Raw genomic sequence first — 57,671 nt, forward strand, 5'->3', positions numbered from 1 at the left:
TTTGTTTCCCATAATGGGTATGACCATTCTTCTTCGTTGTTACACTACCACAATGACTACAGTTCATTTTACCTTTTTTATGACAAAGATAAATAAAGCATTACATTTTTAGGACTACCAAAATTAGAATAAGTATATTAAATTATTTTATAACTTTTTAAAATGGCGGTTTGTTTTACTGTTTTTTGGTCATTAATAACTATTTTTTAAAATTGCGAAATTATAAAAATAATGATATAACCCTTCTGTATGACAACTGGAATTATACTTATTTTAGTATATTTTTTTAGTATAATAATCTACGAATAGATATAGGGTTTAGATAATTAGCATTTGAAGTTTGAGGGTAGAAATAGACTGGCTGTATTGAAGAATTGCGAATTCAAAAATTACTTACTGCACTGAAATTACCTCGTTGTTATTTTTTAGTAAAATAAAGGATTTTTTCTTATAAAGGCATCGTTTTCGAAAGATACTCTATATTCGGATACAAAATGATTACTTTTTAGATAATAATCTGTAGAAATTATCTGAGCACCCGAAAGTTTGGCCGCTTCAAACTGAGAAAAGTCGTTTTTACGCGCTTGAATAGTTTCAGCATCCGCACGCGTTCTGACGATATATCCGCTTTCTACATATTGTTTTATTAATGCTTGATTCTTTTTGGGGTCATTTAAAATTAATATAGCAGCCTCGGGGGTATTGGGTAGTGCATTAACAAACATTATTCTGCCTTTTAATGAAGGATGATGCTCAATGAACATATTTCTTTTTGCTCCTTCTTCGTCTAAAACAAAAATAAATTTGCCACGAGCATTTTTTAGTTTAGGCCAGTTTGATTTTAATACGGCATTTTCTAAAGTTGAGTAATTGCCTTGAATATCAGCTGGTTTGATTAACTTTTCTTCACCCAAATAATGTTTGATGTCACCTTCAAGCGCATCAAAAGTTTTAGCAACGAATTTTTCAGGTATGATAAATCCTGGCTTTTTTATCTCATCATCTTTGGCATTCATCGTGATGAAAATAGGTTCATGCTTAGGGTTTTTCTTTGACCATTCTTTTAATTCAATCAGATAATCTTTGAAAAGAGGATGGTGACTTCTGAAGTCAATATCCTGTACATGAAATACTTTGAAGCCGGGTAATCGCATTTTTTTTTCAGTATCAAAAGGAGGTTGGTTTTTTACTAATTTCAAGCCGAAAGGTTCGGCATATTTTCCGCCTAAAGTATCTGAATAAATATCGATTTCTAAATTTCTTAAACCTAAGTCGAGCTGAGTGGTAATAGGGGGGTGGCTATATTCCAAGCCAGATAAATCGGATTTGTTATTCTCACTGATTAATTTAAAGAGGGTAGAATCAATGGCTACTTTATAACTATTGTGTGAGCCAATTACTTGAATTTTATTAATGGTTAGCTGGTCTAAATTTTTAGTCGAAATAGAAAAACCAAATGCTACTATTACTGCTGCAATCAAAAAAAGTTTCATACGTATTTATACTTTTAAAAGGATATTTTGGGCTTTTGGGAAAATGCAAGTGGGTGAAATTACTTAATAAAAAATCATGTTCTGTTATGAACTATGCTAATTAACTTAATGATATTTATTTTGTAATATTTTAATAATTATTAGCCCATGCTTTATCAGGCTATTTTTATATTACTGCTTTATTTGAATGATAATGTATGGACGCAACATATTCGAGTCTCCGTAAAATGTATTATCATATAATATGCCAAAAAGAACTTTAGGACTAAATTTATTAAAATGAAGATACTCTTAGTTTATATTGAAACATAAATCATGCTTACTTTGTATTATTAATGTATTAATCAGTGTTGATACTTTTAAATAATTATTCATTTAAAAATTATAATTCATGACTTCATTAGAAATCGTCAAACAATATTACGCATGTTTTAACAACAAAGATTGGGCTGGAATGTTGGCTCTTTTACACCCAGACGTTCGCCATGAACCTAACCAAGGTGAGCCAAGAATTGGTATCGAATTGTTTACTGAATTTATGAGACACATGGATGAATCTTACGAGGAAACATTGACTGACATGGTGTTTTTTGATGAACCGAATAACGAACGGGTAGCGGTAGAATTTGTGGTAAATGGAATTTACAAAAAAGGAGAAGAGGGCTTGCCAGAAGCACACAATCAGTCATACATTTTACCAGCAGCAGCATTTTTAGGGGTAAAAGAGGGGAAAATAAGTAGAGTAACAACTTATTATAACCTCCCTTTATGGATTAAATTGGTTTCAGAATAAGTAACTATTCAATGCAGACGATCTCATATATTACCAAAAAAGGCCAAGAAATTAGCACTGTTTTTGAAGATTTAGCACAATTAAGAATCACCGTTTTTCATGATTTTCCTTATCTTTATGAAGGTACGGTAGCCTATGAAATGGAATACCTGAAAATATATTCAGAAGCAGAGAGAGCTTTTTTGTTTGCTGTTTATGACGGCAGTAAAATGGTAGGAGCTACTACGTGTATTCCATTAGCTGACGAGAGCCCAGAAGTACGATTACCTTTTGAAAAAGCTGGTTTTGATATTGATACCATCTTTTATTTTGGAGAAAGTATTCTTTTAAAAGATTATAGAGGACTAGGACTTGGACATCGTTTTTTCCATGAACGAGAAACTTATGCTAGAAGTTTTGGTACGTACAAAACTACTTGCTTTTGTGCCGTAGACCGTGGTGAAAATCATCCTTTACAACCTAAGGATTATCGTTCAAATGATGCTTTTTGGATAAAAAGAGGCTATCGCAAAGAAACTTCATTGCAAAGTACTTTTGAATGGCCAGATATTAATGAAAGTATATCAACGCCCAAAACGATGATTTACTGGAAAAGAGATTTATAAATTAATCAATAATGAACGTAACGATTGCCTCAGCTCAATACCCAATTACTGAACATCTTACTTTTGAAGATTGGCATAAACATACCGAAAACTGGGTTTTAAATGCCGTTCAACAACATGCTCAATTATTACTTTTTCCAGAATATGGTTCTATGGAATTAGTAAGTATTTTCGATAAAACAATTCAAGAAGATATTCAGCAACAAGTATTAGCATTACAAACCTTAAAAGAGGCATTTTGTAAGGTTTTTGCTGAGTTGGCTAATAAATATCAAGTAATTATTGTAGCGCCTAGTTTTCCTGTGCTTGAAAACGATAAGATTTTCAATCGAGCTTTTGTTTTTTCAGCAAGAGGGTTAGTAGGTTTTCAGGATAAGTTTTTTATGACTCGTTTTGAAAATGAAGAATGGGGAATAAATGCTGCCAACCCTAAAAATCTAACCCTTTTTGAAACGGAATGGGGGACTTTTGGTATCCAAATTTGCTATGATGTAGAGTTCGCTTTAGGCTCGCAAATGTTAGCTAAGGCGGGGGCATCTTTAATTTTAGCGCCAAGTTGTACAGAAACTATTCGTGGAGCTACGCGTGTACATATTGGTGCTAGGGCTAGGGCCTTAGAAAATCAGGCTTATACTGTTGTTTCCCAAACAGTTGGTAATGCTCCATGGTCGCCTGCGGTGGATATAAATTATGGTTTCGCAGGATTTTATACAACACCAGACAAAGGTATGCCCGAAGAAGGAATCATAACTACGAATAAGCCACAAGAAATAGGGTGGTTGGTCGAGACGTTAGATTTTTTAGCGATTGAGAAAGTAAGGAGTGATGGACAAGTGTTTAACTTCAAAGATCATCAGCCATTAAAAGCTGGGTTTAAGGACGTTGATATTCAAATTGTTAAGAAAAAAGTGTCGCATATTTAGTGTTATTTAAAGGATACAAGATGTACAGAAAGCAGTTTTTTTGTGGAATTATGTGCTTGTTTATCTATTTGATAAATTCACAAAAAAACTTTGCTCAATTCAATACTCAGGAATTAGAAACTATTTCTACAAAAGATGGTTTGCCAACAAATGAGGTGTATCATTTGGTAAAAGACAAAAAGGGCTTTCTATGGATGGCTACACGAAAAGGCTTGTTTCGCTATGATGGCTATCAGTTTTTAAGTGTTGGTCCAAAAGCCTTTGCTGAAAAAATTAGTGTGCAAGACGATACCCATTTGTTAGTATCATTGTCGTCAACTGGAATTTTTAGAATTAATACAGAAACGCTTACTTCTACTGAAATCGTTTCTCCAAAATGGTCGGACGATAATCCAGATAACGACCATTTTAATAATGTTTTTGTAGATGCTAAAAAAAGGATTTGGTGTGGCGATTTCCATCATGCCAAATTCTTTGATGAAAATACCAAAACGTGGCATTTATTTAAACTGTTTACCAATACAGCGGAAGACGTTACAGCTATACGCATATTTCAGGATGCTCATCAAAAGGTTTGGATTTTGGCATTAAACAAACTCTATTTTTTTGATGAAAAACTACAAAAGCCTGTGCTCTGGCAAGTATTTTCAAAACAAACCATACTGAGAACTCTAGTAGAGGATGAAAAAAAACTCTGGCTGGGGACTTCTCAAAACAAGATTATTGAATACAATCCTATTACAAAAGCCTATATTGAATATGCTGATGGATTGAAAGATGCTGAGGTAAACGATATTCTTTTTTATAAAGAATTGCACGTCCAGAAATGTTTGGTGGCTACCTCGGGTGGGTTATATACTTTTGATAAAGCGATAAAACGTTTTACCCATATTGATAAATTCGATAATATTAAACCTAGGTTTGCCTCTTTATTGTTGGATAATGCTCATCAAAAAATCTGGATTGCTAGTAACGAGGGATTATTGAAATACCATAATGGTAGAAAAAGCTATGAAACCATCCTGATTCCAGCTTCAATAGTGCCATTGCCCGTTACTATTACTACTTTTCTAACCCTCAATCAAGACGAAATATTTTTAGGTTTATCTCATTCTGGCGTATTAAAGTGGAATCAAAAAACTGGAGTTTTTCAAAAAATAGCTTTACCTTATGATGTATCGGTTAACAAACTTACATTGAGTAGAGAAGGAGATTTATTAGTAGCTACCACCAAAGGGGTATATCAATTATCCAAAAATGCTAGCGTATTAAAGGCGATTCTCCCTACTGTATCATCAAATATCAAGGTGCTCTGTTTTGATAAAAATAACCAATTGTGGTTGAGTTCTGAATATCAGCCGATTAAGGTGTTTTCGTATCCCAAGCTGAAAGCCATTCAATTATGGACTGATGCACAGGTTAATCAAGCGTTTTGGTCAAAATGTTTGGTTAATGATATGCTATTGGCTTCTGATGGAAAGGTTTGGCTAGCGTCTTGGTATTCCCCTGGTTTTGGACTTTGTTATTTTGATGAAACAAAACAAAGGTTTACCCAAGTAGCAGCATTAGCCAAGAATTTAAAAAGGCATAATCAATTCATTGGAGACTATTATTTGGCTATCAGTAATCGCAATCATAAAATATATGCCTCGGGCTATGGCGGATTTAATGTGCTGGATAACGATGGAGTTATTCTTTCAGAACTAGAAATCCATAAAACCAAGGAAAACTTCCCAGATGATTTTTTTGCCAAAATTGATGTTGACCGTCAAGGAAGTATTTGGGTCGGTACTTTTGATGGACTGCTTCGGTTTAGTCCAGACCAGAAACAATTTGCTAAATTTATTGAAGAAGATGGTTTAATGAGCAATAACACAACCAATGGTTTTTTGATTGATAATGAAAATCAGTTGTGGGTAGGCCAGAAAAATGGCTTCAATATCTTAAAAGTAAACGAGTTAATACAAAGTGAAATACCCAATGTGTTTTTAAGTACTTGTGAAGTACTAGGTGGAAAAGAAATCCCATTTAACGGAAAAGCCATTTCGTTAGCTCGCAATCAAAATAGCCTTAGTCTTAGTTTTTCGCCACTCAATTTTTCACCAGAAGCTAAAAATCAATTTCGCTATCGGCTAGTAGGCATTAATCAAGACTGGGTGAACAATGGTACCAACAATCGTTTGGTTTTTGTGAATTTACAACCTAACACTTATCAACTAGAGGTCTCTATAGGTACTAATCATGGTGTTTGGAGCAAAAAACCATTTATGATGACCTTTACCATAGAACCTAGTTTTACAGAAACAATATGGTTTAAACTGTTGATTTTTATGCTTTTGGCATTGATTACCTATGCCTTTTACAGATACAGGATTAATCAGCTTCTTAAAATTGAAGAACTCCGAACAGAGATTTCAGCAGATTTACACGATGATGTAGGGGCTACATTAAGTAGTATTTCTATACTTTCAACTTTGATACAGCATCAAGTAAAGGACTCTCCGACAGCTCAGAAATATTTGAATACTATTTTGGAAGATACAGCCTCTCTACAAAATAAATTAGAGGAAATAGTATGGAGTTTACGGTCTGATAGAGATACCATTGGTCAACTAACCGCAAGAATACGAAGAATTGGGGCAGAAATATTTGAAGCAAAGGGCATTAACTATGCGTTTGAAGTAGATGATTCCATAGGGCATTTAAAGCTTTCGATGGATTTTCGTAGAAATTTATTGCTCATCACCAAGGAGGCTGTTAATAATTTAGTGAAGTATTCTGAATGTAAAAATGTACTAATATCAATTCAGAAAGTAAATAGCAATTTAGCACTATTAATAAAAGACGATGGCAAAGGGTTTGAAAATACCAATATTGAAGGCAACGGATTGAGGAATATGAATGCTAGAGCTAGTAAAATGAATGGTAAATTGACCGTTTACTCAATAATTGGTGTCGGGACGGAGGTAAAATTAGTGGTTTCTCTAACCCAAATAGGGGATTGACTTTGCTAGTAATGATAACGAAATTTGTAGAACGATTTAAAATAGTTCTATACCAAAACCATTCATAACCTCAAGTGTGTAAAATACTGACCATTTATTAAACAAAGCCTAAGGAAATGCATCAAGTACTCATTTATGAAGACAATGAAAGATTGAGAAGTTCGCTAGAATTGCTCTTGAAGGGAATGCCTAATATGAATGTAGTAGGAGGTTTTGGGAACTGCGATAAAGTAATAGAACAAGTAGAATTACTAGCACCAACTGTAATTTTGATGGATATAGATATGCCAGGCGAAGGAGGAATTATTGGTGTAGAAAAAGTAAAAAGGCATTTTCCAGAGGTTTATGTATTGATGTTTACAGTTTTTGATGACGACGAAAGGCTAATGGCATGCCTACGTTCGGGGGCAAATGGGTATTTGTTAAAGAAAACGTCTCCAATCCAGATTATTGAAGCCATTGAAAACGTAGCTTCTGGTGGCGCACCCATGACACCCGAAATAGCCCGTAGAGTATTGGAAACGTTTAAGGTAGAACGTAAAATCCCAAGTGATTTAGGATTAACTTCTCGTGAAATGCAAGTGCTAGAGTTGCTCATCAAAGGTCATACCTACAAGATGATAGCTCACGACTATGCTATTTCTGTTGAGACAGTTCGTTCGCATTTAAAAAATATCTACGAAAAAATGCACGTAAACAATGGCAACGAAGCCGTAGCCAAAGCCTTACGAATGCGTCTTTTTGAATAAAAAATAAATAACTTTCACCTAACAACATCATTTTCCTCCCCCAAAAGTGCTATTGATAGCTAAATGCTAATTCTACAATTTTGATGTGTATTGCAGTTGTGAAAACAACGCTTAAACATCAAAGTGATGAAAAAAATATACCTCTTTATTCTTATATTTTTCTTGAATAAGGGTTTCTCGCAAGACCTTAATAACCTGAAAGGGCAGAAGCCTATTTCAGTATCTGGGGGAATTAATGTAAACATTGGTACGTATAATAGCTTAACGGGTGGGCAAACTCGCCTTGATCCTTTTTCATGGACGCTCAGTGCTGCACCAACGCTTAGCCTTTATGGAGTACAGTTACCTTTCTTCTTTTTATTAAATAAACAATCTCGCTCACTTTCTGGTCCATTTCAACAATTTGGTGTAAGTCCTACTTATAAATGGGCTAAACTCCATTTGGGGTATCGAAATGTAATGTTTTCACCATACACTTTGGGCGGTAGGCTTTTCAATGGTGTTGGGGTAGAATTAAATCCTGGCAAACTTCGCTTTGCGATGATTTACGGACAATTTCAAAAAGCAGAATTAGGCTATTTAAGTGGTAATACCACAACCAACCCTAATTTGCCCAATGGACTAACGCCTGCTTATCAACGCAATGGTTATGCCATCAGGCTCGGCGTTGGTACTACACAAAACCATTTTGACCTTACTTTCTTGAAAATTAAAGATGACCAAAGCTCTATAACCTTTCCTGCTGATTTTGGAAAAGTAACCCCTGATGAAAATACAGTAGTAGGTATTTCTCAACAATTTCTATTTTTCAAGCATCTTTTCTGGAAAAGTGATGTTGGTGTAAGCTTATATACGCATGATGTCCGTCGGGAAATGGTAGATCAAAAAGATTTAGAAAAATACGCCTTCATTACCAAAATTGTTGATATCCGAAAAGGTACTTCGCTCGGCTGGGCAGGCGAAACTTCCGTTGGTTTACAGTTCAATAATTTTAGTATTCAAGGGCAATACAAATTGATTTCTGCTGATTATCAGTCGATGGGTGCTTACTTCTTTAACACCGATATGGAAGAATATTCAGGTTCTGCCACTATTTCAGCCCTGAAAGGAACAGTACAATTATCGGGAACTTATGGTGTTCAGAAAGATAATGTCAGTAAGTTGAAAGAATACACCACAACCCGAAATATTGGAGCTGCCAATTTAAATGTGCAATTCTCCAGAACACTTGGTTTATCCGTCAATTATTCAAATTTTGGTACTTCACAAAATGTTCCAAATCAAATTATTGATACCGTTAAGATTTCGCAACTAAACCAAAGCTTAATGATTGCCCCCCGTTGGTTCAAATCTTCCAAAACGGTTTCTCATGCTATAAATGGCGTCTTTTCGTATCAAAATGCCAATGATTTAAATACGATTTCAAAAGTAAGAACCGACTTTAATAATATTTTCAGTTCCCTAACATATAGTTACGGAATGCCTACACGCAAGATGACTTTTACTCCGGGCTTACTCTACATCCGAAACCTCCTACCTATTTATAATACAACATCACTAGGGGTTTCTTTTTCAGCCCAAAGAGGCAGTAAGAAAAATAATTTTAATACTTCACTGTCGGTTAATTATACCCAAAATGCACAAGACCAAGTAAACACGGGTAGTACAATTAATGCTCGTCTAAATGGTACTTATCGACTTACCAAAAAACAACAATTTACGCTCAGTCTTTCTACCATCGTCAATGCTGACAATAAAATAGAACGTAGAAATTTTTCTGAATTATACATGAATGCAGGCTACGGGCTTTCATTTTAGGCGAATCCTTATTTTTCAAATTTGATTGAAATCTGTTAATAATATCAAGATGAAACGAATACTCTTTTACTTATTGCTCGTGTTTTTAGCTTTTCAAAAGATACAAGCACAACAACTAAAAGTAACAGTGCAACTGATACTTGCTCCGCCTTATAGCCCTAGGGTAGTTGATTTTGTGGATAACCCTAATAAACAATCGGCTATTGTAATCATCACTAACAATGGTGAACCTGTAAATACGCCTGTTAAAATTGTTGGTCAAATAACGAACCGTTCTACAGGAGGAAAGATTTTTACTTCTGCTAATTACAAACCCGATGTGCCTATTTTGTTGAATCCTGTTGGGCAACCCATGCAAATAAATTTCGGGCAAGCCAATAGTGGCTTTATTGATGCTAATAATACAGAGGTAGTTGGTTTTGATAAAGCCACTAAAGACCAAATTGTTCTTTCGGGTATTTTTCCGCAGGGTTATTATGATTTTTGCGTGTACGCCGTCCCTTATGACGCTACAGTGCAAAGTTTCCAGAATATTACAGGACAATGCCAAACTATTCCCTTAGCTTTTGTAGAACCACCAAGGCTCACGATGCCGTCTTGTGGTTATAAAATGATTAAACGTGAAAACGTTCCACAACAACAAGTATTTACTTGGTCGCCACCGATTGGTAATATTTCAGGTGGACAAATTCGCTATGATTTTTATTTATTGAAAGTACCTGATGGACAAAATCCAAACGATGCGATGGACAATGCCATTAAATTTAATGTGGGTAATCCATTCACTGAAAAAGACATCATTAGTACGTCTTTGAATTATACACAAGCCGAACCAGAACTAATGGTAGGTAAGTATGTTTGGCGAATAGTGGCAAAAGACCAAAGTGGTGAAGCCGTTTTTCAGAATGATGGACAAAGCCAGATTTGTACTTTTGATGTAGAAGCTCCCCCAGCTATTCCAGCATTGCCACCTCCGCCACGTCAAGCACAGGTTGCTTTAGTAGGGGCAAGTTCATGTAAAGACACGCAACTACCTGATGATAAAACGGCTATATACCCCAACGAAGAACTGGTAGGCAAGAAGCTTAAACTCGGAAAGTTTGATTTATCAATAGATGAAATATCTAAAAAAGGCGATGGATATGATGGAAATGGTAGAGTGTTCTGGAATTCGATTCCGATAAAGGTTGTCTTCACGAATATCAATTTCAATGCAGCTTATCAAATTTTTAGTGGCGATGCCCAAGCCGACAATACTCAATATAATTTCCCTGACCCCAAGGAACTTACTAAAATGAGTACTTGGAAACAACTGGCAAAAGGAGGGCAAGGTTTTGATATTGGCAGTTACGTGGATGCCATCGAAGAGAATTCTATCCAGAAAGTGAATGCTTTGTTGGCCGTGAAGCTTCCTGTGGGTATTCCTACAAAAGCAGGCTTCATAGGTATCAATTATATGCGTTTTAGTGCACATGGAGCTGATATGGGAGCATTGTTCAATATGAAAATGCCTGAAGCTAACCAGTTTTTATCAATGGCCGCAGTAGATGTTTGCATGGTGCCCAACAAAGCCTTTGCTGGTGATGCCAACTTGATTTTGGTAGATGATTTCAAAATTCCGGCTATCCCCTTCAATTTTATTCAAGGAAAATATCCTAATCCTGACGATTCGGGTACTTATGCTAGAATTGCTGGCGATAGTATTCAGCATGTTCATGCCGTAATGGATTTGAACTTTGGAGATTCATTCCTGAAACTTGACGATGGTACAGGGAAAGTAATAGCAGGTGATGTAAAGGCAAGAATGGTAACCGATTTCTTGACTTGGAACGACTGGGTAGCTACTGTAAATATGCCAGCTTTTACGGTAGATGGGTTAAAGGATTTTACTATTAATGGCGTAAATGCTTTTTATGATCATTCCGACAAAAGAAACCCTGTTGATTTCCATGTGCCTGATGAATACAAAGGCGATAGAGGAGCTACTTTCCGTGGATTGTACATGAAAAAAACCGAAGTAAAACTACCTACCAAACTTAAAGGTACTAACGACCAACGTTTGGGTTTTGTTACTAGCGATTTTATCATTGACGATAGCAATGAAGTTACAGCCGTCATTGAACCCAGTAATAAGCCAGTTGTAGATTATTCAACAGGAAAAATTGGCGATTGGGGTTTTTCAATTGACGATTTTAAAATCAAAATAGTACAAAATAGATTCGAGTTGGGCATGATGAAAGGGAAGTTGCAGTTTCCGATAAGCAACGATTACTTGTCGTACTCATGCAATCTTCGCAGTAATCTGGATACTATGCAGTTTGTAATTGAAGCCAAAGAAAATTATGATGTACCCATCATGATGGCGAGAATGAAATTGGATAAAAATTCAAGTTTCTTACTGGAATTTAATGGAAATACGAAAAAGATAGATTTGGATTTAAGTGGTTCGGCAAGTATTGGCTTAACCCAGAAAAGCCCAATAGCTATTCCGTTGGTAAAATTTGAACACTTTAAAGTATCCAATACCAAGATAAAACCAACCATGCAGGGCGAAAAAGAACTGTATTTGGATGAGGGTGAATGGACACTTTTAGGAGGACTGTGGGATAATAAAAAAGATGACAAAAATGCCAATAAACAAGGCGGAGGGCCAGCATTCGATGATGAAAACCTACCTACGTTCACACCTGTGGAAGATGAAAATAAAGCGAACCTAGTAGGTTTCCCGATAGAGTTGACGCCTCCTAAATTTATTTTTAGAGGGATGGATGCCATCGGTTTTGGCTTTGGGGTAAAAGTAAATGTAGGCGGAGGTGATAACACGATTGTGGGTGCTGAAACCAAAGTAGAGATACTTGGAAAACTTAGTTACGTTAATGGTAAAATGACGCCTGCGTTCTCGAAAGTGGCTTTAGAGAAAATCATGATTAAAGGGGCTGTCGGTCCAGCTACAGTAGAAGGTGAACTTCGTCTTTTTGATGAAGATGCTGTTTTCGGAACTGGTTTTATCGGTTCGGCAAAAGTGAAAATTCCTAAAGTAGCCACTGTAAAAGCAACCCTACAATTTGGTAACAAAGGATTTTATTATGGTTATGTAGATGCCAGCGTGTTGCTTACACCAAGTATTGCAGTATTACCACCTTTGATGTGTTCTGGTTTTGGTGGGGGTATTTATTTCAACATGAAAATGAATACGCCATTGGCTAAAACGATTACCAATGTAGTACCAAATGCACAAACTACTAGAGCTGGCACTAGCAATACTGGTATTAATTATGTGCCTATGTTGGGTAGTTACGGTATCAAAGCCAATGTGTACATGAGTTTGGCAGACAAAAAAATGATACTCGCCAATTTGGGTATCGAAGCTAGCATTGCCAATGGTGCTTTTAGCAATTTTACTGCTTCGGGCAAAGCCAAAGTACTTAGTTTAGATGAAGACCCAGATAAAAATGGGCAATGTTTACTAACGGCACAGACTTCGGTAACAATAACACCGAGTAGTTTTGATATGAGTGCCGATGTAGAAGTAGAACCCATCCCTGGTTTTGTTAAAGTAACAGTACCTTTCAGAATGCACTTTGCTGATACTTGGCACGTAAAAGTAGGCGACCCAGCCGAAGGCAAGCAGAAAGTAGCGTTTAAATTACTACAAGTGGGTAGTCCAGAAGATGCCCTTTATGTGTATTTAGGGGCAAAAGCTTACTTTGCCTTTGGCAACGACCTCGGCGGTGTTCCTGCCTTACCACAAGAAGTGCAAACCTTTTTGTTGGGTAAAGAAAACGTAAACGATAATCGGAACGATGTAGTAGAAGCAGCGAAGTCGAAAGGTGATATGCAGTTTAATGACGATGGCGAACCAGTGGGTAATCCGACTAGATTCTCGGTATTAGCAGGAGCTAGACTAGACGGGCATTTAAAAGTAGCCGTTGGACCACTTTCAGCCAATGCCACACTTATTGCAGGTTTTGATGCAGCTTTATCAAAAGGGTTGAAATGTAACGGACAGGAAATTGTGGGGCTTTATGGCTGGTATGCCAATACTCAGATTTATGCCTATGCCAACGGTAATGTATCGGTAGCAGGTAAGGTATTTGGCAAACGCTTTAATGTAAAACTGATGGACTTAACAGCAGGTGCTTTACTATGGGGTGGCTTACCAGAACCCACATGGGGCGAAGGCAGATTGCGTGTAGCGGGCAGTGTATTGGGTGGTTTAGTAAAAGTTGATACCGATTTTGATTTCGATTTCGGTCATAAATGTAAGGCTGTCTTTAGTGGAGACCCACTGGCGGATATTAAGGTGATTTCTGAGTTGAGTCCGAAAAAAGGGGAGAAAGATGTTGATACCAATGGGGACTTACAAGCTGTTTTCAATATGAGTATGGATACTGATTATAGCATTGCATTGCCTGACGGTCAGCCAAGAACCTATTATTTTACCGTTCAAAATTATTCATTGACTAATCAGAAAACGAACGAAAAATACAATGCAATCGGAGCAAAGCAATGGGTGAACAATAACGAACAGTTGATTTTGCCTTTAAATGGACATTTGAAATCAGAAACCAATTATGCCTTTAAAGTACAGGTACGTCTGTGGGAACGTGTGAATAATGGACTTGAAGACCCTTATATAGATGAAACAGGAGTAAGAGAACAACGTTTTGAGGAAGCAGAAAATATTTTTACCTCTGGTAAACAGCCCGATTTTGTACGCTGGGAAGATGTAGCATATACTTGGCCAATGGACGGGCAGAACTACTTCTTGAAAAATCAAACATCTCAAATAGTTATATCTGGCGATATTCCAGACGAGTTATTAACGGGTATCAATATTCCAATTTATGCCAAAAAAGACTATGATTATCAAGCCTATTTTATTCCTGAGAGTGCTGGAGATACCCTTAAAACTGCTATCCAATATCAAGCTCCTACGGCAGGTGCTCAGGGGAAAATACTGGCTAATATTCCAGCTAATTTACAAAACTCAAAAGTGTATCGTTTAGAGTTACACAAGCTTAAAGTTAAACAATATGAAGCCATTAATTTTAGTAATTCAATCAATAGAGACTTTGTAAAAATAGGAACAGGTAATAATGCAACGGCTTACCAAATAAAGTTCAATTCCCTTAAAATACAGAATAAACAAGGCGAATCTACCGATAAAGTAATGTTCTCGCTGGCTTTCAAAACTAGCCAGTTTAATACCTTTCAAGAAAAAATGGCATCGACTACTTTCCAGACCAGTAAGTACGAAGACGAAAACAATCCACAGTCTAACGCCTATCTTTTTATCAAAGCTGTACCGAGTGATGGAGCTGAGAACTTTGAAGATGACGAAATGAAAGAACATAAATTTTCGAGTCGAGGAGCTTTACAATCTGCTTTATTAACAGCGAGTGTTCCAGCGTTTAGTCAAGGAAATACCGAGTTCGATAAGTATGCAAACACTAATATTTATTCAATTCTTACTGAAATCCAATATGGTTATGTTGGGCAAGTAAATCCGAATTACAACAACCTGCGAAATATTGCTTATCAGCCAACCCAAAGCATTGCCATGGGCAGAGCCTTAGCAGTATTTGGGGCTTTAGAACCATATAATGGTAATACTATTAAGGATATTTTAGGAGGCAATAATGCAGGAGTACCTAAGGACGAAAACGGATTAGGGGCTTCTATTGGCAGTGCAAGTAGCAAGATGATGACTATGGATGCTTCTATTTCAAAATCGGTGGTTTCTCAATTGGTGCTTCTGTCGGGTATTTATGGTTTTACCGTTAATGATGCACCAGCAAGACCATATCAATTTACACTAAAAAGTGATTTTCTGGCCTATCACGATTTTATGGCAGTAAGAAGCTTTGGCGAAAAAGTACAACGGGTTAGGAGTATCTATCAGCAATATTTTGGTAATAACTGGAAAACACAAATGGAAAGAAGCAGCAATTCCGAAATTTCATTTGCTAGTAAAACGGTAGGAATCACAGCATCTTACGAAGGGCTTTTGAACAATCCTTCTATTTTCGACCGCTTTGGTAACTATGTAATTGCCGATTATTATAGTTTCAAAAAACGTAAAAACGGGTCTATAGCAAAAGTGAATTTAACCTATCAGCCATATCCTGGAGCAACCAAAGCATTAGTTTCCAAAGATATACAAGTAGGAGCATCCCCAATTTTGATGGCACCCGTTTATAATCAAGCCATACCGGCGAGCGTACCTAATGCAAGAGCATCAAGCTATTTTGTAAATGTTAGTTGTTTTAATTGTGATAGGTAGAGCTGCAAGCTTTAAACTGTATTCTTTCTATTAGGGTGCGACTTTAGTCGCACCCTAATGAAAATTTGAAAAACCATTTATCAGAAGTCATAACACTCATTGCTGAAGGCTGATAACTCATAGCTAAAAAGAACATGAAAAAAATATCATTACTCCTTTTATTCCTCGGCTTTTTATGTGTGGGTAATGCCTTCGCACAAAAGGCCAATGTTTCACAAAAAGATACTTTACCCGTAATCCAAAAGCCGAAAATTATGCTTTTGGCTAGAAACTATGGTGATTCTGTGGTTTTACGTTGGTCACCTAATATGCCAGCTTATTGGTTGATGGGTACTGTGCGTGGCTACATAATAGAAAGGACAGAATATACCAAAGATAACCAACAAGGTACTAGGCAGCTATTAACACCTAAACCTTTAAAACCTTGGACTTTCGAGCAAATGAAGAACCGTTTGGCAGAAGACGAAAAAGGTATTGGGGTTGTTGGTGAAATGTTGTATGGTTATCCAAACGATAAAAAATTTGTAGCCGACTTTTTCAACATTAAGAAAGTTAGTCAAGAGCAGAATATTCGTTTTACAACCACTTTAACGGCTGCTGAATTTTCAAAGAAAGCTGCTGATGCTGCGGGTTTGAGATTTGTGGATAAAAGCATCAAGAAAAAAGATGCTCTTTATACTTATAAAGTCTATTTGGCTGAAACCAATATTCAAGCCCAAAGCAAAGTACAGGTAGATACTGCTCAAGCAGTAATTGAGGCTGGACAATCATTTTTAACTTTTGCTCCATTTGTCGAAAAACCTGAAAATGGAGACCGTACCACAACCTTAATTTGGCAAAGATTAGGGCCAGAAGGAGATTTCTCGGCTTTTTATATTGAAAAAAGTGAAGATGGTAAAAACTTTAAAAGAGTAAACCAAACGCCTTTTGTAATGGGTAAACCTGACCCAAAACAATTAGAAAAAGATACTTTATTGAAAGCCCAATTTGCCAAATGGGAAAATAAAGCCTTTTATGTGGATAGTCTTGCTAAAAATTATCATAAATATTATTATCGAATTCGTGGTATTGATAGTTTTGGTGAAGAAAGTAAGCCTTCGGAAAGCATTGTAGCAATGGGGAAAGATTTAACAGCTCCAAAATCTCCTGATGATTTCAGAGCCAAAAATGTTAATAATACCTCAATAGTACTTACTTGGAAGAAGGATATTAAAGAGCCTGACCTAAAAGGCTATGTAATTGGTCGTGGGGCAACGGTGAATGGCCCTTTTAAGCCCATTACTCAGCATATTATTCCGCCTAATGCCTTAACTTTTACTGATATCGAACCTCAAGCTTATATTGGCGACTATTATATTATTGCATCAGTAGATACCGCTGGAAATTTAGCCTATACTTTACCCATTGCGGGTGGGATAGAAGACAGACTACCACCTTCTTTTCCAACAGATTTAGTGGGGAAAGCTGATTCTTTAGGAAGAGTAACGCTTTCATGGAAAAGTCCTAATAATCCAGATGTAGCAAGCTTCAAAATATATCGTTCTTATACACCCGCAAACCAATATTATAATCAGATAACACCTGTCGGGATTTCAAGAACAACCTTTACGGACACCTTAGCTATTAAAATGCTAAACGAGCATGTGTATTACAGAGTAGTAGCCATTGATTTAAGCAATAATCATTCGGCTTATTCAGAGCCTTTAAATGTAAAATTACCCGATAGAAATCCACCTACCACCCCTGTTATCAAAGAGGTTCTAGTGACAGACAAGGGAGTAAGTTTATTGATATTAGTGAGCGAAAGCGAAGATGTAGTATCACACATTATTTTCAGAAAAGAGGGTAATAACGAATGGGTAAGCATTAAAGAGATAACCAAAGAACAAAGTATATTATCACCTTTGATGTATGAAGATGAGTCTGTGGCATCGAATAAGGCTTATCAATATGCTGTAGTAGCTAAAGATGATGACGGTTTGCTTTCGCCAAAATCTTTCCCGATTCCAGTAAAGTATTTCAGGAAAACAGATTACCAAGGTGTTTCAAAAATAGATGCCAAAGTTGATTCAGAAAAGAAACAAATAACCCTGAGTTGGTCGCCTATTGTTAATCAATTGTTTAGCCATTATTTAATTTATCGTGCTATCAATGGCGGAGGTTTAGAGATGGTTGCCTCTAGCAGAGAGTCTAATTATGTTGACAAGGATTATAAAACAGAAAATAATTATCAATATGTAATCAAAGTAGCATACCAAGATGGTAAATTTTCAATGCTTAGCGAGCGGATTACTGTTCAAAAATAGCTTGACGCAATGAATATTTTTGCACTAAATTTTGATGTTTTTGTAAGTAAAACAGTTTAAACAATAATTTTAATCAATTGATTAAAATTATTGTTTAAATGCTTGCTTTTAGTTATTTTGTTGTATACCTTTGTCTTATTAATCAATTGAATTATGAAGTGCCTAACAAAATCAGCTGAAGATAAAATTAAAGAAGCTGCGATTAAAGTTTTTTTAGAAAAAGGGTTTGACGGAACTACTACTAGAGATATAGCCAAAGAAGCAGGAGTAAACAGTGCTTTGATGAACTATTATTTCAGAAGTAAAGAAAAGTTGTTTTCAAGCGTATTTGAAGAAATGCTTCAATTGTTTTTTGAAGGGCTTATTGAAATATTAAATAGACCAATTTCTTTGAAAGATAAAATATCGAATATGATTGATCATGATTTCGATATGTTTAAGGCTAACCCTGATTTGTCTAATTTTGTTATTCATGAGCTTCATCGAAATCCAGATCGTTTTTTTAGTGCGGTATCATTCGATAAAATATTAGTTCATTCAATATTTGCTCAACAGTTGAATGATGCCATCAAACAAGAAGCCGTTAGAAAAATTGATATTCAGCACATCCTACTTTTGATGAAGTCAAATATTCAATTTATATTTCAAGGTAAAGTGATGACCTGTAAAATCTGGAATATGGAAGATAATGAATTTGATGAGTTTGCAGAAAAGCATAGACTGATTGTCAAAGAAATGATTCTTAATTATTTATTTAGCTCTGAAAAATAGAGCTAATTTTTTTACCTATATTTTAATCAAATGATTAAATCATATATATAAATCAAAAAGATAAACTAAACGATTAAATTATTCCACTCATGATACATTCAAGATGGTCTTTCCTTTTAATAATGATGTTAGTTGCATCAGTAACGAAAGCACAAGAACTTACCCTCGACCAACTAGTAGAACAAGCTTTGAAGAACAATCAGCAAGTGCAGCTATCAAAATTGAACGAACAACAAACGGATGCCCAAATCAACGAAGTAAAAGCTAGAGCAAGACCACAGGTGAATTTAACAGGTGACTATAAGCGTTATTTGAAAATTCCTGGACAAGTAATACCAGCTTCGACATTTGGTGGAGCCGAAGGAAGTTATCAAGTATTAGCTTTAGGCTTACCTTATAATTTATCAACTTCAGTACAAGTATCTCAGGCATTGTATAGTCCTTCAATTAACATAGGCCTAAAAGCTGCCAAACTAAGCGTTGACTTAGCAAGCTTACAAACTTTGAAAACAAAAGAGGATGTTGCGTATAATGTTTCCGTTACTTATTATAACCTACAAACTGTTGCTCAACAAATGGCTTTCTTGAAAAGCAATATTACTTCGCTTGATAGATTGATTCAGGTAACAGATTTATTGTATCAAAATAAATTATCACAAGGAATTGATGTAGATAGATTAAGAATTAGCAGAACTCAATCTCAAACACAACTGGAATCGATACAAGGTTCATATCAAGAATTAATCAATGCCTTGAAATACCTTACTGGTACTGCTCAATCAGAGCCTTTGAGTGTTAAAATTGATATTGACCAAAATGCAGCAGTGCCAGCTTTAATTGCTAACGATGCCGTAAATAGAACAGACATTCTGATTATAGAACGTCAAAAAGCTTTAAATGAACAAAATACGCTAAATACTAAAGCAGGTTTTTTACCAACACTTTCAGCTTATGGTGTAGCTAACTCTACCTTTTTTGGAAAAGATGGCGAAAACAGTGTATTAAAGAATGTGCCAGGATACTGGGTAGGTTTACAATTGAACTGGAGTATTTATGATGGCTCTGCCAGAAAATCAAAGCTTGTTCAGCAAAAGATTGAGAATCAAAAATTGTCGATTCAATCAAACCAAACCAAAGAAAACATCTCGATGGATATTGCGAATGCTCGTACCAAATTTTATGTAGAACAGAAAAACCTTATAGCTAGTCGTGATCAGGTGGCTTTGGCAGAAAAAGTTTATACACAAACACAATTGCAGTTCAAAGAAGGTACTACCGCTTTAACTGAAGTAATTCAGGCTGAAAATGCGGTAACCGAAGCACAAAATACTTACCTCAATACATTAGTTAACCTACGTTCGGCTGATTTGAATTGGAAAAAAGCTGCGGGTACAATTATTCCTAAACAATAACATTCATTTATATAAAATCAACATATCAAACAATGAAACGTCTTACTATTATATTTGCCCTTTTAGCCACACTTGGTTTAACGGCATGGAAATTATCTTCTAACAAAGAAAATGTTGAAAAGAAGGTTTATCAGCCAGATGTAAATCAGAAAGTTGGTGTAACCACAGCGGTAGCTGAACTAAGAAATCTATCACAAGAAAATGAATTTTTGGGTTCATTTACTCCTAACCGTGAAATTGAGATAAAACCTTTGGCAGGGGGCGAGGTAATTCAGTTGCCAATTAACGAAGGTCAAGGCGTAAGAGCAGGACAGTTGATTGCTAAATTGGATGACGAGCAGATTCGTTTTCAGATTGAAGCTTTACAAGTAACCTTAGAAGGCTATCAAAACGATTTAAAACGTTATGAAGTATTAGTAAAAGGTGATGCAGTACCAGCAGTGAACTTAGAAAGAACTCAATTGAGTATCAGAGGAACGCAAGCGCAAATCAAGCAATTGAAGAAACAATTAGAGAATACCGTGATTACAACTCCTTTTTCAGGGATTGTTACTTCAAAAATGATTGAGAAAGGTTCTGTAGTATCGATGGGTGCTCCTATTGCTAAAATTACTGATATTTCTGCTTTGAAATTACTAGTAAATATTCCTGAAAAATCAATCAATCAATTCAGAGTAGGTCAATCAATCTCTATCGAAACACAAGTATACCCTAACGTATATTTCAACGGTAAGGTAAATATGGTAGGAGTTGAAGGCGATGCAGCTCATAATTATCCTGTCGAAATCATTGTTCAAAATGGTAATAACAACCCTTTGAAAGCTGGTATGTATGGTTCAATTGTGAATGAGAATAAATTGAAATCACAAACGTTGTCGGTACCCCGTCAGGCAATTGTTGGTTCTACTAAAAAAGCACAAGTGTACATTATTGAAAATGGAAAAGCCATCTTGAAAGATGTAACAATCGGTGCGACAACTAATGAATATTATGAGATTACTAAAGGAATAAAATCAGGTGACCAGGTAATTGTGAGTGGTCAGATTAACTTACAAAACGGTACGCCTGTAGTGGCTCAATAAATCTAACAATAAGATTATGAAATTTGTAGAAACCATCATAAAACGCCCTTCTGTTATCATAGTACTATTTGCTGTATTAGTATTAGGAGGGGTAGTGTCGTATAATAAGTTGAGTTATGTATTATTACCAGAGTTTTCGGTAGGAACATTAACAATTACAACAGTCTATCCAGGAGCGGCACCCACAGAAGTAGAGTCGGAAGTGAGTAAAAAGATTGAAGATGCTATTTCAGGCCTTGATAATATTGATATTGTTACTTCCAAATCTTTAGAAAGTGCTTCAATCGTTATTGTACAGTTCAAAGCTGGAACCGATATGGATAAGGCCATGGAAGATGCACAAAGAGATGTCAACAATGTGATTAGTGATTTGCCAGACGATGCCAAAACACCATCACTTTCAAAAATATCACCGAGCGACCAGCCAATTATGCAATTGTTGGCTACCTCAAGCTTGCCTAATTCAGTTTTTTACCAACAAGTAGAGGACAAATATTTACCAGTTCTTCAACAAATAGAAGGTGTTGCTGAAATCACGATGGTAGGAGGGGAGAAACGTGAGATTCGTGTAAACGTGGATGATGATAAATTGAATTATTATGGCTTATCGTTACTTCAAGTAACGCAAGCAATTGGTCAGGCGAATTTAGATTTCCCTACAGGAAAAGTAAAAAGTAAGGCTGAAAACATGACTTTACGTTTGGCGGGTAAATTTACTTCTTTAAACGAAATCCGTGATTTAGTAATTGCTACCCCACCTAATGGAAGTCCGATTCGTGTTGGCGATGTAGCCAACATTACAGATGGTTTGGGTGAAATAGAAAGTATTAGTCGTTATAATGGAACAGATGGAATCGGGTTGTTTATTAAAAAGCAATCGGATGCCAACGCTGTGGAAATTAGCCGATTAGTACAAGAGAAATTAGCCGTTATCGAAAAAGCAAATGCGAAGGACAAAGTGTCATTTGCCATAGCTTATGATAGCAGTATTTTTACCCTTGCCTCTGTAGAAGCCGTAACACACGATTTGTTTTTAGCCGTTATTTTGGTTGCTGTAGTAATGTTATTGTTTTTACATAGCTTCCGTAATGCGTTTATCGTAATGGTTTCAGTACCAGCTTCATTGATTTCAGCCTTTTTGTTTATGTATTTAATGGGTTATTCGCTCAACTTGATGACATTATTGGCACTTTCATTGGTAATTGGTATTTTGGTGGATGACTCTATCGTGGTCTTAGAAAATATTCAAAGACACTTAGAAATGGGCAAAAATCGCTGGGATGCAACGCTGGATGGTATGAGTGAAATTGGTTTTGCCGCTGTAGCTATTACCCTTGTAATTGTGGTAGTTTTCGTACCAATTACCTTTGTAAACTCCGTAATTGCTGATTTGCTTCGTCAGTTTTCATTAACGGTTGCTTTTGCTACCATGGTCAGTTTATTAGTAAGTTTTACATTGACACCTTGGATGACCTCACGACTAGCTAAACTAGAACATTTAAATGCTAAAAACCCTTTTCAAGCCTTCTTACTTTGGTTTGAGGGTGGATTAACAGCGATGATAAAATGGTATCACGGTAGTTTAGAATGGGTAATATCACACAAAATAGCTTTTACTGGTATTTTAGTTTCACTTTTTGTGGCTACAGGTTGGGTGATGTCTCTGGGAATTATCGGACAAGAGTTTGTGGCTCAGGGAGATCAAGGTAAGTTTTTGTTGAGCATTAAATTAGATAAGAGTGCTTCTTTACAACAAAACAACCTAAAAGTAAGAGAAGTAGAGAATTACTTACGGAAGAATCCTGCTGTAAAAACTATATTTGCGAACATTGGGGGTGCAAGTACAGGTTTGAATAGTACTGGTCAGGGCGAAACAAACAAAAGTGAGTTAACAGTTGAATTAGTACCTGCTGAAGAACGTGAGCATCATCAAGCAACTGAGAATTTTATGATTGATTTGCGTAAGCAATTGGGGCAAAAATTTGCAGGTATCGAATTCAATTCATCAATCATAGGTATGGTTAATACAGGTTCGTCACCTATTGAAATATTTCTTGGTGGCGATAACCTAGAACAATTGCTAGTTTCAGCGAAGGATTTAAGTAATCGTTTAAGAATTACACCAGGTGCAAACGACATAAACATTTCTGTAGATGCTGGAAACCCAGAGGTACAGGTAAATGTAAATCGAGAAAAAATGGCTAAATTAGGGCTTGATATTCAGACAGTTGGTGCAACCCTACAAAATGCGTTTTCTGGTAACGACGACTCTCAGTACAAAGATGGCAGTGAAGATTATGACATCAGAGTTATGTTGGATGCCTTCGACCGTAAGAATCCTGAGGATGTAAAAAACATCAATTTTTATAGTCCAATTGCCAAACGTCCCGTTCGTTTAGCAGAATTTGCCAATGTTTCTTTAAGTACAGGGCCATCAATGTTAGAGAGAAAGAACAGACGTTCATCCGTAACAGTAACAGCCAATACCTTGGGGCTTGGTTCAGGAACATTGATTGCTTCTATCAAAGCAGATTTAGCAAAGAACCCGTTGCCAAGCAATGTTACAGTTACTTGGGGAGGTGATGCCAAAAATCAAGACGAAGGCTTTGGTTCATTAGGTTTGGCAATGTTAGCCGCTTTGATTTTGGTTTATTTCATCATGGTGTTGTTGTACGATAGCTTTATTTATCCGTTGGTCGTATTGCTTTCTATACCTGTTGCAGTGATTGGTGCATTGCTTGCCTTGGCGCTTTCAAGTTCAAATATCGGGATTTTTGCAATGCTTGGTATGTTGATGTTGATGGGTCTGGTGGTAAAAAACGCTATTCTTATCGTTGACTTTGCCAATCAGCAAAAGGCTGAAGGAGTACCATACCGAAAAGCAATCTTGTATGCAGGGGAAGAACGCCTTAGACCTATCTTGATGACTACCATCGCCATGGTAATTGGTATGATACCCATCGCTACAGCAACTGGTGCTGGTGCCGAGTGGAAAAACTCTTTGGCTTGGGTGTTGATAGGTGGTTTAACTAGCTCAATGTTACTTACAGTGTACTTAGTACCAATGGTTTATTACTTAGTAGATAGACTAAAAGAGAGTTGGACTAAATTTAGAATGAAGTCCACTAAAGACGTACCCTCTGTACAATTTGTTGATTAATTTATTTTTTTAATTAAACCTTATTATTGTTTATTAGTCTAATTACCCGTGGCATAGTTTTTTAGTATACTATAAGGTATGTCTTTACATCTAATAACTGATAATAAGGTTTAATTAGCATTATTATTAACCAGCTTAATGATGTTTAAATGAAATTAAAAACTATAAAATTTTCTTTTCATTAAATTGTTAACAAAAGTCATTTTTTTTTAGACTTTAAATAGGATACACTTGTTTCATAAAAATATTTTTTTGTACTATTCCTTGTTTTAACAGACCGTTTTTTTTGATAAAAAAAAATTGAATCTAAGGGTAAAAACTTTGAACCTTTTAAAAGTTTCCATAGTTTATTTTAATAGAATAATAATTAATCTAAATACTTTTTTTTAATCATATACAGATAATGCTGTATGTATAATTCGAAGAAACAGAGTATACCAATATGTAAGTTTTTTGAATTTTCTTCGTCGCATTTTTAAAATTTTAATCGTATGAAAGACATCATTGTACAACCAGCCACAGGTAAATTGGGGATTTTAATGCCAGGTATGGGTGCCGTTGCAACTACATTTGTTGCAGGCGTTCTTGCAAGCCGCAAGGGCATTGCTCAACCTACAGGCTCTCTTACTCAAACTGCTAATATCCGCCTTGGAAAACGCACAGAGAATAGAAATCCAAAAATCAAAGATTTTGTGCCTTTAGCTAATTTAAATGATTTAGTATTTGGTGGATGGGATGTGTATGCCGACAGTATGTATGATGCTGCTGTGAATGCAGGAGTACTGGAAAGGGGATTAATCGAACAAGTGAAAGATGAGCTTGAAGTGATTAAACCAATGAAAGCCGTTTTTGATAAACGTTATGTAAAAAACCTTGACGGCGAAAACGTAAAAACTGGCGCAACTAAACAAGCATTGGTTGAAGCATTGCTTGAAGACATTGATAACTTCAAAATTGCTAACGACTGCGAACGTTTAGTAATGGTATGGTGTGGTTCTACTGAAATTTATCATGAAGCTAAAGAAGTTCACGCATCTTTAGAAAACTTTGAGGCTGGTCTTTTAACCAATGATCCAGACATCGCTCCTTCAATGATGTATGCTTATGCAGCCTTGAAATCAAATGTTCCTTTTGCAATGGGTGCTCCTAACTTATGTTTAGATATCCCTGCTTTAGAAGAACTAGCAAGAATTACTGGAACACCAATAGCAGGTAAAGATTTCAAAACTGGTCAGACATTGATGAAAACCATCGTGGCACCAGGTCTTAGAGCACGTGCTTTGGGTGTTAGAGGTTGGTTTTCAACCAACATCTTAGGAAACAGAGATGGTTTGGTATTGGATGCTCCTGAAAACTTCAAAACGAAAGAAGTATCTAAAGGAAACGTGTTAGACGGAATCTTGGATGCTAGCATCAATCCAGAATTGTATGGTGATATTCACCACAAAGTAAGAATTGAATATTATCCACCGCTAGGTGATAATAAAGAAGGATGGGATAATATCGACATCTTTGGATGGTTGGGTTATCAAATGCAAATCAAAATCAATTTCCTTTGCCGTGACTCTATCTTGGCAGCACCAATTGTACTTGATTTAGCTTTATTCCTAGACCTTGCTCAACGCTCAAACTTATCAGGCGTTCAAGAATGGCTATCATTCTACTGGAAAGCTCCACAAACATTACCAGAATTAGAACCAATTCATGATATTTTCAAACAATTGGAAAAATTAGAAAATACACTTCGCTATTTAATGGGCGAAGAACTAATCACTAATCTTGGTATGGACTATTATCAAGATGTTGATGCAGAAGTAGAACTCTAATTAGGTACCCAATAAAAGAAATGGCTCTTGCTCATGTAAAATTTCAAGAGCCATTTTTCTATTATGTTGAATTTTCATAAAATCTTTGCTTCCGGACTCGGATTAGGATTTATCCCGAAAGGTTCGGGAACTTTCGGAGCATTGCTGGCTTGTGCTATTATAGCAGGAGTTTTTCGTTTGGTAAACGATACTTTTTATTACCATCTAACCTTAATTGTATTAACAGTAGTATTTACATTCGTAGGCAGATGGTCATCTGCCATTATGGAAACACACTGGGGCGAAGATGCTTCTAAAATAGTAATCGACGAGGTGGCTGGAATGTGTCTAAGTTTATGCTTCATCCCATTTTCATGGCAAAATCTACTGATAGCATTTATCTTATTCAGATTCTTTGATATATATAAACCATTCAATATTAGAAGTTTCGAAAAATATGGTAATGGATGGGGTGTAATGCTTGATGATGTAATGGCAGGAATTTGGGCAAATGGATGTTTACAAGTAATCATCTTTTTCCTGTGAGCGATGTCTAATTTTTTCAAACCTTTATTCCGTTTTGTTCCAGTTTCAGGTCTTGCAACTTTTGTAGATTTTGGTACTTCTTATTTAGTGCTTCACTATCTAAGTTTTTCTTATGCATGGTCTACAATTGTAGGAAATGTTGCTGGTGGAATCATTGGTTTTGTTTTGTCTAGGCTATGGGTATTTCAAGATTCAAAAACTGAAAAGAGCCAATGGCAATTAATGAAATATATACTTGTTTCGATGGGAAGTTCAGTAATGAACACCCTTGGTGTTTTAGGCCTCAGTAAAATTATAACAGCAGATTATCTAATCATAAGGGCATTAGTCGGGACGTTCGTATTCGTAGTCTATAGTTATGGATTGAACAGATTGTTCGTGTTTAATGCAAAAAATCATGAAAAAATATCTATTTAATATAATAGCAAACCACTTTAATAGTAATATTACTTTAAGAACAGTATGCTATTTATTTTTGAGCATCGCTTCAATATCGTCTGTATTCGGACAACAACAAACGAAAGTAAAAGGGAAAATCATTGATAGTAAAACCAATGAGGCTATTCCCTTTGTAAATATCATTGTACAAGGTACAAAACAAGGCATCCAGACAGATATCAATGGTAACTATACCATGGATATTCAAGATGGGCAAGCTACTAAAATCCAATTTTCATCTATTGGCTATAAAACTGAAGTGAAAACTTTTAAAAGAGATATAAGCCAAACAATCTCTATCAAATTAATTCCTCAGTCGCAAAACTTAACGGAAGTAACTGTAAAGGCTAAAAAAGAAAAGTACCGTAATAAAGATAATCCAGCAGTAATTTTAATCAGAAAGGTAATTGCTCACCGCGATGAAAATCGTAAGGAGGGATTAGACTATTATCAATACGAGAAATACGAGAAGGTTCAATTAAACCTAAACAATATTGATGAAGATTATAAGAAGAAGAAAATGTTTAAAAATTTTCAATTTATCTTCGATAATCTTGATACTTCAAAAACGACTGGTAATGTTTCATTACCACTTTATTTAAAAGAGACTGTAGCAGATGTGTATTTTAGGAAAAATCCGAAGGATGAAAAGGTATATATCAAAGGCGAGAAAAAAATTGGGTTAGACCAATACATTGATAACAATGGTATCGCCTCATATATCAATCGTTTGTATGAAGATATTAATATTTATGATAGTAATATTAGCTTACTGACAAACCAATTTATCAGTCCGATTTCTAATTTATCGCCAACTTTTTACAGATTCGTCATTTTAGATACACTTCAATTCCAAAATATGAAGTGTGTTAATTTAGGATTTTCACCACGCAACCCTTCAGACTTCGCTTTTGTTGGGAATATGTATATTTCGTTAGATTCTAATTTTTCGGTTAGAAAAGTAAAATTAGGTGTGCCTAGAAGCATCAATCTTAATTTTGTAAACGAACTTTTGGTGGAACAAGAATTTGTTCCTGTAGAGGATAACAAGTTGATGCTTGCTAAAGATGAAATCTCAATCGACTTTGGTTTTAGTAAAAAAGAAAATAAAAGAGGAATTTTAGGAAAACGGTCGGTTTCTTATCAAAACTATGTGCTGAATAAACCTATCGAGAACAGTATCTTTAAGCCTATTCAAAAGAACGTCTTAATGGATATGGCTTTGGATAAAAGTGATGATTTTTGGGCGTCTGCTCGTCATCAAGGACTAAGCAGTGTTGAAAAAGGGATTTACCAAATGGCTGATAGTATTCAGCAAGTACCTGCTTTTAAAAGATTGATGACTGTGGCAGGTTTATTGCTGTTTGGTTATAAAGATTTTGGTGATTTTGAGATTGGTCCTGCCAATGCATTTTATAGTTTTAACCCAGTGGAAGGATTCCGACTTCGTTTTGGGGGTAGAACGATGGCAAAATTGAATCCGAAATTGTATTTAGAAACCTATGCAGCCTATGGTTTTAAAGACGAACGTTGGAAAGGTTATCTTGGAGTTACTTATAACTTAGGTAATAATTCAATCTATGAGTTTCCGAATAATTATCTACGAGTTTCTTATCAAGATGAAGTCAGAATTCCTGGACAAGAACTACAGTTTATTCAGGAAGATAATGTATTGCTATCTTTCAAAAGAGGGATAAACGATAAGATGACATACAACAAGATTTTCCGTTTAGACTATCGTCATGAGTCAAGAAGTGGCATTAGTTACGAATTAGGGTATAAAAATCTTACGCAAGAAGCAGCAGGTTCATTGACATTTGAAAGATATGCCAGTGCTAATCCTTCACCTGATGTTAAGCCTTATAATGAAAAGGATTTAACAAGTTCTGAAGTATCGGTCAACTTAAAGTTTGCTCCGAATGAGCAATTCTATCAAGGTAAAAACTATAGAATTCCGATTATCAACAAGTATCCGATTTTCCAATTACGCTATAGTTTAGGCATTGCCAATTTCTTGAAAGGAGATTATAATTATCATAACCTTACTTTCAGAGCCAACAAGCGTTTCTTTATATCGCCCATTGGTTATACCGATATTACGGCTGAAGGCGGGAAAATTTTTGGAACAGTGCCTTATCCTTTATTGATAATTCACCGTGCTAACCAATCTTATTCATATCAGTTAGAGTCATATAACTTGATGAACTTCTTAGAGTTTGCCTCAGATAAATATGCGGCTCTATTTGTAGACCATTATTTTAATGGATTTATTTTTAATAAATTACCTCTTATCAAAAAACTAAAGCTTAGAGAAGTGATAACTTTCAAGGGGCTTTGGGGAGGAATAAGTGCTAAAAATTTGCCTGAGAACAATTTAAGTTTGTATCGTTTCCCAGAAGCGGCTGATGGTACAGTCTTAACCAACTCATTAGCAAATGGGCCTTATATGGAAGCTAGCGTTGGTGTATCTAATATTTTTAAAGTATTTAGGATAGACTTGGTAAAACGACTTTCGTATTTGGATAATCCTAATGTATCTGAATACGGTATTCGTGGTAGATTTAAATTTGATTTTTAATACTCTAAATAATCTCTTAAAGCTATGTATACATTAAAATCTATGGGACAACAGGTAATTTATCAAATTATCAATCCCTTTATTAAATTATTAATTGTGCTAAAAATAACGCCAAACGTCATTACAACGATTGGTCTAATCCTAAATGTGTTAGCCGCAGGTATTTTTATCTATGCTGCCGAGGCTACATTTAGGGGAGACTTTAGTTATATAGGCTGGGGCGGAGCAATGATTTTGTTTGCTGGGGTGTTTGATATGATTGATGGAAGGCTGGCACGTGTAGGCAATATGTCGAGCAAGTTTGGGGCTTTCTACGATTCTGTATTAGACAGATATAGCGAAATGTTCATGTTTTTGGGCATCTGTTATTACCTGATTTCTCATCATTATTTATTCAGTTCGTTCTTTGCTTTTTTAGCATTGATTGGCTCGTCGATGGTAAGCTATACACGTTCAAGAGCCGAAGGGCTAGGAGTGAAGTGTGATATTGGCTGGATGCAACGCCCTGAAAGAATTGTTATTATTGGTGGCTCTGCTTTGCTTTGTGGTATTTTAGCACCTATCATAGGAAATGATTTTAAAATTCAAGGCTTAGAACCTAATATTCCTTGGTTTGAAACCATCTCTATTTTTACAATTCCGATGTCAATTGTGGCAGTATTGTCAAATTATACAGCCTTACAAAGAATTGAACATACCAAAAAGTCTTTGGCTGAAAATGAAAAATAAACAATTACAAAGGCTTTTAATAGCTAGTATAATCCTTACTTTAATAACAAGTTTTTCACCCATTAATTATCCTAAAGTACCAGATTCGCCTGTTAGGTTATTCTACATCCAACGAAGTGCTAATATAAACACCATTGTTTATGATGCCAATTTATTGCCAAATGGAGATTTTGATAAAGAAAATCCCATCAGCGTATATTGGATACGTTATCAGGAACAAGGACAAAAAAAAGAGCTTACTTGGATACAGAATTTGCTGGCTTATGGAATAAGTGCTAAAGAAACTACCCGAGAAAATGATTTTGACGCTTGGGTAGTTTCTTATAAAAAAAGAAAACTGAAAGTAGGATTCGACAAGAATAGAAAGCCTTGTGCACAATTAGAAATTAACCACAAACAAGCTAGGTTAGATCATGTTTTTGTGAAAACAGAAGGGAGTAATCTTCGACCAAAAGTACTTTACGTTGAAGTTTTTGGAAAAGACATGACTACTGGAGAAGATATTTATGAAAAAATTAAGCCTTGATTTTTGGGCACTTGACGAGAGTAAAAGTTTTTTAAGGTTTACTCAGAATAATATTATACTCACGTTATTAATTAGTGTTGGTTATTTTATCTGGTTTGGTCAAGTAATCGCCTATCGTCCAGAACATTCCGTTCTTTACTTTTTACTACTTTTTTTATTCTATTGCAATAGTATTACCCGTAGCTTTATGAAAGCTATGTTTCCCTTTGTAATATTTTGGGTAGTGTATGATTCCCTCAGGATTATTCCCAATTATACGATTAATCCTATTCATATTCAACAGCCCTATCTTCTTGAAAAGTTTTTGTTTGGGGTAAATGATAATGGTGTTAGAATAACACTCAACGAGTATTTTACTAAATACCATACTACTTTCTTAGATTTACTATCTGGACTATTTTATATCAACTGGGTACCTGTTCCGTTGTTGTTTGGTATTTATGTCTTCTTGAAAGACAAAACCATCATGTATAGTTTTGCCTATTGTTTTCTGTTTGTTAACCTGATTGGCTTTTGTGTTTATTATATTTATCCAGCCGCTCCGCCTTGGTATGTTGCTGAATATGGCTTTACCGAACACTTCAATATTATGGGTAACGTAGGTAACTTAAAGTACTTTGATGCGTTAGTAGGTAGTCCTATTTTTAAAGGCATTTATGAAAAAAATGCCAATGTTTTTGCCGCGATGCCCTCATTACATTCAGCTTATCCTTTGATAGTATTATATTTTGCGATTCAGAAAAAGATGGGCAAATTCATTATTTTCTTCGTAGTGTTTTGTTTAGGTATTTGGGGCTCGGCAGTCTATTCAAATCACCATTACGTCATAGATGTATTGGCGGGTATTAGCTGTGCTGTTTTAGGAATAACGCTATTTAATGTTTTCGTGCGTAAACCCATGATAAAATACATTTTACCCTTATAAAAACTACCTTAGAACCTCGGCTATTAAATAGCCATTGTTAAGTGATATAAATACTAAATTTTAAATATGAAATATTGTACTATTCTAATAAAATGTACGGTATATGAACAAAATATATAATAATTCCGTTATGTTTGTATTGTAAAAGTAAAATATAATCAATACAAATATGGAAACTTTAGGTTATCTAGCTGGTATCTTAACTACCATCGCTTTTGTGCCACAAGTAATACAGATTTATAAAACAAAATCTGCCAAAGATATATCCTTAGCGATGTTTCTTTTGTTTACTTTAGGCGTAACATTCTGGCTAGTATATGGAATAAGTGCAAATGCTGTTCCTGTAATTGCTGCCAACGCTATCACGTTGATGCTATCATTAGTGATTCTGTTTTTTAAATATAAATACAGAAAATCAGTCTAAAAATCTTTAAATGTCCTTCTGCGAAGGTCGTTTAAAGATTTTTATCATTACTCCTCATTTGCCTCATCAATTGTTACAATTAATTGCTGTCCCAATCTTGTTATAGCCGATAAAGTATCTTTATCAATTATCTCTCCGTCTTGGTTAATCTTTGACCTAATATATTGCACTAGCAATTGCAGTTGGTCTATATTTTTGGCTTCAATGACTTTAAGTACTTCCAAAAGTGCCTGATGACCAGACGTCCCTTCAGTGGAGGCAGTAATTAAAAGCGTTGGTTTTCCTGAAAATTCCCCCGAACCTACTGTCCAGTCAATCGCATTTTTTAAAGTGCCAGGAATACCATGAGCATATTCAGGGGTACAAATAATTACACCATCTGCTTGGCTGATTAGCTCTCTGAAAATGGTAACTTGATTATCAATGTGTGCATCCTTAATATCAGGATTGAAATGAGGAATTTTTTCGATGCCATCAAATATACTTAGCTCAATTTGGTCTGTAAATATCGTAGCAATAGCATGGAGTAATTTATGATTAGAAGAATTAACACGGGTACTGCCAGAAATGCCTAAAATTCTTTTTCTAATTTTCATTGATTGAATATGTGCTTAGATAAGAAGCTGTTTAAACTTTCCCTTTCGGGTTAAACTAAGTCTTTTAGAATAGCTTGTTCCAAAATTTACTCAACATAGCGATGCTATGCTTCGCAAATTTTGAAAAAAACAATTCAAAAATACAATACTTTCACCTGAGAAACGGAAAGTTTAAACAGCTTCTAAGTTATCATTTGATTGATAACAATTTTTAAGACATTTAATCCCGCAATTTCAAATTTTTTAATGCTTTATTTACTGTCTCGGCTATACGTTCTACCTTCGTCTCTTCTTTTTTAGCAGCATAAATCCAATCGATATAGCCTTGTTGTTCGCTTTCAGAAAATGAAAGAAAGTTCTTTAGTGCTTCGGGCTCATCTTCTAAACAGAGTAATAAATCTTTAGGAACATCAATAGGGTCATTATCAGCAAAGAGCGTAACATGAATCCAGTCGCCTTCTTGTTTACCTATTTTTTTCCTGATTTCAGCCCTTACTGGCAAAAAAAGTTTCCCATCTTTCATGGGCATCAAATTGTAGCTTTTGATTTCAAAATTATCAATAGTACCTTTTACTTTGACCCAACCGAACCATGCTTTTTTATCAGGTGGAATTTCTGCAATCACAGTATATGTCCACCCACCTTTCCCGGGGAACTTTTCCAGTAAATATTTTTTATCAACTAATGGCTTTTCCAAGGTTTGATGATTTGGTTTTAATAAATGATACTCGAAAGTTTTAGAAAATTAATTAAAATAACGGACTTAAAACTCATCCTAAAATAAAAAAAAGAAGGCTTTAAAGTTTTGAATTAATTTAGAAAATAGCTAGGTTGCTTTTGTGATATTAGTAAAATTATTTAAATAATTCTATAAACATTTGAATCATTAATTAAACCATGAAAAAAGTATTTGTTCTATCACTCTTAGTCTTTTTTAACTTTAGCTCATTTGCTAATTTAGAATACATAGACCTTCAGAAAATTAGTAATGAAAGTAAATGTATAAATGCTTTTAACAGCCTTAAAGTTGGTTTGCCATATTATGAACAATGGAGTACTGAATGGAAACATGACAAGCCTAAAAAAGAAGTTATTAATACGCTTCAAGAACATTATAAAACCTTCTCTGCGATAAGTACAAAGAATGAGGATTTATACCTTTTATTGGGTGAAATTGCTCATTTCCTTTATAATCTCGAGGATTCTGCTAGTCATCGATTAGCAGTTGTAAATTATAATCTAGCCATTGAACAGCATCCAAAGAGTTTTCGTGGCTATTGGTTTTTAGGATATCATTTTGCTCAATCTGCTAATATAAATTTAGCAATTGATAATTTATTAAAAGCCAAAGAATTACTGCCAGATGAACACCAACCTGTTGATTTTTGGGAAGAGTTTGGTGTGTCGATGGTATTTGCTAATATGCCATCACATGCAATTTTTGCAATGGATAGAGTAAAAGCTATTAGAGGAGAAATAGGATATTTTGAAACCTTATTGGGAGAGAGTGTAAGGAAAAAGATAATAGCGATGGATAATGATAAAATATATTTAAATAAGGAAATTTGGGAAGCTAGTGGTGATTCGGTAATGTCTTTTACTTCTAGACCGATGGGAGTTAAAATATTGGTTGATTCCAAATGGGGTTTAACTGTAACAGATTACAAGAATCATGGATGTGCATTTATAATGTCTCCACCCGAAATACTTAATAAAAAAGGTAAGAAAATTGGTTACAGTATTGCAATTATCATGAAAGTAGTCAAAGAAAATGATAAGCTTGAAGATTTTGTCAAGAACATGCTTGGAAAGGATAAACAGTCGAAGGTAAGCAAAATATCATTCTCGGATAAATATGATAATTTAATAGCTTATGAGGACCAGAATCCTAAGGTATATAAAAACTTAGGAGGAGCGCATATTTATGGTATAGGGATAGAAAGAAATGCTCCTGAATACCCAGGACTCTTGTTAGAAAGACCTAGTATGATACCCAATGGAAAAGAAGGGACGATAACTTATTACTCCTCAGCAAAAAGTAAGGATAGATTTAAAGGAAAAATATTTTATTTTTTTATGCTTGATACTTGCGAAGATATACATGAAGAGTCTTTAGCTATCTTTAAAAATTTGTTTGAAAAACTGACTGTTATTGAGTAGTATGAGAACTAGAATTTTACATAAATGATACTATTGATATTTTAAATCTTTTAATAAAAAACAACCTTAATTAATGAGAGCTAAATTATTCCTGACTACGATTTTACTATGTAGTTTTTTTGTTTCAAATGCTCAGACTAAGTATTTGAAAAATACAGATGAAGTGCGAAATCTAACCAAAAAGGCTACTGGATATTTTCAAGATAATAAAATACCAGCTTTTTTTGATGAAATAAAGAATTACTGGCCGGCACCTGAAAATGAATTAATTGCATTAGAAGAAAAAACGATAAAGTATATAAATATCTTAGAAGATAGATTTGGAAAATCTGGAGAAATAGTAAAGGTAAATGAAGAAACAATTAAAGATTTTGCATTGAGAGAAACCTATATCTTAAAATTTGAACATTCAGCGATACGATTAAAGTTTACCTATTTCAGAAACGTTAATGGATGGATTCTAAATGCTTTTAAATGGGATGATAGTTTTGAGCAAGAATTTAAATAGTTAAAAGCCTTGCTAGATTTTAACTGAGATTAAAATATTTCTCTATCCATTACAATGTAATCTCTTTCACTCTAGTGTCACAAAAATGAATGATTCAATCAAAACCGTTGATGCATATTATCTTCAACAGGCTGAACCTATAAAATCGTGTTTTCTTGCATTACAAAAGATTATTTGTTCTCAAGACCCTGAGATAACTAACGTAATGAAATACGGTATGCCTTTTTTCTGCTATAAAGGGAAAATGTTTTGCTATCTCTGGATTCATAAAAAATACAAACAGCCCTATATTGGTTTTGTAGAAGGTAAAAGCATAGAACATCCTGCCCTTATGATTGAAAAACGGTCTAGAATGAAAATCATGTTGTTAGACCCAAATGAAGATTTACCCTTAGATACTATTGAAATGCTTTTAAAACAGCTATTAGCTTTGTATAGATAAATACAAAAATTCCCAAGACTTATTAAGTCTTGGGAATTTTTGCTTTACCTAATTTTCTCTTAATCCTAAGCAGGTTGCAGTCTGGTAGTTACAGCAACTCTATTCCAAGCATTAATGCCTATAATTGCCACAATGATGTTCGATAGATAATGCTCATCAAACAATTCTCTTGCTTTTTGATAAGTAGCATCCGAAACGCCTGACTGACTAATCAACGTTATTTCTTCTGTAAGGGCAAGGATTGCTTTTTCTTCTTCAGTAAATAACGTAGTTTCTTTCCATGCGTTCAGCAAATAAATACGCTGTTCGGTTTCTCCATATTTTCGGGCATCTTTGGTATGCATATTAATACAGAAAGCACAGCCATTGATTTGCGAAGCCCTGATTTTAATCAACTCTTTGTGTGTATTCGTTAATGTTGTCCCTTGCAGGTACTTGTCTATCCCTAATAATGCTTTATAAGCCTCAGGCTCAGTTTGTAAAATGTTGATTCTATTGTCCATTTTTATGTTGTTTTAAATATGGAACAAAGCTATTCAAGCCCAAACCGAAAAAAGATAAACTGGTTTAAGAAAAACATTTACAACCTGTTTTTTCGTATTTCACTCAGGTATTCAGGCGTAAAGCCAAGGTAAGATGCGAGCATATATTGCGGAATACGTTGAATAAATTCAGGGAAAAGGGTACTGAAATGATGAAAGCTTTCTACTTTAGAAAAATTATATAGATACTTAAATCTAATCTGTGATGCCGAATAAGCTTTTTCAATAATCAACCTAAAATACCTTTCTAATTGAGGAAGCTCTTGAAAAAGTTGTTCCCGCAAATGATGTTCAACAACATAAAGGACTGAATTTTCGACTGGCTGAATATAAAATTGTGAAGGACTTTGGGTATTGAAACTCGTGAAGTCGCTCATCCACCAATTTTCAATCGCAAACTGAGTAATCTGCTCAACGCCCTTGTCGTCTACAAAAAACAAGCGCATACACCCTTTTTCAACAAAATAGAGTGACTTGCAAATTTGTCCTTCTTTCAATAAATTCACTTTCTTTCTAACAGACAAAGGTTTAATGTATTTCAGCAGTATTTGAATTTCTTCTTCGTTGAGCGAAACGTATTTTAAAATATGTTTTACAAGGTTTGGATACATGGTAATTACTCTGCTGAAAATTCTTTAAGGCTTTCTATTTCTTTGAAAATCTTTATTTCCCAATTTCTTTGCTTATCAGGAATGGTGCCATAGCTAGTATCCAGTCCGTATTCTACTTTTCTCTTGGCTAGGTCGTTCATAATTTGGGCATTGATGTCATCAATTTTTATTTTCCCTAATACCAAAGCCTTTCTATTATCGTAAACAAACTTACGGAATTGCCTGATATAGATTTCACTTAAATCAAACAATGTTTGTTGGTATCGCACAGAGATTTCACTGTTATGAGTAGTATCTATCCAAGAGGCATTCTTGATGAAACAGTTGGTAATTTGCCTTTTATAATCTCTGGACAAGCTCAGAAAAGTACTAATTTTATAATCATAGCTAAATTGAGCTGAAGAAAAGGAATTAGTACTGTTGGCTACTTTTATTTGAAAATCATCGATTGTCAATCGCCTTTTTTGTGACCAGCAGACAAGATTAGGGTCATTATTAGATTGTTGTGCAAAAGAACAGAAAGTATACAGAATGGTAAAGAATAACAGATAATATTTCATAGTTCAAGCATTTGAGTGTTGTTTTTCTAGAAACGGCAAGACGTTAAGAATATTTCAAGAGTTTGATAAAGAGTGTGCAATTTGATTCAGAGTATATTTAAATCTTGATAAGATTTAAGGCGTCAGCATTTAGTGAAATTCCACTGTTTGAGCGTAGCGAGTTTGGAATTTCTTGACTTTCTTTTGTTACTTTTCTTGTGTCAAGACAAGAAAAGTAAGGTCTTGCGAAAGGAAATGTTGTTTTGGGGATATAAACAAAATATAATTTTTAAACATATTCTATCAATCCTTTCCCACAAGTATTTACGTAAATGTTAAAACAAAATACTTCATAAAACATTTATCAAGTTATAAAGCATTATCAGATGAATCAGCTAAAGTATATTGCCTTTTGTTTGTTTTTACTGCTGGCTTGTAGTTCAACAGAAGAAAAAATGTATGTGCCTCAGAATCCAACATCAGGTGGTCAACCAATTGTTGATGTACCTACTATTAAGAAATCTTTTCTAGCGTTAGGTGATTCATACACTATCGGACAAAGCGTGCCTGAAAAAGACCGTTGGTCGGTGCTTTTGAATGATTTATTGGCAATTCAATATCAAATTACTCCACACGATATTATTGCCCAAACTGGGTGGACTACCCAAGAACTAATGCAAGGCATTATGAAACAAAACCTTACGCAACAATATGATATGGTTTCGTTATTAATTGGTGTAAATAACCAATATCGTGGGCTTAGCTTGGAACAATACCGTTCTGAATTTCGTGAATTGTTGAAAATTAGTGCCAATTTTGCTAAGAATGACTATCAAAAAGTAATGGTGCTTTCAATTCCTGATTGGGGTGTTTCGCCCGCAGGACAAAATGCCGACAAATCCAAAATAGGTAGTGAAATTGATGCTTTTAATGGTGTAGCAGTGGAGGAATGTAAAAAAGTAGGAGTAGCTTTTATTGATATTACGGGTATCAGCAGACAAAATACTGACGCTTCGATGTTTGCCAGTGATGGCTTACACTTCTCAGGGAAAATGCATCAACTTTGGGCTATGAAAGCACAAAGTACGGCATTGGGCATCCTTAAAAAGTGAGTATTAATGAGCTTTCAAAAATTCAGTACTCAATATCAATGTTAATGCTACCCCAGCTACTAAACTTGATAGAATGAGGTTCCAATCGTGTTTTTTTACCCTAAAAATATCTAATAATAAAGAGCTAACGATTAACGAAAGTAATACAATCAATAGTTGCCCAATTTCTAAGCCCAAATTAAAAGATAACAAGGGTTGCCAAATACTTTCTTCTTTTCCTAATAAGCTCCTCAGGTAATTTGAAAAGCCCATTCCATGGATTAAACCAAAAAGCATCGCCATCGGATAACGTAGTACAGATGATTTTTCTATTTGTGAAGGACGTTCAGCAGATTTATGAAATAAATTGATAAAACAAGTAAGAAAAATACTGACAGGAATTAAAAATTCAATCAAATCGGTACTATAAGTAATCAGTTGAAGGGTAGCCAAGGCTAAGGTAAGTGAGTGCCCAATGGTGAAAGCCGTTATTAGAAAGGCCACTTTTTTTAAATCCTTCAGTCGAAAAATAGCACAGAGCGCTATTACAAACAAAATATGATCGTAACCGTTGATGTCTGTAATGTGTTGAAAACCAAGCTTGAAAAATGTTTGAAAGTCTGACATGTTGATGATTATTTGCCTTTGTGGTTAGATATTCACAAAAGTAAATATTTTAAATTGAATTTCATTTAAAATCATATCGGGGTACAATCTATTGATTTTGATTGTAAATTGCATGAAATTTTAAATCCATGAATACAAAAAACTACATAGCGTTGTTGCTGTTGGTATTGATTAGCGTAAAAACGCTGCTCGTACCTGTAGTGTATTTGGATTTTGAATTAAGGAAAGATTACATCATCCAGAACCTTTGTGAAAACCGTTTAAAACCACAACTGAATTGTAATGGGCATTGCTACTTGGCCAAGAAACTTCAGAAAGTGGCAGAAGACAATGCTACCAAAGAAACACAAAAACAAGGGCAGTCTATCAAGAAAATCTTGCAAGAAGTGTTTGATGCGGAGCCTCTTTTTACTTTAGATTGGGCTTTTGTAAATCCTCCTACAAAATCTATTTACACTTTTCTTACTGAAAACTCAGTAAGCGTTAGCTCTTCTCTTTTTCATCCTCCGATAGTCTAATCAGATATCTTGTTTCGTTTTATTTTTTTGAGGAGGAATTATACTGTCTTCACAGTTAATTTTTGTCTTGAGCATAAATAACGAACAAAATTCCATTTTCTTTCAAGTACTATCATTGTAACGTATTCCAAATACAGTTGTTAGCTTTTTTGTATGATTGCTTGCGTCAATCGTATTGGTTTTCTCGTACTCTATTTTGAGAACCTTTTCTCAATGATAAAGTCATTGAGAAACAATACCTTAAAAGCCAACTAGATTATAAAAATTAAAGATGAAAAACATATTCAATCTTATCATCGTCATTTTATTGACGATATCTTCAACCATTGCTCAAAAAATTATAAAAGGTAAAATTTTTGATAATTCAACCAAAGAACCAGTAGTAGGTGCTTCTGTAAAAGCACTAGGCACTCATGCAGGAACTACTACCAATATTAATGGTGAATTCTCCTTTAATGTTACCGAGCACATCAATAAAATTAGTGTTTCGAGCATTGGTTTTCAAACGTTGGAAGTAGATTATAGTACCGAAAAAGTATTATCTATTTCGCTAGAACCCTCTGTAGAAAACCTCCAACAAGTAGTAGTAACGGCTAATCGTGAAGCTAGTTTACGAACCCAAGCTCCAGTGGCGATTTCTAAATTATCATCAACATTAATAAACGATGCCAAACCTACTAGTATGTACGAAATCATCAACAAGACGCCAGGCGTAGTGATGATGAACTATAATAATGAACAACATGGGATGGGTATTCGTCAGCCAATGGGAACTTCTGCTTACTTTTTATATTTAGAAGATGGCGTACCGATTAGACCAATGGGGGTTTTTAACCATAATGCCATTATTGAAATGAACGTGTTTTCTGTTTCTTCGGTAGAAGTAGTAAAAGGACCAGCGTCATCATTATATGGACCAGAGGCTGTAGGTGGAGCGATTAATTTTATTACACAACGCCCAACGGCTGTGCCTACTGCACGTGTAGGTATTCAGTTTGATAATTACGGCTACAAGAGAATACAATATGGTGCAGGAGCGACAGTCGGGAAATTTGGTTTATACTTAGGTGGATATGTAGCCAAACAAGTAGATTCTTGGCAGTCGAGAAGTGATTTTGATAAAACTTCTTTTAATGCACGAGCAGAGTATAAAATTTCTGACAAAACTCGCTTAGTCAGCACTTTGGCTTATAATGATTATTATTCACAAACAGGGGGCAGTGTAGACTCTATTGCATTTTATAAAAGGGAGTATTCTTCTACTTCTGATTTTACCTATAGAAAAGTATTGGCAACTCGTGCTAAAATTTCTTTAGAACATACTTGGAATAGCAATTCAGAAACCACAGTTACACCCTATTACCGTAATAATTCGGTAGGTCAAAACCCTAGCTATTCAATTCGTTGGACAACGGGTGCAACCACAGCCAAAGGAGAAATTAATGATAATTCATTTACATCTTATGGCGTTTTGGCTCAGCATTCACAGAAATTCGATTTCTTGAAGGCTCGTTTGTTAGTGGGGGGTACTTACGATTATTCAACGAATCCATACCGTTCTTATACAATCGACCTTACAGCTAAATTACGTGCTGATGGAAAATCGGTAGAGAAATATACTTTGGTGAAAGAAAACCCAGATGTTTTTGTAGCTAAATACGATGCAAAAATATTTAATACTGGTTTGTTCTCGCAGTTTGATTTTGAACCTATTCAAAAACTAAGATTATCCTTAGGACTTCGTTACGACCGTATGTCGTTCGACTATTTGAATTATTTAGATAACAATGCAACAGGCACAAAAGAGTACAGCCAAGTAACCCCAAAAATCGGGGCAACGTATGATTTAGGCAATGGAAAAGGTATTTATGCTAATTACTCACAAGGCTTCTCGCCTCCAGGTTTAACGGCAGTTTTCCGTAAAACCCCTACTGGTAGTGCTAATCCATTTTATTATAATTTAACGCCTGCCTATTTCGATAACAAAGAAGTAGGAGGATGGGCGTCGTTCTTGGATAACAAGATTTATATCGACGTTGCCTATTATGAAATGAATGGTAAGAATGAATTATTAAGTATCCGTCAGCCCGATAATTCTACAGATTATCAGTCTGCTGGAAAAACTTTGCACAAAGGTATCGAGTACGGCATTACATATAAACCTAGTTCAGAATGGTTTATCCGTTTTGGAGGAACAAATGCCGTTCACCGTTTTATTGAATTTACTTTAAGTACGAAATCTTCGGATTTAGTGAAAGATGTAAACGGTAAAGATATGCCTTCTGCTCCTTCGTTTATTGCCAATTCTGAAATTACTTATAAACCAAAATGGGCAAAGGGTTTACGTACTGCTATCGAATGGCAGCGTTTGTCATCGTATTACCAAAACCAAACCAATACCGTTATGTATAACGACAAAACTGCTTTCGGGCTTTCGGGCGTAAGCGTGTTGAATTTCCGTGCTGGTTACAATTTTAAAGGGATTGAGGTATTTACCAATATCATGAACTTGACGGATGAGTTATACGCCAATCAGGCTTCTAGAGGTAACAATGCTACTGACAGAACTACCTATACGCCAGCCGCTCCACGTACTGTGGTGATTGGCTTGCAATACAATTTTACGGGAAAATAGTTGTGAATGAGTGAGTTGTGAGTCAGTTGTTGAGTGTTTTGTGATTTAATGAATGAGTGATTATATGAACTGCAATAACTAATATACTTCCTCACGACTCACTCATTCACAATTAAAAAAATAAAAAGGCGATGATAAACCTTGAAAAACAATTAAGAGGTACTGGTGTGTGCGTAGCACCACGCTGGTATCAATTCACTGACGATTTAGGCATTTGGGTTGCTCTGTTTTCTTTTCACTTTTTGATTTTAATTGCGATGTTTCACTTACTGATTAATACAATAACAAAATAATTATGGCTAACAATATAGTTGAAATAGCGGATGATTCGATTCATAAAGAATCTTACTTCGGAGGATTAAAGAAAAAAATAAAACGAAATATCTATCGTTGGCATAGAATTATCGGCTTGGTCACGATGATTCCAGTAATTTTTTGGTGTATTTCAGGAATGATGCACCCTTTTATGTCGCATTGGTTTAAGGTAAAATTGGCACATGAATTTGTAAAACCAGAAGCCGTAAACCAAGCACAAATAAAATTGTCTTTGCAAGAAGTACTCACCAAAAATGAGATTACAGAATTTAAAAATTTCCGTATTGTTAGTTTCAACAATCAGACGTACTACCAAGTAAAAAGGCTAAGTAATCGCCTAGCGTATTTCAATGCTACTAATGCAGAAATGCTTAAAGATGGCGATAAAAAGTACGCTGAATTTTTGGCTCGCTATTTTATTGAAGACCAAACAGCCAAGATTATTAGTATTGAAGAAATCACAGATTTTGATGATGAATATGCTTATGTCAATCGGCTGTTACCTGTTTGGAAAGTATCATTCGACCGTGCCGATGGCATGGACATTTATGTAGAAACAGAGCAAACTCGTTTGGCAAACTTCAACGAAAACCGTAGAAAAGCCTTTTTATGGGTCTTCAGAACGTTTCATAATTGGGATTTCTTGATGAAAATCACTAATAATACACTCAGGATTTCGATAATGATAGGATTTTTATCAATCATCATTATTTCGATGTTGAGTGGTTTGGTGATTTATGGGTTTATGTGGGGCAAATTCAAAAAGCCACGTAATGCCAACGATAAAGTAGGAATCTTGAGGAAATACCACCGACAAATAGGCCTTTGGGTAGCTTTTGTCACTTTCACTTTTGCTTTTTCGGGTGCTTACCACGCTACCAAAAAACTCACTCCCGACGAACGCATTAAGTACTTCTATCAACCAGCCATCAAAACTACGGATTTACAAACGGCTACTTTGGCTTTACCACTAGACTGGACAAAGGTTGCGAACCTTTCTTTAGCCAAAATTGATGACAAACTGTATTATCAAGTATTTACAAAGTCGGAAGAAAAGGGAGCTTGGAAAAAAGAGCAACAAGATAAAGCCGAGAAAATGGGTGAAAGTAAAAAACTTGATGCTAAACCCAATGTAGCTTATTACGATGTACAAACAGCTAGCCTATTGCCAGATGGAATCATGCTTCATGCCAAAGCGTTGGTAGGGCATTTTATTGAGCAAGGTAAATCTGGTGGCGACCCAGCCTGTTGTGATTTAACCGCAAGTACAGATGAAGGCGATGACGAAGCATTACCCGCCATAGCTTCAACAGGATTTTTAACCAAATTCGACAAAGAGTACGGTTTTGTAAACAAGCGTTTGCCAGTAGTAAAATTAGCATTGGTGACGGACAATCATTTAACCTATTATGTTGAACCAGCTACTAGTCGTTTAGCCGCTAAAGTTATTGATTCAGACCGACGAGAAGGGCTTTCGTTTGGGGTTTTACACAAATTCTTGTTTATGGATTGGGCAGGAAAAGACATCCGTGACATCGTTACTATCCTTTCAGCATTAGGTGTTTTGGTAGTGAGTTTGTTTGGCTTTGCTTTGTTTTTAAAGGTGAAGTAGGAAACAGAAATAGTCGTAGAATATAACAAAATGTTCTACGACTATTAGTAATATACTAAACTTAATAAATTAAATACCTGACTTTTAGTATCCCATCAATTTTCCCATAACTTTCAAAATCTGCATTTATTTTATAGGTTATCCAAAATGCTTTGTCAAACATTTCGGGAATGATTTTACGTTGGGGTACTTCTTTTATTTCTAAAATTTCAATGCTTTTCTTTTTAGAACTTACGAGAGGAAGATAAAAACTCACGGCCCAATCGTCACTATTTTGAATACCAAGCTTAAATTTTGATTTAATTTGTTCATATTTCATTTCATTAGTCTTCAGACTATCCGTTCTAACTTTAAAATTTATTATTTCAATGGAATTGGTATCACGATAAAATGTGTTTTTTAATAAAAGGTATCTATTCGCTCCTGCAATATCCATATACTCCGTAACTGTTTGGTGATCAAAACTTTCTGAAACATCAATTTGTTTGCCTAGCCATTCACCCTTAAAATACCCTAATTCTCTATTTGGTGTATTTTTTATGTCTATTTCTACTGCTTTGTGATCAAAAAAAGCACCATTTGCACTCAACTGGATAGTATATTTACCATTCATGTCAAATATAAATGTAGGATTTTCCACTTTTGTGTTATATCCCCAATTCCCTACACTTGTACCAATCTCAAGAGAAGAATAATTTTTTGATAAATTTTTCATTTTTACAACGCCATCATCTAATAATTCAATAGAGAAATCGGCTATGGGGGTTTTTTGTGTTACATAATTTATTACAATTTGCTTACTAACTGTTTTTGATTTTCCATTTTTATCATACCCAGTTAAAGTAATAGTATAATTCCCATCCTTTTTATAATAATGTTTCCCATCCCAATTTATAATTACTCCTAAAGATAAATTATGAAGCGTTGTATCAGCTATTATTTTTGTGCCATCTCCATAATCTAAATCATACTTAACAGCGTTATGTAGTCTGTTTAAGACATTAACATAATTGTATTCATGTATAATTTCGATATCTACCACTAATTCAGGGGTATTAAATATATCTTTTTCTTTACAAGAGAAAAGTAGTAATATAGAATATAAATAGAATAAATATTTCATATTAGAAAGAGATTGGGCTTTAGAGAAAATAGTTGTAATTGAACATATCTGTTAAAAGGAACACTTTCAGCTTGCTTTAAGAGAAGATATTTTAAGGTAAAAACTAGTTTTCAAATTAGTCAAGAGGATAGTGTTTTTTATGTTTAAACAAACATATCAAAATAGCAGAAGAATAACTATAAATGATGATTAGTTTATCTCTTATTATTTATCAAACGGTAGCTTATTGGTAAATATAGAAGCTATGAATCTTATGTATTATATTTGTAACATAATTCAAAAGTTATCAATTTTTGAAAATCGTTTAATCAATGCTTACTTTCAACATAGATATACAAAAGCTAACAAGACAACAAATAGGCAAGCTGAAAAGCTGGTTGGCTTTGGCTATTGTAGCGGTATTGGTGGGACAAAGTGTAGTAGGTTATTTGTTGGTAGTTTCATTAAAAGATGAAAACACTTTTAGTCAAGAAATGTCCAAGACTGAATCTAAAGTCAAGCAGTTGCATCAAGAAACGAAACAAAAATTACTTGCTTTAATCGATTTCGACCAATCGTCTGACAAACAAAACAGAGGAACAAACAGTGTCCTTAATCTTACGCCATTCAACTTATTCTGTGAAGACTCATCCATTAAATTACCCATTCACTATTCATTTCCGTTTTTACAAAAAAGAAATTATATTTATCTAAACCTGTACTACTTTAATCTTTACCTCAAGATTCCTCATCCCCCACAAACTACCTCTTTTTCTGCTGTTTTTATGGGCTAGCATTCTTTCTATGAGCATGTAATTGATGTGCTTTACCTATGAATTTTCTTAGGATGAAATCACATGCCCAAATAATATTAAGGTTTAACAAAACGCAATCATTAGGCTATTCTTTCAAAAGAATAGTCCAATAGACATTGCTCTAAAAATTATAGAAATGGATTTTCCGATTTTTCACCTTGATTTTATGGGTGACCGATTGCTCATTGCCATTATCGCAGTGATCCATGTGTTGATCAACCATGGTTTAGCAGTTGGTTTTATACCATTAGTTACTTTACTCGAATACTTAGGCTTTAGGAAAGCCCCAAAAAATGAGGTTGTCAATGTAGAGTGGGATAATTTAGCCCGACGATTAATGACGATTGCCTTTATTATAACAACTACTATTGGAGCAATGACAGGTGTAGGCATTTGGCTTTCGGCTTCTTTAGTTAACCCTGCTTCCATTGGAAGTTTGATTAGGGTATTTTATGGAGCTTGGTTTGTAGAATGGCTGACTTTTGTAACAGAAGTGGTACTGATAATGATATATTATCTTTCTTGGAAGAAGTCAAACACAAGTATAGAAGCTAAATCTAAACACATCATGTTTGGGGTGAAGCTCTCAATTGCTTCTTGGATTACAATGGCAATTATCGTATCAATCCTAGGCTTTATGATGGATACAGGAAGTTGGGTAGCCAATAAAACTTTTGTATCAGGTTTTACCAACCCTATTTATTTACCTCAACTGATGTTCCGTACACCTCTGGCGGCGTTAATGGCGGGTTCTATTGCACTTTTTCTCACAATGTTTCTTACTCCAAATGGTTCCGAAATTCGGCGAAAAGCTTCAAGAGTTATTGCGCTGTGGATGCTACTGGCAACGCCTTTCTGTGCTACTGCGGCCTTTTTATATCATAGTAAAATACCAACATTAATGATTGGAAATTTACCTGTAGCAGTAGGAACGATGGACTTCCAATCTTGGTACGACTTATTAGTGTATTTTATTTTCGGAGCATTATTTTCTGTATTAGTCGTGGCTGGAATTACCTTCTTTCGACCTAAAATCAAGATTCCTAAATTGTTGTACATTATTCCTGTTTTAGGAATGTTGGGTTTTGCAGGGATTTTTGAACGTATTCGCGAATTCATCCGTAAGCCTTATGTAATTGGGAATTATATGTATTCCAATACCCTTCGGAAAGATGAATATCCATTATTCAAAAGAGACGGTTTACTAAAATATGCTACCTATTCTCCAGTACATGAAGTAACCGAAGATAATAAATTGCTTGCTGGTGAACAAGTGTTCTTATTGGCTTGTAGTCGTTGCCACACTACCAATGGAATTAACTCTGTCATCGAAAAGTTTGAAGATATGTACAGCTTGAAAGAAGGTGAAAAACTGAAGCCAGAAATGATGAAAGCCTATATTTCACATATAGAAAATGCTCGATATTTCATGCCACCTTTCCCCGGAAATGAGCAAGAATTGGATGCCCTTATTATGTACATCAAGAGTATTCAAGAAAATCGAGTACCCCTAGAAGGTGTACAAGAAAAAGGGCTTCAATTAACTGAAAAATAATATTTAATCCATTCTAAGAGAAATTTTACGATTGTAACCACTATTCTTTCGGAAGGATTTCTCTTTGTCCAAAAGCTTATTGGACTTAAATTTTGACATAATGATTTTACAACATATTTTTTTGCAAATACTATTGCAAACACCCATTCCACACGATATTCCACTGCCTTTGCCTTTACCGCATTCGGTATTGGTGATAGCATTAATATTCTCCTTTTTATTACATATCATTTTTATTAATCTGATGTTAGGAGGTTCCATATTAACGCTTTGGAGTGAAATAAAGGGTTTGAAAAATCCTGAGTACGATAAGTTGGCTTACGAATTAGCTCAAACAATCACCGTCAATAAAAGTATGGCTGTGGTATTGGGCGTTGCTCCATTACTCACTATCAATACACTTTATACGCTGTATTTTTATTCGGCAAACGCTCTTACGGGTTTGTTTTGGATAGCCATTATTCCACTAACTACGTTGGCGTTTTTACTTACTTATGCACATAAATATTCATGGAATGTACTAAAAGATAACAAAGCCCTTCATATTTCTATGATAGCGGCCTCAGTAGTTATCTTTTTATTTATTCCTTTTATCTTTTTGACGAACATCAATTTGATGCTTTTCCCAGAAAAATGGAATACTATTTCTGGCTTTTTTGAAGCCTTGGCTCTTCCGAATGTTTTTCCAAGATATTTACATTTCATATTTGCTTCATTAGGTGTTACAGGGCTATTTATTTTCTGGTATTTCGGTAGAACGAGTTTTGCTTTTGAAGAAAAATTCCAAAGCTTGAGCCTTTATGAAATTCGTAAAAAAGCCTATTCTCTTACTTTTTCGGCTTCAGTAGCTCAGTTTCTTATCGGCCCAATTGTATTACTTACGCTACCCACTAAGGGAATAAGTTGGCAATTGATTCTAACTATTTCAACAGGTGCAGCCTTTGCTATTCCAGCTTTATTCTGGATTTGGAAAGCCATTACTGGGCAACCAGAAAAAATAGCGAAAGATTTCTGGAAAGTGACTCTTTTGTTGACAACCACGGTGGTTTTTATGGGTTCTGGTAGGCATTTGTATAGAGCTACGGCTTTAGAGCCTCATCAAAAATTAGTAGCCAAAGAAACTGCTAAGTATCAGAAAGAAGTACAGCAAGCTATTAAAGATGCCAATGACCCAAGCAAAAAGCCTGTAGTTGCCGATGCTGGGGAAGCTATTTTTACCGCAAAATGTAGTGCTTGTCATGCCCTAGATACCAAAATAGTTGGCCCGCCTGTGAAAGAAATGGTGACGATTTATGAAAAAGACGAAAAAGGTTTGCACGATTGGATTCGTAAACCAGGCAAAAAACGACCTGATTATCCACAAATGCCAGCATTAGGTTTGTCTGAGCAAGAAATCAAAGACGTAGCAACTTATATCCTCAAACAAAAATAAGTATGAAAATCCTATTGTTAAGCATTGGAATAGCCATCATCGGTTTAGCCTGTATTGGTGTTACCGCACGAATTCTGTTGGAAGTAACGATTCTCAAGAAAAATGGGATAATCCTTTTCCCTAATATCCGAAGAAATAAAAATGGCTAAAAAGAAAAAAAAACTCCCCGACTGGAAAAGAACAGTCGGGGCAATTATTCTGCTTATCATGTTAATAGTATCCATGCTGACAGTATTATTTCTAAGCAAATAACAAATATCATTTTGATATTTTCGTTTCAGTATTAGTATTAGGAAAAATACAAGAGTAACTTTGTAATATGTTAAAACAGTTCACAATATATTTTCTATTAATCATACTAAATATGCCCATATTTAACCGTATGGGGATTGTGATGTATTATCAAGCCAATAAGGCGTATATTGCTAAAGTACTTTGTGTTAATAAAAACAGACCTTCTTTGCATTGCGATGGTAAATGTTATTTAGCCAAAAAGCTAAAAGCAGCTGAAGAAAAAGAACAAAAGCAAACTACAGAAAAGCTAGAGAAAATGCCTGAAATTCAGCTATTTTGTTCTTCTAATTATTTTATATTTAATGATTTCAGTTTTGTTGATTTTCTTCAATGTTTACCTAAATTCAATTTTTTAGCGAATCCGCTAGCAGGAATGCTTAATGGCATTTTTCGCCCCCCTCAATCATAATATCTTCAATTTCTTGTGCCTTGAATGTTTGTAGCGTTTTATACTTTCCGCTATCTTCTATTTATGGCTAACCAAATATGTACGCATACAATGAGTATAGGCTGATGACATCCTATAAATCGTTTGTGTATTCGTATAAAAATAATATTTCTTATTAATCAAAATATTAAATAGGCTACGATACAGCCTATGTTAAAACATGCTATATGAAAACTAATAAATTACTTTCAATACTTTTTTTCTTGGGTTTTATTATACTGATAGCCTCTTGTAAAAAAGACGATGATGAAATCAATCCCAATGACAAAAACTCAATTACGTTATCTTTTGATAATAAGGTTGGTGACAAGGCCTTAGTTTTAACAACGGGTGCTTATATCAATAATGTTAGTGAAGACTTTACCGTAACTACGTTGAATTACTTTATTTCCAACGTTTCATTTAAGAAAGAAGATGGTACTGTAGTAAAATTCCCGAATAATTATTTCTTAATAAAGCAGTCTGACGCTAATAGTCTGGAAGCAACATTGAAAGATGTTCCTGCTGGTAATTACACAGAAGTATCTTTTATGGTTGGTGTAGATAGTACTAGAAGTGTATCCGACCTTAGCCAAAGAACGGGAGTACTGGACCCAGCATCTTATGGAGATGACGGTATGTATTGGGCTTGGAATTCTGGTTATATATTCTTCAAATTTGAAGGGACATCTTCTGTCGTACCTACTAATGCTACAGGGAAAAGACCGTTTCAACTACATGTAGGTGGCTTTGGTGGAATGACCTCTAAGACCGCTAATAACCTTCGAACTATTACTTTGCCTCTTACTAATGCTGCTACTGTTCGCGGTAATATTGCTCCAGAAGTACATTTGTTTGTAGATGTTTTAAAGATATTTAATGGTACCGCTCAATTAAAACTAGCTGAGACAAACATGGTACATAGTATCACAACGGCTACTCCTATTGCCGAGAACTACAAGAAGATGTTTAGTGTAGACCATGTTCATAATGATGCTAATTAATAAAAAACGCTCTTCTACTCTTCATATTTATTGAAGAGTAGAAGAATAAATAAATTAGATATGAAGAATCTATTCTTAGCTACCTTTTTAATTGTCTTATTGGTGATAGATTTATCCTGTTCAAAAACACCAGATGTTGTAATAGAGCCTGATAAACTTTTTTACCAACCTAGCAATTTTCAAAGTCCTGTATATAAAATACAAAGTAATCCAGTTACTAAAGAGGGCTTTGAATTAGGGAAAAGCCTGTTTTATGACGGACTCCTTTCAAGAGATGGAACTATTTCGTGTGGTGAATGCCACCGTCAAGACTTTGGGTTTACGCATCATTTGCATGATTTAAGTCATGGAATTGATAATCAGATTGGATTAAGAAATTCATCATCATTACAGAACCTAGCATGGGAAAAGACTTTTGGTTGGGATGGGGGAGTATTTGATTTAGACCTTTTTGCAATTTCGCCTATAGAGAATCCTGTTGAAATGGACGAGAAAACTAGCAATGTATTAGAGAAACTCAGAAAGTCGGATAAATATCCAAACATGTTTAAAAATGCTTTTGGAACTACTGAAATCACTTCTGAACGATTCTTGAAAGCATTGTCTCAATTTTTATTGTCTTTGATTTCGGCTAATTCTAAGTATGATAAATACATGAGAAAAGAAGCAGGGGTAGTATTTAGCGATTCAGAATTGGCAGGAATGGAATTGTTCAAACAAAAATGCTCCTCGTGTCATGCTGGCGAATTATTCAGTGATGGTAGTTATAGAAATAATGGATTACCTCCTACAGAACGCCAACAAGTAGTATATAGAATAGTAGATGGTGTTAAAAAAGCGTTTATCGAGCCTGTGATTGATGATGGAAGAATGCGAGTGACGGAATTGCAAGAAGACAAAAATAAGTTTAAAGTACCAAGTCTTAGAAATGTAGAAGCCACTAAGCCCTATATGCATGATGGACGTTTTCAGACATTAGATGAAGTACTCAATCATTATACAAATACGGTAACTGCTACCCAAAATATAGACCCAATTCTCAATCAAAATGGTAAACTAGGTATTGCATTAACAGCTACAGAGAAAGCACAAATTATTGCATTTCTAAGAACACTTACCGACAGAGAATTTCTGACGGATAAAAGGTTTACTCCTTAATCAACATATAATATCATGACGAAAGCTTTTCAGATTTTTATACTATCATTTTTTATAATGCTTACCAACCCAACTTCCATGTTAGCCTGCGAAGTCTGTGGATGTGGAAATGGGGGCTCATTTTTCGGTATTTTACCACAGTCTCATAAAGGTTTTATTGGCTTACGGTATGGATATAAAAGCTATGATTCACATTTAAGTAGTGTAAATCTAAAAGCCCAAGAAGATTTCTGGAAAACAGAACTTTGGGCTAGGGTTTATCCATTCAAAAAAGTACAAGTACTGGCTTTTGTTCCTTACTTAATCAATCAACAAACGATTCAGAAAACTAGTAAACAAGTTCATTTGAATGGATTAGGAGACATTACAATCTTGGCAAATTATTATGTTGTCAATACCGTGAACGACACTGTGAATCGTCGTTTCAATCATAATTTATTAATTGGTGGTGGCACAAAACTACCAACAGGGAAATATAAGTATGATTTGCTGAGTGATACAGAGGTGGCTAATGCCAATTTTCAATTAGGAACTGGAAGTGTAGATTTTCTACTTAATTTAGTCTATACAATGCGTCATAAAAATTGGGGATTGAATTATGATTTTTCTTATAAAATCAATACTCAAAATAGCGATAATTACCAGTTTGGTAATAGACTTAATACTAATCTAGCTTTACTTTACTTCCAAAAATTTGATACTGGATTTACCCTTATTCCAAATGCTGGACTTGCTTTTGAGCAAGCTGCTTTAGATACAAAGAACAGAATTGTCAATACACAAACAGGCGGTTATGCTACTTTTGGCACAGTAGGAGTAGAGTCTTATTACAAAAGCTTTTCAATGGGAATAAACTATCAGGAACCAATTATACAAGATTTATCTGGAGGAGAACTAAGAGCCAATGCAAGATTAAACGTACATTTTACGATATTGATATAATGCTAAAGCTTCGTATAGATTTTGGAGTAGTAAATACGCATTTTTAAGATAAAGCATATTTAACAATAGCCTGAACATGAATTTTTGTAGTATCAAATACTGGTACTACAAAATCTTGTTGACTCAATATCATGGGGATTTCAGTACAGCCCAATATTATTGCTTCTGCTCCCATTGCGATTAAATCGTTGGCAATGGTAATATAATTTTGCTTTGTTATTGGGTTTATGATACCTCTTCCCAATTCCTCCTTTAAGGTAAGTTGAATATAGTCTCTGGTTTCTTGTAGGTTAGGCACTAATACTTCTAGTCCGTTTTGTGCTAATTTATTACGGTAAAAATCCATTTCCATAGTAAACTTTGTACCTAACAATCCAACTTTATTGATGCCTTGTTGTTTTATTTCATTTGCCGTTTCGGTGCCAATATGGATGATTGGTAAGGCTATTTGCGTTGCAAGTTCATCGGCAAATAAATGAGCTGTGTTAGCACATAGAACAATTGCATCGACTCCGCTTCTTTTTAAACTTTCGCAAGCATTTAGGAAAAGCTCGAACGAATGCTCCCAAGTCTTCTCTTGAACATCTCCAAAATTCAATGAATAAATAATACACTCAGCAAAATTAAGTCCGCCTAGTTTTTCATTAATACCTTCGTTTAAAAACTTGTAATAGTCCATCGTCGATACCCAACTTATTCCGCCTATCAGTCCAATTTTTTTCATGTTACTATTGTTTTAAAAAAGATTGTTGTTTGCGTTGATGACAATCTTTTACAAAAATAATAAAGGCTTTACATTAATTACCGATTAAAATAAACTTGAAATAAATGGGTTAATGCTGGTGAGTTTTTTGCCATTTATTTTAGATATTGTATTAAAAGTATTATTGCAGGTTTAAAAAAAAGATTGATAGTAGAAAACCGTTATTATATTGGAAAATCCTTATAATGAATCTTTACATTATTTACACTCAGCGCCAATACTTATGCTAACACATTAAAAATTTCATCAAATATTCTATGAAATACAGACCTAAAAATAAGTATGTCTTTGGCGTATTGATGGCCATTTTAGTATTGACGGTTAATCAATTATTTATTCAGTATTGGTTAAATCAAAAGAGTGAAGAGTCAAGAATGATTAATCTGTCGGGTAGACAACGGATGCTAAGTCAAAAAATAAATCTTGAGTATTTTCAAATGTTAAATCAAGAATTAAGCTATAATGAACTGATAGAAACATTTAAAAATTGGCAAGCAGTTCATTTTGCCTTATTGAATGGAAATAAAGCATTATCGGTACATCCAGTTGCCAATGGCGATGCCAGAAAAATATTAGTCGGGCTTTCTAAAAATATTGAATATATCCATCAGATTTTAAATGAAAAACCTACGATAGACTTGAATATTATTCAAAAAATCAATAAAAATCAGGCTGATTTTTTGATAAAAATGGATGATGTAGTAAAAAAAATGGAAGATGAGTCAGATAAAAAATTGAGGTTTATTGTCATCATCGAAATTATTTTAGCCATCCTTTCTATTTTTATTATTGCTGCCGAAGTAATTTATGTTTATCAACCTATCGAAAAACAATTGCTCAAAACAATTGATGAACTTGAAAGTTCTGAAAGTAAATTATTAGCCATTTTAGATAGCTCGACAGATATTAATATTTTTATTAGCCCAGACCTCAAGGTCCTTAATTTTAATAAATCAGCAGAAGAAAATGTGTTACTCCTGCATCAAAAACAACTAAAAGTTGGCGAAGATTTCACTCCTTTCATTACCACAAGTACTTACGAATCCTTTCATGAGGCTTTTGGAGAAGCCTTACATGGTGAAATTACTATCACCGAAACAGAGTTGACATTTAATGGGGAAAAGATTTGGTTTAAAATCAGGTTCTTTCCTGTATATGATTCTCATTTAAAAATCATTGGTGTCACCTTTAATGCTACCAGCATAGACGAAAGAAAAAAAGCAGAAATCAAGGTGAATGAGCAATTGAACATCCTGAAAGAAATCGCTTGGCAGCAATCTCATTTAGTTAGAAGTCCGCTCGTGAATATTTTGGGTATTTCAACATTACTAACAGATAAAGAATACCAAATAACTGATGAAGAGCAACAACTTTTTTTAACTCAATTAGGTGACGAAGCCAATCGCTTAGACATTATCATCAAAGACATCGTTCATAAAACATATTATGTTTATCATGAATGACACATCTTTGTAATGATTGAAAAAATGAAGCTGTTTAAACTTTCCGTTTCTAAGGTGAAAGCTATTCTAAAAGACTTAGTTTAACCCGAAAGGGAAAGTTTAAACAGCTTCAATATTTAAAAAAAAATAAACTTCTTTTCCAACCTTCTCTTTTGAATTACCGTCTATAGATAAAATACTGCAACTTCATCAAAAAAAATGATGATGGAAGTAGAAGTGTTTTTATTTTTGTCGGATTACAATAATGTTTATCCTCTTAATCTTATCATTCAAATTATCATGAAAAAGTATTCTTTTTTATCAGTGGCGATGCTTGCATCTGCCTTAATTTTTAGTTCCTGTAAGCAAGATGAGTTAGAAATTGTCTCAAGACCAGACGACAGCACTAAGCCTACTGTTCCAAACTCAACTACTCCTTCAGATAGCCTTTTCTCAGTAAATATCAATGCTAGAATGGAAGTTGGTTCTGTCATTTATGACACTACAGCCGCCAACATTATTATTACCTCATGGGATAAAAACAATGTAGCCCATGAAAAAGAAGTAGAAATAGGAGCAGGAAAAAGTAAAGTGTATTTAGCGAAAGCCCATCAAAAATTCAGATTCAAATTTTTGAAATGGAGTGTTAGTAATGAATTGACTTTTACTAAAGAGCAACTCAAAGAAGGAGATGTAATTAGTTTTGGAGGCAAAACTACCCAAAAGCAATTAAATTCTGAAGAGGCCACTATAGAAGTAGGTGGCGTAGTGAAACCTTATTCAAAAACGAATTATTCGTATTATGCATCAGGCTTATTGAAACAAATCGACTATTATCTCGCTGATGCTTCAACATCTGTTTTAGTAATGACATACAAAACCGTTTATACTTATGATGATAAAGGCTTATTGACTAAAGTAGAATATTTTGAAGCTGATAATAAAGCGTTTGGCTCGTCAATATTGACTTATAATGCCAATGGCAAGGTTGCTACCATCAATGAAAAGAAATACGACCAAACGGTGATTGCTAATTTCAAATACAACCTATCAAATGGTGTTGAAAATATAACAGCTGAATATGCTTTTGATAATGGTGCTAAAATGAGCTATGCGATAAAGTATAAAAACGGAAACATCGTTGAGGATATCGCCAACGGTAGTACTGGCGGTAGCGAAAGTGGAAAATATGAGTATGATTCAAATATTAACCCTTATGCTCAAATGAATTTGTATAGCTTGTTTTTGACAAACCTTTCAAAGAATAATAACATCAAATTAGACAAAGCATTTTCGGGTAGTATTCCTTCAAATATTCCCTATAAGTTTGAATACAAATACGATGCCAATGGATATCCGACTGAATTTGAAAAAAGCTTCAAAACATACACAAGCAATAATCATTTGTTCAAAATAAAAACGGTGTATAAATACTAATCGTAAGAACCATTTAAGAAGCCTTCGTGATAAACGAGGGCTTCTTTGTTTGTAGCCTATTGAGTATTGAAATCCCTACAAAACTGAATTTAAGCCCCACAGGATACAATCTTAGCGAAAACTCTTTGAGCGACTGAAATTTATCAGGCATAATTTGTAACTTCAATTTTCATCAAATACTAAAATCAAATTTTCATCCATATGAAAAAAATTACTTTTATCGTATTAATACTTCTCGGTTTTCAAGTTTCGGCTCAGAAGATTGTTCAGCGCGACCCCATGATTGAACAATTGGTTTCAGAAGTAAATGCTGATAGCCTAAAAGCCCATATCAATAAGTTGGTAAGCTTTGGTACACGCCATACGCTAAGTACTACTACCGAACCTAAAAGGGGGATTGGTGCTGCCAGAAATTGGGTGTTAAGTCGTTTTCAAGAATTTGCTAAGCAATCTGAAGGTAGAATGACAGCCAAAATAGACTCATGGGTGTTGAAACCAGATGGAAAACGAGTGGATAAAGACCAAGACATGGGCAATGTAATGGGAATATTAAAAGGAACTGACCCGAATGATGACCGTATTTTCTTAGTTTCTGGGCATATCGATAGTAGAGTAACCAATGTAATGAACCGTGAATCTGATGCACCTGGGGCAAATGATGATGGTTCAGGAACAGCGACAGTAATAGAATTAGCAAGGGTGATGTCTAAAGCTAAATTCTCTGCAACGA

Annotated in this window: 49 protein-coding genes (1 of these 49 running past the window's edge); 39 read left to right on the forward strand and 10 right to left on the reverse strand. The window is 34.8% G+C overall.

From position 1 onward, the window contains the following. Positions 1–425: 425 nt before the first annotated feature. Positions 426–1,493, reverse strand: coding sequence for a phosphatidylinositol-specific phospholipase C1-like protein (locus VB264_RS15465; protein ID WP_323250703.1), 1,068 nt, complete (start codon positions 1,491–1,493; stop codon positions 426–428). A gap of 391 nt (positions 1,494–1,884) precedes the next feature. On the opposite strand from VB264_RS15465, the gene VB264_RS15470 reads away from it, so the two are divergent. The 20 genes from VB264_RS15470 to VB264_RS15565 all read left to right on the forward strand — a co-directional run bounded on the left by VB264_RS15470 (position 1,885) and on the right by VB264_RS15565 (position 32,374). Then, the gene (locus VB264_RS15470; protein ID WP_323250704.1) at positions 1,885–2,286 is read left to right on the forward strand and encodes a nuclear transport factor 2 family protein; all 402 of its coding nucleotides are present in this window, start codon (positions 1,885–1,887) and stop codon (positions 2,284–2,286) included. A gap of 11 nt (positions 2,287–2,297) precedes the next feature. Continuing rightward, positions 2,298–2,891: a GNAT family N-acetyltransferase gene (locus VB264_RS15475; RefSeq protein ID WP_323250705.1), complete on the forward strand. Its 594-nt coding sequence runs from the start codon at positions 2,298–2,300 to the stop codon at positions 2,889–2,891. An 11-nt stretch (positions 2,892–2,902) separates the two neighbouring features. Continuing rightward, positions 2,903–3,814: a carbon-nitrogen hydrolase family protein gene (locus VB264_RS15480; RefSeq protein WP_323250706.1), complete on the forward strand. Its 912-nt coding sequence runs from the start codon at positions 2,903–2,905 to the stop codon at positions 3,812–3,814. Between the two features lie 20 nt (positions 3,815–3,834). Continuing rightward, the gene (locus tag VB264_RS15485; protein WP_323250707.1) at positions 3,835–6,819 is read left to right on the forward strand and encodes a sensor histidine kinase; all 2,985 of its coding nucleotides are present in this window, start codon (positions 3,835–3,837) and stop codon (positions 6,817–6,819) included. Positions 6,820–6,935: 116 nt separating this feature from the next. Next, positions 6,936–7,568 carry a response regulator transcription factor gene (locus VB264_RS15490; protein ID WP_323250708.1) on the forward strand — a complete coding sequence of 211 codons (633 nt, stop codon included), beginning with the start codon at positions 6,936–6,938 and terminating at the stop codon, positions 7,566–7,568. A 126-nt stretch (positions 7,569–7,694) separates the two neighbouring features. Beyond that, a complete protein-coding gene (locus tag VB264_RS15495) occupies positions 7,695–9,386 on the forward strand; it encodes a hypothetical protein (RefSeq protein WP_323250709.1) in 1,692 nt (563 codons plus the stop codon). A 49-nt stretch (positions 9,387–9,435) separates the two neighbouring features. Next, positions 9,436–15,672, forward strand: coding sequence for a hypothetical protein (locus VB264_RS15500; protein ID WP_323250710.1), 6,237 nt, complete (start codon positions 9,436–9,438; stop codon positions 15,670–15,672). Positions 15,673–15,806: 134 nt separating this feature from the next. Further along, positions 15,807–17,978, forward strand: coding sequence for a fibronectin type III domain-containing protein (locus VB264_RS15505; protein ID WP_323250711.1), 2,172 nt, complete (start codon positions 15,807–15,809; stop codon positions 17,976–17,978). A gap of 153 nt (positions 17,979–18,131) precedes the next feature. After that, a complete protein-coding gene (locus tag VB264_RS15510; protein WP_323250712.1) occupies positions 18,132–18,749 on the forward strand; it encodes a TetR/AcrR family transcriptional regulator in 618 nt (205 codons plus the stop codon). Positions 18,750–18,838: 89 nt separating this feature from the next. Then, positions 18,839–20,161: a TolC family protein gene (locus VB264_RS15515; RefSeq protein ID WP_323250713.1), complete on the forward strand. Its 1,323-nt coding sequence runs from the start codon at positions 18,839–18,841 to the stop codon at positions 20,159–20,161. Between the two features lie 32 nt (positions 20,162–20,193). Further along, positions 20,194–21,243, forward strand: a complete 1,050-nt coding sequence (locus VB264_RS15520) for an efflux RND transporter periplasmic adaptor subunit (RefSeq protein ID WP_323250714.1) — start codon at positions 20,194–20,196, stop codon at positions 21,241–21,243. A gap of 16 nt (positions 21,244–21,259) precedes the next feature. Continuing rightward, on the forward strand, positions 21,260–24,403 hold the full coding sequence (locus VB264_RS15525; protein WP_323250715.1) for an efflux RND transporter permease subunit: 3,144 nt from the start codon (positions 21,260–21,262) through the stop codon (positions 24,401–24,403). A 491-nt stretch (positions 24,404–24,894) separates the two neighbouring features. Beyond that, positions 24,895–26,229: an inositol-3-phosphate synthase gene (locus tag VB264_RS15530; protein ID WP_323250716.1), complete on the forward strand. Its 1,335-nt coding sequence runs from the start codon at positions 24,895–24,897 to the stop codon at positions 26,227–26,229. Between the two features lie 63 nt (positions 26,230–26,292). Next, entirely contained in the window at positions 26,293–26,754 is a 462-nt protein-coding gene (locus tag VB264_RS15535; RefSeq protein ID WP_323250717.1) for a phosphatidylglycerophosphatase A family protein, read from the forward strand. 3 nt (positions 26,755–26,757) lie between these two features. Next, on the forward strand, positions 26,758–27,171 hold the full coding sequence (locus tag VB264_RS15540) for a GtrA family protein (RefSeq protein ID WP_323250718.1): 414 nt from the start codon (positions 26,758–26,760) through the stop codon (positions 27,169–27,171). Continuing rightward, entirely contained in the window at positions 27,152–29,770 is a 2,619-nt protein-coding gene (locus tag VB264_RS15545) for a DUF5686 and carboxypeptidase-like regulatory domain-containing protein (RefSeq protein ID WP_323250719.1), read from the forward strand. The genes VB264_RS15540 and VB264_RS15545 overlap by 20 nt, the downstream gene beginning before the upstream one ends. Before the next feature lie 24 nt (positions 29,771–29,794). Then, a complete protein-coding gene (locus VB264_RS15550) occupies positions 29,795–30,499 on the forward strand; it encodes a CDP-alcohol phosphatidyltransferase family protein (protein ID WP_323250720.1) in 705 nt (234 codons plus the stop codon). After that, positions 30,489–31,025 (forward strand): DUF4833 domain-containing protein, encoded by a 537-nt coding sequence (locus tag VB264_RS15555; protein WP_323250721.1) that lies wholly within the window; start codon positions 30,489–30,491, stop codon positions 31,023–31,025. The genes VB264_RS15550 and VB264_RS15555 overlap by 11 nt, the downstream gene beginning before the upstream one ends. Then, entirely contained in the window at positions 31,006–31,950 is a 945-nt protein-coding gene (locus tag VB264_RS15560) for a phosphatase PAP2 family protein (RefSeq protein WP_323250722.1), read from the forward strand. The genes VB264_RS15555 and VB264_RS15560 overlap by 20 nt, the downstream gene beginning before the upstream one ends. Before the next feature lie 169 nt (positions 31,951–32,119). Next, positions 32,120–32,374, forward strand: a complete 255-nt coding sequence (locus VB264_RS15565; protein ID WP_309912364.1) for a SemiSWEET transporter — start codon at positions 32,120–32,122, stop codon at positions 32,372–32,374. Positions 32,375–32,421: 47 nt separating this feature from the next. On the opposite strand, the gene VB264_RS15570 is transcribed toward VB264_RS15565, so the two are convergent. Then, complete coding sequence (locus VB264_RS15570; protein WP_323250723.1) at positions 32,422–32,970, reverse strand: NADPH-dependent FMN reductase; 549 nt, start codon at positions 32,968–32,970, stop codon at positions 32,422–32,424. 220 nt (positions 32,971–33,190) lie between these two features. Beyond that, positions 33,191–33,667, reverse strand: coding sequence for a YdeI/OmpD-associated family protein (locus VB264_RS15575; RefSeq protein WP_323250724.1), 477 nt, complete (start codon positions 33,665–33,667; stop codon positions 33,191–33,193). A 200-nt stretch (positions 33,668–33,867) separates the two neighbouring features. Between VB264_RS15575 and VB264_RS15580 the strand changes: the two genes are divergently transcribed. From VB264_RS15580 to VB264_RS15590, 3 genes are all read left to right on the forward strand, one after another. After that, positions 33,868–35,130: a tetratricopeptide repeat protein gene (locus VB264_RS15580; protein WP_323250725.1), complete on the forward strand. Its 1,263-nt coding sequence runs from the start codon at positions 33,868–33,870 to the stop codon at positions 35,128–35,130. Positions 35,131–35,203: 73 nt separating this feature from the next. Further along, positions 35,204–35,638, forward strand: a complete 435-nt coding sequence (locus tag VB264_RS15585) for a hypothetical protein (RefSeq protein WP_323250726.1) — start codon at positions 35,204–35,206, stop codon at positions 35,636–35,638. A gap of 85 nt (positions 35,639–35,723) precedes the next feature. Further along, on the forward strand, positions 35,724–36,080 hold the full coding sequence (locus VB264_RS15590; RefSeq protein WP_323250727.1) for a DUF1801 domain-containing protein: 357 nt from the start codon (positions 35,724–35,726) through the stop codon (positions 36,078–36,080). Between the two features lie 65 nt (positions 36,081–36,145). On the opposite strand, the gene VB264_RS15595 is transcribed toward VB264_RS15590, so the two are convergent. The 3 genes from VB264_RS15595 to VB264_RS15605 form a co-directional block, all read right to left on the reverse strand. After that, on the reverse strand, positions 36,146–36,583 hold the full coding sequence (locus VB264_RS15595) for a carboxymuconolactone decarboxylase family protein (RefSeq protein ID WP_323250728.1): 438 nt from the start codon (positions 36,581–36,583) through the stop codon (positions 36,146–36,148). A 77-nt stretch (positions 36,584–36,660) separates the two neighbouring features. Beyond that, positions 36,661–37,233 carry a Crp/Fnr family transcriptional regulator gene (locus VB264_RS15600; protein WP_323250729.1) on the reverse strand — a complete coding sequence of 191 codons (573 nt, stop codon included), beginning with the start codon at positions 37,231–37,233 and terminating at the stop codon, positions 36,661–36,663. Positions 37,234–37,238: 5 nt separating this feature from the next. Further along, positions 37,239–37,793, reverse strand: coding sequence for a hypothetical protein (locus VB264_RS15605; RefSeq protein WP_323250730.1), 555 nt, complete (start codon positions 37,791–37,793; stop codon positions 37,239–37,241). Between the two features lie 365 nt (positions 37,794–38,158). On the opposite strand from VB264_RS15605, the gene VB264_RS15610 reads away from it, so the two are divergent. Further along, complete coding sequence (locus tag VB264_RS15610) at positions 38,159–38,884, forward strand: SGNH/GDSL hydrolase family protein (RefSeq protein WP_323250731.1); 726 nt, start codon at positions 38,159–38,161, stop codon at positions 38,882–38,884. Between the two features lie 3 nt (positions 38,885–38,887). On the opposite strand, the gene VB264_RS15615 is transcribed toward VB264_RS15610, so the two are convergent. Beyond that, complete coding sequence (locus VB264_RS15615; protein WP_323250732.1) at positions 38,888–39,490, reverse strand: HupE/UreJ family protein; 603 nt, start codon at positions 39,488–39,490, stop codon at positions 38,888–38,890. Between the two features lie 128 nt (positions 39,491–39,618). On the opposite strand from VB264_RS15615, the gene VB264_RS15620 reads away from it, so the two are divergent. The 4 genes from VB264_RS15620 to VB264_RS15635 all read left to right on the forward strand — a co-directional run bounded on the left by VB264_RS15620 (position 39,619) and on the right by VB264_RS15635 (position 44,570). Next, positions 39,619–40,008 (forward strand): hypothetical protein, encoded by a 390-nt coding sequence (locus VB264_RS15620; protein ID WP_323250733.1) that lies wholly within the window; start codon positions 39,619–39,621, stop codon positions 40,006–40,008. A 271-nt stretch (positions 40,009–40,279) separates the two neighbouring features. Beyond that, entirely contained in the window at positions 40,280–42,643 is a 2,364-nt protein-coding gene (locus VB264_RS15625) for a TonB-dependent receptor (protein WP_323250734.1), read from the forward strand. A 131-nt stretch (positions 42,644–42,774) separates the two neighbouring features. Continuing rightward, the gene (locus tag VB264_RS15630; RefSeq protein ID WP_323250735.1) at positions 42,775–42,936 is read left to right on the forward strand and encodes a hypothetical protein; all 162 of its coding nucleotides are present in this window, start codon (positions 42,775–42,777) and stop codon (positions 42,934–42,936) included. A 2-nt stretch (positions 42,937–42,938) separates the two neighbouring features. Further along, on the forward strand, positions 42,939–44,570 hold the full coding sequence (locus VB264_RS15635; protein WP_323250736.1) for a PepSY-associated TM helix domain-containing protein: 1,632 nt from the start codon (positions 42,939–42,941) through the stop codon (positions 44,568–44,570). A 61-nt stretch (positions 44,571–44,631) separates the two neighbouring features. Here the strand turns inward: VB264_RS15635 and VB264_RS15640 are convergent, their stop codons facing one another. After that, positions 44,632–45,693, reverse strand: a complete 1,062-nt coding sequence (locus VB264_RS15640; protein ID WP_323250737.1) for a PKD domain-containing protein — start codon at positions 45,691–45,693, stop codon at positions 44,632–44,634. 311 nt (positions 45,694–46,004) lie between these two features. Here VB264_RS15640 and VB264_RS15645 point away from each other — a divergent pair, with 311 nt between their 5' ends. The 8 genes from VB264_RS15645 to VB264_RS15680 all read left to right on the forward strand — a co-directional run bounded on the left by VB264_RS15645 (position 46,005) and on the right by VB264_RS15680 (position 53,299). Continuing rightward, the gene (locus VB264_RS15645; protein ID WP_323250738.1) at positions 46,005–46,466 is read left to right on the forward strand and encodes a hypothetical protein; all 462 of its coding nucleotides are present in this window, start codon (positions 46,005–46,007) and stop codon (positions 46,464–46,466) included. Positions 46,467–46,623: 157 nt separating this feature from the next. Next, positions 46,624–48,042 (forward strand): c-type cytochrome, encoded by a 1,419-nt coding sequence (locus VB264_RS15650; RefSeq protein ID WP_309912335.1) that lies wholly within the window; start codon positions 46,624–46,626, stop codon positions 48,040–48,042. A 100-nt stretch (positions 48,043–48,142) separates the two neighbouring features. Then, on the forward strand, positions 48,143–49,474 hold the full coding sequence (locus tag VB264_RS15655) for a c-type cytochrome (protein WP_323250739.1): 1,332 nt from the start codon (positions 48,143–48,145) through the stop codon (positions 49,472–49,474). A 2-nt stretch (positions 49,475–49,476) separates the two neighbouring features. After that, positions 49,477–49,623, forward strand: coding sequence for a hypothetical protein (locus VB264_RS15660; protein WP_309912331.1), 147 nt, complete (start codon positions 49,477–49,479; stop codon positions 49,621–49,623). A 215-nt stretch (positions 49,624–49,838) separates the two neighbouring features. Continuing rightward, on the forward strand, positions 49,839–50,177 hold the full coding sequence (locus tag VB264_RS15665; RefSeq protein ID WP_323250740.1) for a hypothetical protein: 339 nt from the start codon (positions 49,839–49,841) through the stop codon (positions 50,175–50,177). 206 nt (positions 50,178–50,383) lie between these two features. Beyond that, positions 50,384–51,199 (forward strand): MbnP family protein, encoded by an 816-nt coding sequence (locus tag VB264_RS15670; RefSeq protein ID WP_323250741.1) that lies wholly within the window; start codon positions 50,384–50,386, stop codon positions 51,197–51,199. Between the two features lie 60 nt (positions 51,200–51,259). Then, on the forward strand, positions 51,260–52,357 hold the full coding sequence (locus VB264_RS15675) for a cytochrome-c peroxidase (protein WP_323250742.1): 1,098 nt from the start codon (positions 51,260–51,262) through the stop codon (positions 52,355–52,357). Positions 52,358–52,372: 15 nt separating this feature from the next. After that, a complete protein-coding gene (locus tag VB264_RS15680) occupies positions 52,373–53,299 on the forward strand; it encodes a transporter family protein (protein ID WP_323250743.1) in 927 nt (308 codons plus the stop codon). Between the two features lie 43 nt (positions 53,300–53,342). Here the strand turns inward: VB264_RS15680 and VB264_RS15685 are convergent, their stop codons facing one another. After that, positions 53,343–54,023: an aspartate/glutamate racemase family protein gene (locus VB264_RS15685; RefSeq protein ID WP_323250744.1), complete on the reverse strand. Its 681-nt coding sequence runs from the start codon at positions 54,021–54,023 to the stop codon at positions 53,343–53,345. Between the two features lie 296 nt (positions 54,024–54,319). Here VB264_RS15685 and VB264_RS15690 point away from each other — a divergent pair, with 296 nt between their 5' ends. Both VB264_RS15690 and VB264_RS15695 read left to right on the forward strand, forming a co-directional pair. Next, complete coding sequence (locus VB264_RS15690) at positions 54,320–55,525, forward strand: PAS domain-containing protein (RefSeq protein WP_323250745.1); 1,206 nt, start codon at positions 54,320–54,322, stop codon at positions 55,523–55,525. Positions 55,526–55,804: 279 nt separating this feature from the next. Further along, positions 55,805–56,941 carry a hypothetical protein gene (locus VB264_RS15695; protein WP_323250746.1) on the forward strand — a complete coding sequence of 379 codons (1,137 nt, stop codon included), beginning with the start codon at positions 55,805–55,807 and terminating at the stop codon, positions 56,939–56,941. Between the two features lie 13 nt (positions 56,942–56,954). Here VB264_RS15695 and VB264_RS15700 read toward each other — a convergent pair whose 3' ends face one another. Further along, positions 56,955–57,092 (reverse strand): hypothetical protein, encoded by a 138-nt coding sequence (locus VB264_RS15700; RefSeq protein ID WP_323250747.1) that lies wholly within the window; start codon positions 57,090–57,092, stop codon positions 56,955–56,957. 50 nt (positions 57,093–57,142) lie between these two features. Between VB264_RS15700 and VB264_RS15705 the strand changes: the two genes are divergently transcribed. Further along, a protein-coding gene (locus tag VB264_RS15705; RefSeq protein WP_323250748.1) for a M28 family peptidase crosses the window boundary here: on the forward strand, positions 57,143–57,671 show its 5' end (the start). The gene runs 818 nt beyond the window's last position; 529 of the gene's 1,347 nt are visible here — the first part of the coding sequence; it begins with the start codon at positions 57,143–57,145; its stop codon lies off the right edge, out of view.

The organism is Arcicella aquatica, assembly GCF_034928825.1.
Taxonomy (GTDB): Bacteria; Bacteroidota; Bacteroidia; order Cytophagales; family Spirosomataceae; genus Arcicella; species Arcicella aquatica.

What these genes read in the sequence shown, in the direction of transcription:
- VB264_RS15615 (WP_323250732.1), bottom strand. Translation starts at nt 39,490, where the DNA reads ATGTCAGACTTTCAAACATTTTTCAAGCTTGGTTTTCAACACATTACA.
- VB264_RS15565 (WP_309912364.1), top strand. Translation starts at nt 32,120, where the DNA reads ATGGAAACTTTAGGTTATCTAGCTGGTATCTTAACTACCATCGCTTTT.
- VB264_RS15690 (WP_323250745.1), top strand. Translation starts at nt 54,320, where the DNA reads ATGAAATACAGACCTAAAAATAAGTATGTCTTTGGCGTATTGATGGCC.
- VB264_RS15585 (WP_323250726.1), top strand. Translation starts at nt 35,204, where the DNA reads ATGAGAGCTAAATTATTCCTGACTACGATTTTACTATGTAGTTTTTTT.
- VB264_RS15630 (WP_323250735.1), top strand. Translation starts at nt 42,775, where the DNA reads ATGATAAACCTTGAAAAACAATTAAGAGGTACTGGTGTGTGCGTAGCA.
- VB264_RS15605 (WP_323250730.1), bottom strand. Translation starts at nt 37,793, where the DNA reads ATGAAATATTATCTGTTATTCTTTACCATTCTGTATACTTTCTGTTCT.
- VB264_RS15570 (WP_323250723.1), bottom strand. Translation starts at nt 32,970, where the DNA reads ATGAAAATTAGAAAAAGAATTTTAGGCATTTCTGGCAGTACCCGTGTT.
- VB264_RS15500 (WP_323250710.1), top strand. Translation starts at nt 9,436, where the DNA reads ATGAAACGAATACTCTTTTACTTATTGCTCGTGTTTTTAGCTTTTCAA.
- VB264_RS15700 (WP_323250747.1), bottom strand. Translation starts at nt 57,092, where the DNA reads ATGCCTGATAAATTTCAGTCGCTCAAAGAGTTTTCGCTAAGATTGTAT.
- VB264_RS15600 (WP_323250729.1), bottom strand. Translation starts at nt 37,233, where the DNA reads ATGTATCCAAACCTTGTAAAACATATTTTAAAATACGTTTCGCTCAAC.
- VB264_RS15545 (WP_323250719.1), top strand. Translation starts at nt 27,152, where the DNA reads ATGAAAAAATATCTATTTAATATAATAGCAAACCACTTTAATAGTAAT.
- VB264_RS15535 (WP_323250717.1), top strand. Translation starts at nt 26,293, where the DNA reads ATGTTGAATTTTCATAAAATCTTTGCTTCCGGACTCGGATTAGGATTT.
- VB264_RS15480 (WP_323250706.1), top strand. Translation starts at nt 2,903, where the DNA reads ATGAACGTAACGATTGCCTCAGCTCAATACCCAATTACTGAACATCTT.
- VB264_RS15490 (WP_323250708.1), top strand. Translation starts at nt 6,936, where the DNA reads ATGCATCAAGTACTCATTTATGAAGACAATGAAAGATTGAGAAGTTCG.
- VB264_RS15580 (WP_323250725.1), top strand. Translation starts at nt 33,868, where the DNA reads ATGAAAAAAGTATTTGTTCTATCACTCTTAGTCTTTTTTAACTTTAGC.
- VB264_RS15590 (WP_323250727.1), top strand. Translation starts at nt 35,724, where the DNA reads ATGAATGATTCAATCAAAACCGTTGATGCATATTATCTTCAACAGGCT.
- VB264_RS15555 (WP_323250721.1), top strand. Translation starts at nt 30,489, where the DNA reads ATGAAAAATAAACAATTACAAAGGCTTTTAATAGCTAGTATAATCCTT.
- VB264_RS15495 (WP_323250709.1), top strand. Translation starts at nt 7,695, where the DNA reads ATGAAAAAAATATACCTCTTTATTCTTATATTTTTCTTGAATAAGGGT.
- VB264_RS15620 (WP_323250733.1), top strand. Translation starts at nt 39,619, where the DNA reads ATGAATACAAAAAACTACATAGCGTTGTTGCTGTTGGTATTGATTAGC.
- VB264_RS15640 (WP_323250737.1), bottom strand. Translation starts at nt 45,693, where the DNA reads ATGAAATATTTATTCTATTTATATTCTATATTACTACTTTTCTCTTGT.
- VB264_RS15695 (WP_323250746.1), top strand. Translation starts at nt 55,805, where the DNA reads ATGAAAAAGTATTCTTTTTTATCAGTGGCGATGCTTGCATCTGCCTTA.
- VB264_RS15485 (WP_323250707.1), top strand. Translation starts at nt 3,835, where the DNA reads ATGTACAGAAAGCAGTTTTTTTGTGGAATTATGTGCTTGTTTATCTAT.
- VB264_RS15530 (WP_323250716.1), top strand. Translation starts at nt 24,895, where the DNA reads ATGAAAGACATCATTGTACAACCAGCCACAGGTAAATTGGGGATTTTA.
- VB264_RS15685 (WP_323250744.1), bottom strand. Translation starts at nt 54,023, where the DNA reads ATGAAAAAAATTGGACTGATAGGCGGAATAAGTTGGGTATCGACGATG.
- VB264_RS15635 (WP_323250736.1), top strand. Translation starts at nt 42,939, where the DNA reads ATGGCTAACAATATAGTTGAAATAGCGGATGATTCGATTCATAAAGAA.
- VB264_RS15625 (WP_323250734.1), top strand. Translation starts at nt 40,280, where the DNA reads ATGAAAAACATATTCAATCTTATCATCGTCATTTTATTGACGATATCT.
- VB264_RS15645 (WP_323250738.1), top strand. Translation starts at nt 46,005, where the DNA reads ATGCTTACTTTCAACATAGATATACAAAAGCTAACAAGACAACAAATA.
- VB264_RS15670 (WP_323250741.1), top strand. Translation starts at nt 50,384, where the DNA reads ATGAAAACTAATAAATTACTTTCAATACTTTTTTTCTTGGGTTTTATT.
- VB264_RS15470 (WP_323250704.1), top strand. Translation starts at nt 1,885, where the DNA reads ATGACTTCATTAGAAATCGTCAAACAATATTACGCATGTTTTAACAAC.
- VB264_RS15675 (WP_323250742.1), top strand. Translation starts at nt 51,260, where the DNA reads ATGAAGAATCTATTCTTAGCTACCTTTTTAATTGTCTTATTGGTGATA.
- VB264_RS15515 (WP_323250713.1), top strand. Translation starts at nt 18,839, where the DNA reads ATGATACATTCAAGATGGTCTTTCCTTTTAATAATGATGTTAGTTGCA.
- VB264_RS15505 (WP_323250711.1), top strand. Translation starts at nt 15,807, where the DNA reads ATGAAAAAAATATCATTACTCCTTTTATTCCTCGGCTTTTTATGTGTG.
- VB264_RS15510 (WP_323250712.1), top strand. Translation starts at nt 18,132, where the DNA reads ATGAAGTGCCTAACAAAATCAGCTGAAGATAAAATTAAAGAAGCTGCG.
- VB264_RS15475 (WP_323250705.1), top strand. Translation starts at nt 2,298, where the DNA reads ATGCAGACGATCTCATATATTACCAAAAAAGGCCAAGAAATTAGCACT.
- VB264_RS15560 (WP_323250722.1), top strand. Translation starts at nt 31,006, where the DNA reads ATGAAAAAATTAAGCCTTGATTTTTGGGCACTTGACGAGAGTAAAAGT.
- VB264_RS15655 (WP_323250739.1), top strand. Translation starts at nt 48,143, where the DNA reads ATGATTTTACAACATATTTTTTTGCAAATACTATTGCAAACACCCATT.
- VB264_RS15525 (WP_323250715.1), top strand. Translation starts at nt 21,260, where the DNA reads ATGAAATTTGTAGAAACCATCATAAAACGCCCTTCTGTTATCATAGTA.
- VB264_RS15650 (WP_309912335.1), top strand. Translation starts at nt 46,624, where the DNA reads ATGGATTTTCCGATTTTTCACCTTGATTTTATGGGTGACCGATTGCTC.
- VB264_RS15540 (WP_323250718.1), top strand. Translation starts at nt 26,758, where the DNA reads ATGTCTAATTTTTTCAAACCTTTATTCCGTTTTGTTCCAGTTTCAGGT.
- VB264_RS15660 (WP_309912331.1), top strand. Translation starts at nt 49,477, where the DNA reads ATGAAAATCCTATTGTTAAGCATTGGAATAGCCATCATCGGTTTAGCC.
- VB264_RS15665 (WP_323250740.1), top strand. Translation starts at nt 49,839, where the DNA reads ATGCCCATATTTAACCGTATGGGGATTGTGATGTATTATCAAGCCAAT.
- VB264_RS15610 (WP_323250731.1), top strand. Translation starts at nt 38,159, where the DNA reads ATGAATCAGCTAAAGTATATTGCCTTTTGTTTGTTTTTACTGCTGGCT.
- VB264_RS15520 (WP_323250714.1), top strand. Translation starts at nt 20,194, where the DNA reads ATGAAACGTCTTACTATTATATTTGCCCTTTTAGCCACACTTGGTTTA.
- VB264_RS15550 (WP_323250720.1), top strand. Translation starts at nt 29,795, where the DNA reads ATGTATACATTAAAATCTATGGGACAACAGGTAATTTATCAAATTATC.
- VB264_RS15680 (WP_323250743.1), top strand. Translation starts at nt 52,373, where the DNA reads ATGACGAAAGCTTTTCAGATTTTTATACTATCATTTTTTATAATGCTT.
- VB264_RS15465 (WP_323250703.1), bottom strand. Translation starts at nt 1,493, where the DNA reads ATGAAACTTTTTTTGATTGCAGCAGTAATAGTAGCATTTGGTTTTTCT.
- VB264_RS15595 (WP_323250728.1), bottom strand. Translation starts at nt 36,583, where the DNA reads ATGGACAATAGAATCAACATTTTACAAACTGAGCCTGAGGCTTATAAA.